The 56,525-nt window shown below is 65.9% G+C and carries 49 protein-coding genes (2 of these 49 running past the window's edge); 24 read left to right on the forward strand and 25 right to left on the reverse strand.

Annotated features, from left to right (window positions below; all coding sequences use genetic code 11):
* From alkB to bioF, 8 genes are all read left to right on the forward strand, one after another.
* Nucleotides 1-534: the 3' portion of a DNA oxidative demethylase AlkB gene (gene alkB / locus F0P97_RS00975; protein ID WP_182285273.1), read on the forward strand. The gene continues 141 nt to the left of window position 1, outside the view; the window shows 534 of its 675 coding nt (coding positions 142-675); its start codon lies off the left edge, out of view; its stop codon occupies nt 532-534.
* A gap of 66 nt (nt 535-600) precedes the next feature.
* Entirely contained in the window at nt 601-1,677 is a 1,077-nt protein-coding gene (locus F0P97_RS00980; protein WP_182285274.1) for a homocysteine S-methyltransferase family protein, read from the forward strand.
* A gap of 188 nt (nt 1,678-1,865) precedes the next feature.
* Nucleotides 1,866-3,011, forward strand: a complete 1,146-nt coding sequence (locus tag F0P97_RS00985; protein WP_182285275.1) for a Fe-S oxidoreductase — start codon at nt 1,866-1,868, stop codon at nt 3,009-3,011.
* 258 nt (nt 3,012-3,269) lie between these two features.
* Nucleotides 3,270-4,265 carry a porin gene (locus tag F0P97_RS00990; RefSeq protein ID WP_182285276.1) on the forward strand — a complete coding sequence of 332 codons (996 nt, stop codon included), beginning with the start codon at nt 3,270-3,272 and terminating at the stop codon, nt 4,263-4,265.
* A gap of 546 nt (nt 4,266-4,811) precedes the next feature.
* Nucleotides 4,812-5,804 (forward strand): biotin synthase BioB, encoded by a 993-nt coding sequence (bioB, locus tag F0P97_RS00995; RefSeq protein WP_182287059.1) that lies wholly within the window; start codon nt 4,812-4,814, stop codon nt 5,802-5,804.
* Between the two features lie 130 nt (nt 5,805-5,934).
* Nucleotides 5,935-7,278: an adenosylmethionine--8-amino-7-oxononanoate transaminase gene (bioA, locus tag F0P97_RS01000; RefSeq protein WP_182285277.1), complete on the forward strand. Its 1,344-nt coding sequence runs from the start codon at nt 5,935-5,937 to the stop codon at nt 7,276-7,278.
* The gene (gene bioD / locus F0P97_RS01005) at nt 7,275-7,958 is read left to right on the forward strand and encodes a dethiobiotin synthase (protein ID WP_182285278.1); all 684 of its coding nucleotides are present in this window, start codon (nt 7,275-7,277) and stop codon (nt 7,956-7,958) included. The genes bioA and bioD overlap by 4 nt, the downstream gene beginning before the upstream one ends.
* On the forward strand, nt 7,955-9,151 hold the full coding sequence (gene bioF, locus F0P97_RS01010) for an 8-amino-7-oxononanoate synthase (RefSeq protein WP_182285279.1): 1,197 nt from the start codon (nt 7,955-7,957) through the stop codon (nt 9,149-9,151). Before bioD ends, bioF begins: the two co-directional genes overlap by 4 nt.
* A 38-nt stretch (nt 9,152-9,189) precedes the next feature.
* Here bioF and F0P97_RS01015 read toward each other — a convergent pair whose 3' ends face one another.
* A complete protein-coding gene (locus tag F0P97_RS01015) occupies nt 9,190-10,671 on the reverse strand; it encodes a PLP-dependent aminotransferase family protein (RefSeq protein ID WP_182285280.1) in 1,482 nt (493 codons plus the stop codon).
* A gap of 108 nt (nt 10,672-10,779) precedes the next feature.
* Between F0P97_RS01015 and F0P97_RS01020 the strand changes: the two genes are divergently transcribed.
* The 3 genes from F0P97_RS01020 to F0P97_RS01030 all read left to right on the forward strand — a co-directional run bounded on the left by F0P97_RS01020 (nt 10,780) and on the right by F0P97_RS01030 (nt 14,256).
* Nucleotides 10,780-12,009, forward strand: a complete 1,230-nt coding sequence (locus F0P97_RS01020; RefSeq protein WP_182285281.1) for a benzoate/H(+) symporter BenE family transporter — start codon at nt 10,780-10,782, stop codon at nt 12,007-12,009.
* 4 nt (nt 12,010-12,013) lie between these two features.
* The gene (locus F0P97_RS01025; RefSeq protein ID WP_182285282.1) at nt 12,014-12,838 is read left to right on the forward strand and encodes a YggS family pyridoxal phosphate-dependent enzyme; all 825 of its coding nucleotides are present in this window, start codon (nt 12,014-12,016) and stop codon (nt 12,836-12,838) included.
* 218 nt (nt 12,839-13,056) lie between these two features.
* Nucleotides 13,057-14,256 (forward strand): aspartate aminotransferase family protein, encoded by a 1,200-nt coding sequence (locus F0P97_RS01030; protein ID WP_182285283.1) that lies wholly within the window; start codon nt 13,057-13,059, stop codon nt 14,254-14,256.
* A 121-nt stretch (nt 14,257-14,377) separates the two neighbouring features.
* On the opposite strand, the gene alr is transcribed toward F0P97_RS01030, so the two are convergent.
* Nucleotides 14,378-15,484 (reverse strand): alanine racemase, encoded by a 1,107-nt coding sequence (gene alr, locus F0P97_RS01035; RefSeq protein ID WP_182285284.1) that lies wholly within the window; start codon nt 15,482-15,484, stop codon nt 14,378-14,380.
* Nucleotides 15,485-15,617: 133 nt separating this feature from the next.
* Here alr and lplT point away from each other — a divergent pair, with 133 nt between their 5' ends.
* Both lplT and F0P97_RS01045 read left to right on the forward strand, forming a co-directional pair.
* Nucleotides 15,618-16,919 carry a lysophospholipid transporter LplT gene (lplT, locus tag F0P97_RS01040; protein ID WP_182285285.1) on the forward strand — a complete coding sequence of 434 codons (1,302 nt, stop codon included), beginning with the start codon at nt 15,618-15,620 and terminating at the stop codon, nt 16,917-16,919.
* An 81-nt stretch (nt 16,920-17,000) separates the two neighbouring features.
* Nucleotides 17,001-17,885 (forward strand): DMT family transporter, encoded by an 885-nt coding sequence (locus F0P97_RS01045; protein WP_182285286.1) that lies wholly within the window; start codon nt 17,001-17,003, stop codon nt 17,883-17,885.
* 125 nt (nt 17,886-18,010) lie between these two features.
* Here F0P97_RS01045 and F0P97_RS01050 read toward each other — a convergent pair whose 3' ends face one another.
* A complete protein-coding gene (locus F0P97_RS01050; RefSeq protein ID WP_182285287.1) occupies nt 18,011-18,526 on the reverse strand; it encodes an AmiS/UreI family transporter in 516 nt (171 codons plus the stop codon).
* 115 nt (nt 18,527-18,641) lie between these two features.
* A complete protein-coding gene (locus F0P97_RS01055) occupies nt 18,642-19,793 on the reverse strand; it encodes a helix-turn-helix domain-containing protein (protein ID WP_182287060.1) in 1,152 nt (383 codons plus the stop codon).
* 161 nt (nt 19,794-19,954) lie between these two features.
* Here F0P97_RS01055 and F0P97_RS01060 point away from each other — a divergent pair, with 161 nt between their 5' ends.
* Together F0P97_RS01060 and F0P97_RS01065 are read left to right on the forward strand one after the other, a co-directional pair.
* Nucleotides 19,955-22,081 carry a PQQ-dependent dehydrogenase, methanol/ethanol family gene (locus tag F0P97_RS01060; RefSeq protein WP_182285288.1) on the forward strand — a complete coding sequence of 709 codons (2,127 nt, stop codon included), beginning with the start codon at nt 19,955-19,957 and terminating at the stop codon, nt 22,079-22,081.
* Nucleotides 22,082-22,185: 104 nt separating this feature from the next.
* A complete protein-coding gene (locus F0P97_RS01065) occupies nt 22,186-23,616 on the forward strand; it encodes an aldehyde dehydrogenase family protein (protein WP_182285289.1) in 1,431 nt (476 codons plus the stop codon).
* 54 nt (nt 23,617-23,670) lie between these two features.
* Here the strand turns inward: F0P97_RS01065 and F0P97_RS01070 are convergent, their stop codons facing one another.
* The 3 genes from F0P97_RS01070 to glcE all read right to left on the reverse strand — a co-directional run bounded on the left by F0P97_RS01070 (nt 23,671) and on the right by glcE (nt 26,920).
* Complete coding sequence (locus F0P97_RS01070) at nt 23,671-24,423, reverse strand: ProQ/FinO family protein (RefSeq protein WP_182285290.1); 753 nt, start codon at nt 24,421-24,423, stop codon at nt 23,671-23,673.
* 76 nt (nt 24,424-24,499) lie between these two features.
* Nucleotides 24,500-25,753, reverse strand: a complete 1,254-nt coding sequence (glcF, locus tag F0P97_RS01075; protein ID WP_182285291.1) for a glycolate oxidase subunit GlcF — start codon at nt 25,751-25,753, stop codon at nt 24,500-24,502.
* Between the two features lie 18 nt (nt 25,754-25,771).
* A complete protein-coding gene (gene glcE / locus F0P97_RS01080; protein ID WP_182285292.1) occupies nt 25,772-26,920 on the reverse strand; it encodes a glycolate oxidase subunit GlcE in 1,149 nt (382 codons plus the stop codon).
* A gap of 155 nt (nt 26,921-27,075) precedes the next feature.
* On the opposite strand from glcE, the gene F0P97_RS01085 reads away from it, so the two are divergent.
* Nucleotides 27,076-28,296, forward strand: coding sequence for an ISL3 family transposase (locus F0P97_RS01085; RefSeq protein WP_182285293.1), 1,221 nt, complete (start codon nt 27,076-27,078; stop codon nt 28,294-28,296).
* A 71-nt stretch (nt 28,297-28,367) separates the two neighbouring features.
* Here F0P97_RS01085 and F0P97_RS01090 read toward each other — a convergent pair whose 3' ends face one another.
* The 6 genes from F0P97_RS01090 to F0P97_RS01115 form a co-directional block, all read right to left on the reverse strand.
* Nucleotides 28,368-29,720 (reverse strand): ammonium transporter, encoded by a 1,353-nt coding sequence (locus tag F0P97_RS01090; protein ID WP_182285294.1) that lies wholly within the window; start codon nt 29,718-29,720, stop codon nt 28,368-28,370.
* 39 nt (nt 29,721-29,759) lie between these two features.
* The gene (gene glnK / locus F0P97_RS01095) at nt 29,760-30,098 is read right to left on the reverse strand and encodes a P-II family nitrogen regulator (RefSeq protein ID WP_003059648.1); all 339 of its coding nucleotides are present in this window, start codon (nt 30,096-30,098) and stop codon (nt 29,760-29,762) included.
* Between the two features lie 17 nt (nt 30,099-30,115).
* A complete protein-coding gene (locus tag F0P97_RS01100; RefSeq protein ID WP_182285295.1) occupies nt 30,116-30,868 on the reverse strand; it encodes a TorF family putative porin in 753 nt (250 codons plus the stop codon).
* A 374-nt stretch (nt 30,869-31,242) separates the two neighbouring features.
* Entirely contained in the window at nt 31,243-32,571 is a 1,329-nt protein-coding gene (locus F0P97_RS01105; protein WP_182285296.1) for a sulfatase, read from the reverse strand.
* Between the two features lie 113 nt (nt 32,572-32,684).
* Nucleotides 32,685-33,677, reverse strand: a complete 993-nt coding sequence (locus F0P97_RS01110; RefSeq protein WP_182287061.1) for a Bug family tripartite tricarboxylate transporter substrate binding protein — start codon at nt 33,675-33,677, stop codon at nt 32,685-32,687.
* A 92-nt stretch (nt 33,678-33,769) separates the two neighbouring features.
* The gene (locus F0P97_RS01115; RefSeq protein WP_182285297.1) at nt 33,770-34,744 is read right to left on the reverse strand and encodes a tripartite tricarboxylate transporter substrate binding protein; all 975 of its coding nucleotides are present in this window, start codon (nt 34,742-34,744) and stop codon (nt 33,770-33,772) included.
* Nucleotides 34,745-34,835: 91 nt separating this feature from the next.
* Here F0P97_RS01115 and F0P97_RS01120 point away from each other — a divergent pair, with 91 nt between their 5' ends.
* Both F0P97_RS01120 and F0P97_RS01125 read left to right on the forward strand, forming a co-directional pair.
* Nucleotides 34,836-35,384 carry a MarR family winged helix-turn-helix transcriptional regulator gene (locus F0P97_RS01120; RefSeq protein WP_182285298.1) on the forward strand — a complete coding sequence of 183 codons (549 nt, stop codon included), beginning with the start codon at nt 34,836-34,838 and terminating at the stop codon, nt 35,382-35,384.
* Between the two features lie 84 nt (nt 35,385-35,468).
* On the forward strand, nt 35,469-37,007 hold the full coding sequence (locus F0P97_RS01125) for a YifB family Mg chelatase-like AAA ATPase (RefSeq protein WP_182285299.1): 1,539 nt from the start codon (nt 35,469-35,471) through the stop codon (nt 37,005-37,007).
* Nucleotides 37,008-37,020: 13 nt separating this feature from the next.
* Here F0P97_RS01125 and F0P97_RS01130 read toward each other — a convergent pair whose 3' ends face one another.
* On the reverse strand, nt 37,021-37,950 hold the full coding sequence (locus F0P97_RS01130) for a LysR substrate-binding domain-containing protein (protein WP_182285300.1): 930 nt from the start codon (nt 37,948-37,950) through the stop codon (nt 37,021-37,023).
* A gap of 109 nt (nt 37,951-38,059) precedes the next feature.
* On the opposite strand from F0P97_RS01130, the gene F0P97_RS01135 reads away from it, so the two are divergent.
* Together F0P97_RS01135 and F0P97_RS01140 are read left to right on the forward strand one after the other, a co-directional pair.
* Nucleotides 38,060-39,241 (forward strand): YbfB/YjiJ family MFS transporter, encoded by a 1,182-nt coding sequence (locus tag F0P97_RS01135; protein ID WP_182285301.1) that lies wholly within the window; start codon nt 38,060-38,062, stop codon nt 39,239-39,241.
* 34 nt (nt 39,242-39,275) lie between these two features.
* Complete coding sequence (locus F0P97_RS01140) at nt 39,276-40,340, forward strand: NAD(P)H-dependent flavin oxidoreductase (RefSeq protein WP_182285302.1); 1,065 nt, start codon at nt 39,276-39,278, stop codon at nt 40,338-40,340.
* 19 nt (nt 40,341-40,359) lie between these two features.
* Here the strand turns inward: F0P97_RS01140 and F0P97_RS01145 are convergent, their stop codons facing one another.
* Complete coding sequence (locus tag F0P97_RS01145) at nt 40,360-41,640, reverse strand: CaiB/BaiF CoA transferase family protein (protein WP_182285303.1); 1,281 nt, start codon at nt 41,638-41,640, stop codon at nt 40,360-40,362.
* A gap of 148 nt (nt 41,641-41,788) precedes the next feature.
* Here F0P97_RS01145 and F0P97_RS01150 point away from each other — a divergent pair, with 148 nt between their 5' ends.
* Complete coding sequence (locus tag F0P97_RS01150; RefSeq protein WP_182285304.1) at nt 41,789-42,712, forward strand: LysR substrate-binding domain-containing protein; 924 nt, start codon at nt 41,789-41,791, stop codon at nt 42,710-42,712.
* 105 nt (nt 42,713-42,817) lie between these two features.
* Here the strand turns inward: F0P97_RS01150 and F0P97_RS01155 are convergent, their stop codons facing one another.
* From F0P97_RS01155 to F0P97_RS01170, 4 genes are all read right to left on the reverse strand, one after another.
* A complete protein-coding gene (locus tag F0P97_RS01155) occupies nt 42,818-43,261 on the reverse strand; it encodes a PaaI family thioesterase (protein ID WP_182285305.1) in 444 nt (147 codons plus the stop codon).
* The gene (locus F0P97_RS01160) at nt 43,258-44,418 is read right to left on the reverse strand and encodes an acyl-CoA dehydrogenase family protein (protein ID WP_182285306.1); all 1,161 of its coding nucleotides are present in this window, start codon (nt 44,416-44,418) and stop codon (nt 43,258-43,260) included. The genes F0P97_RS01155 and F0P97_RS01160 overlap by 4 nt, the downstream gene beginning before the upstream one ends.
* Before the next feature lie 200 nt (nt 44,419-44,618).
* Nucleotides 44,619-45,836, reverse strand: a complete 1,218-nt coding sequence (locus F0P97_RS01165) for a thiolase (protein ID WP_182285307.1) — start codon at nt 45,834-45,836, stop codon at nt 44,619-44,621.
* Complete coding sequence (locus F0P97_RS01170; RefSeq protein ID WP_182287062.1) at nt 45,833-46,222, reverse strand: Zn-ribbon domain-containing OB-fold protein; 390 nt, start codon at nt 46,220-46,222, stop codon at nt 45,833-45,835. Before F0P97_RS01170 ends, F0P97_RS01165 begins: the two co-directional genes overlap by 4 nt.
* A gap of 366 nt (nt 46,223-46,588) precedes the next feature.
* On the opposite strand from F0P97_RS01170, the gene fmdA reads away from it, so the two are divergent.
* The 3 genes from fmdA (at nt 46,589) to F0P97_RS01185 (ending at nt 49,350) form a co-directional block, all read left to right on the forward strand.
* Nucleotides 46,589-47,821, forward strand: coding sequence for a formamidase (fmdA, locus tag F0P97_RS01175; RefSeq protein ID WP_182285308.1), 1,233 nt, complete (start codon nt 46,589-46,591; stop codon nt 47,819-47,821).
* Nucleotides 47,822-47,838: 17 nt separating this feature from the next.
* Nucleotides 47,839-48,186 carry a zinc ribbon domain-containing protein gene (locus tag F0P97_RS01180; protein ID WP_182285309.1) on the forward strand — a complete coding sequence of 116 codons (348 nt, stop codon included), beginning with the start codon at nt 47,839-47,841 and terminating at the stop codon, nt 48,184-48,186.
* Between the two features lie 147 nt (nt 48,187-48,333).
* Nucleotides 48,334-49,350, forward strand: coding sequence for a tripartite tricarboxylate transporter substrate binding protein (locus F0P97_RS01185; protein ID WP_182285310.1), 1,017 nt, complete (start codon nt 48,334-48,336; stop codon nt 49,348-49,350).
* A gap of 7 nt (nt 49,351-49,357) precedes the next feature.
* Here the strand turns inward: F0P97_RS01185 and F0P97_RS01190 are convergent, their stop codons facing one another.
* From F0P97_RS01190 to F0P97_RS01215, 6 genes are all read right to left on the reverse strand, one after another.
* Nucleotides 49,358-50,869, reverse strand: coding sequence for a class I adenylate-forming enzyme family protein (locus F0P97_RS01190; protein ID WP_182285311.1), 1,512 nt, complete (start codon nt 50,867-50,869; stop codon nt 49,358-49,360).
* Between the two features lie 112 nt (nt 50,870-50,981).
* The gene (locus F0P97_RS01195) at nt 50,982-51,998 is read right to left on the reverse strand and encodes a Bug family tripartite tricarboxylate transporter substrate binding protein (protein ID WP_182287063.1); all 1,017 of its coding nucleotides are present in this window, start codon (nt 51,996-51,998) and stop codon (nt 50,982-50,984) included.
* 392 nt (nt 51,999-52,390) lie between these two features.
* Nucleotides 52,391-53,599 carry an acetyl-CoA C-acetyltransferase gene (locus F0P97_RS01200; RefSeq protein WP_182285312.1) on the reverse strand — a complete coding sequence of 403 codons (1,209 nt, stop codon included), beginning with the start codon at nt 53,597-53,599 and terminating at the stop codon, nt 52,391-52,393.
* A 27-nt stretch (nt 53,600-53,626) separates the two neighbouring features.
* A complete protein-coding gene (locus tag F0P97_RS01205; protein WP_182285313.1) occupies nt 53,627-54,919 on the reverse strand; it encodes an acetyl-CoA hydrolase/transferase family protein in 1,293 nt (430 codons plus the stop codon).
* Nucleotides 54,916-55,725 (reverse strand): enoyl-CoA hydratase/isomerase family protein, encoded by an 810-nt coding sequence (locus F0P97_RS01210; protein ID WP_182285314.1) that lies wholly within the window; start codon nt 55,723-55,725, stop codon nt 54,916-54,918. Before F0P97_RS01210 ends, F0P97_RS01205 begins: the two co-directional genes overlap by 4 nt.
* 222 nt (nt 55,726-55,947) lie before the next feature.
* Nucleotides 55,948-56,525: the 3' portion of a MaoC family dehydratase gene (locus F0P97_RS01215; protein ID WP_182287064.1), read on the reverse strand. Its footprint extends 316 nt past the window's final position; the window shows 578 of its 894 coding nt (coding positions 317-894); its start codon lies off the right edge, out of view; its stop codon occupies nt 55,948-55,950.

Here is a 56,525-nt window from a genome sequence, read left to right on the forward strand (position 1 = left end):
CGCACCATGCAGGTGCCCGGTGGCAAGTTCATGTCGGTGGCGATCACCAACGCCGGCGGCTGGGGTTGGGTTTCGGATCTGCAGGGCTATCGCTACAGCGCTGTCGATCCGCAGACCGGCAGGCCCTGGCCTGCCATCCCGGCTTTTCTGGGCGAGCAGGCCGCCAGGGCTGCGGCGCTGGCCGGCTATCCGGGTTTTGCGCCCGACGCCTGCCTGATCAACCGCTATCAGCCGGGTGCGCGCATGGGCTTGCACCGCGACCAGGACGAGCACGACTTTGCTGCGCCCATAGTCTCGGTCTCGCTGGGCCTGGCTTGCAGCTTTCTCTGGGGCGGACCGACGCGCCAGAATCCCACCCGGCGCCTTGCACTCACCCATGGCGATGTGCTGGTCTGGGGCGGGCCTTCGCGCTTAGTGTTCCATGGTGTTGCCCCGCTCAAGCCGGGCCCGCACCCGCTGCTTGGCAACGAGCGCTGGAATCTGACGTTCCGCATGGCCAAGGCTCGCTACCCGGCAGGCCAGCCATCGGAATAGGCGCTGGCTACAGGGCAATGCCCGGCTGCCCGGCAAAGCCTGCCAGCTTTCCTACAATGGCGGTCTATGAGCCAGTCGCACCCCACCCCCGCCTACACCCGAGCCCAGGAGCTGCCCGCAACGCTTGCCAAGCGCCTCGTCATTCTTGACGGAGCCATGGGCACCATGATTCAGCGTTTCAAGCTGGGCGAGGCGCAGTATCGCGGCGAGGGCTATGCCGGTGCCGATGCTGCGGGCGAGCGCTTCAAGGACTTCGCCCATGACGTCAAGGGCAACAACGAGCTGCTGTCGCTGACCCGTCCCGACGTGATTCGCGACATCCATGAGAAATACCTGGCAGCCGGCGCCGATCTGATCGAGACCAATACCTTTGGCGCGACCACGATTGCGCAGGAGGACTATCACATGGCCGACCTGGCCTATGAGATGAACCTCAGGAGCGCCCAGCTGGCGCGCGCGGCCTGCGACAAGTTCAGCAGGCCCGATCACAAGCGCTATGTGGCCGGCGCACTGGGCCCCACGCCCAAGACCGCCTCCATCAGCCCCGATGTGAACGACCCTGCTGCGCGCAACATCACCTTCGAGCAGCTGCGCCAGGCCTATCTGGAGCAGACGCTGGCGCTGATTGAAGGCGGTGCCGACGTGATCCTGGTCGAGACCATCTTCGACACCCTCAACGCCAAGGCCGCGCTGTTTGCCGTGGACGAAGCCTTCGAGCAGACCGGCGAGCGCCTGCCCATCATGATCAGCGGTACGGTGACCGATGCCTCGGGTCGCATTCTGAGCGGACAGACCGTGACGGCCTTCTGGCACAGCGTGCGCCATAGCAACCCGCTGTCCGTGGGCCTGAACTGCGCGCTGGGCGCCACGCTGATGCGTCCCTATGTGCAGGAGCTGGCCAAGGCGGCTCCCGACACCTTCATCAGCTGCTACCCCAATGCCGGCCTGCCCAACCCCATGAGCGATACCGGCTTTGACGAAACGCCCGAGATCACCAGCCGCCTGGTGCACGAATTCGCGGCCGAAGGTCTGGTCAATATCGTGGGTGGCTGCTGCGGCACCACACCCGACCATATCGGCGCCATTGCCAAGGCCGTGCAGGCCACGGCCACGCGCAAGCTGTTCTACCCGGCCGAAGCCTGATTCCGCCCGCAATGGTTCGCCCCTGACCCGCGCTTCGGATCGCAGGCGTGAACCATGCGGCGCCGGCACGATCCGGGCAGCCCTGGTGCTTGAGCTACAAGCACCGGCAGCTCTTTTTCCGATGCTTATCTGCAGGGGCGGGCACAATGGCCTGATTCCGGCTTTGCTGCCCCGCCACCGACGACCGCATGACTGCACCACTGCAACCCGTTGCCTCCGTACTGCCCGTGTCCGTGCCCACGGGTCAGGCGGCTGCGCAGGCCGGCAATGTGGCTGCAGCCGCTGTCCCGGATCTTCCCGCAGCGCAGCAGCTGCCCGCCGCTCAGGCGACGCCCCCGGCGACCAGCATCGTGCAGTGGTCGCCGCAAACCTTGCAGAACCTCAAGCTCCAGGCCTTTGAGCATCTGATTGCGCAACTGGCCCTGCAGGTGCAGGCCCAGCCCGGTGCGCCTGCGGCGAGCTGGCCCAGTCAGGGCCTGCCAGCGGCCGTGCAGCAGTTTGTGCAAAGCCTGCTCGCGCAGGTTCAGGTCAGCCTGCAGGGACAGGCCCAGCCCTTGCAACTGCTGGCCGGCCAGCAGGGATCGGTTGCGCTGATGCAGGCCTTGGCGCAGGCTGCGGTGTCTGGCGCGCAGCCGCCCAGTTCCGCTTTGCAGACGGCGACGACCCTGTCTCCGACGGCGGCCGTGGCGCTGGAGCAGGCGCAGCAGGGCATGGCGGCGGCAACTGCCGGCGGTGCTGCCGCACCGCGTCTGCCCCAGCTGCAGAACTGGCTGGTGCAGCAAGGCACGCTGGTCACGCCGCAAGGCGAGCGCAGCTTTTCCCTGACATTGCAGGTACCCGCCGCATGGGCGCAGGCCGTGGGTGCGGCAAGCATCCCGACAACCCTGGGGCCGGGGACGGCCCTGCGCCTGCCCATGGCGGATCCGGGTGACTTGAGCAGCGGTCCTCTGGCTCTGGTGGTGCAGCCGCAGTCGCCCGCGGCAACCAGCACGCTTGCCACCAGCGCATTGCTGTGGCTGGAGATGCAGCCCGTCACGGCGAGCGCTGCTCAGGCGACGCCGGCACAGATGGCTTCTCTGCCTCTGGCCATGCCCACGCCGGCGCTGGCGCAGGAGGTGCAGCAGCTGCTGCAGAACAAGTCCGATCCCTGGCTGATGATGGCGGCGGCCCAGGCTGCCAATGCCTTGCCCGTGCCGCGCCGCAACAGCGAGCACCGTTCGCATTTGTGCATGACCGAAGGCTGTCAGTACCAGGGCCTGGCACCCTGTGCCCAGCCGTTTTGCAGCGAGATGAATCGCATCTGTGCCGCTTCCGGCGTGGCGCGCAGCGGCTGAACCAAGCTGACGACGGACTGGACTCTGCGCAGGCCAGACTTTCATAATGCGTCCCGTTGCCTGCTTTTTGAGCAGGCTTCTCGGGCCGGAATCGGCAGCCCCGCTGCCAGCCATGTTCCGGCTGTCTTCAGTGCATCAGGCAGGGCCTGACTGCCTGTCATCGCCTCATCTCACAGGTCTTCGACCTTCTCTGTCTTCTGCTGTGCCATGGGCTGGCTGCGGGGGCAGTGACTTCACAATTCAAGGAGAACCACCGGCATGCGCTTGCGTACTGGCATTGCTTGTTCCACATGTTTCACTCTTTTGTCTGCCGTGCTGCCTGCGGCAGCCCAGTCGTCCAGCGTCAGCATTGGCGGTCTGATCGACGGCGGCATCTATCGCGGCTTTGACGGCACGGCCCAGGCCGGCACGATTCAGCGCAGCAATCTGGCCATTGCAGGCTGGGAGGACCTGGGAGGCGGCCTCAAGGCCACCTTTCGCCTGAGCGCGCGTTTCGATATCGATACCGGGCGTCTGGAGGATCAGGGCAGCAAGCCGTTCTGGCACGACGAGTCCACGGTGGGTCTGCAGGGCGGATTCGGCCACCTGCGCCTGGGCCGCGCCCTGTCGGCCATGTGGTCGCAGGACTGGAAGTTCGACCCCTGGGCCAATTTCAACCGCATTTCCTCTCCGGCCTGGTATCAGTGGCACTACCTCACGCCTACCGACCGCTACAGCAACAACGGCGCAGCCGAATATGGGCGCATGGCCAATGGCATCTTCTACGATTCGCCCACGATGGCCGGCTTTACCCTGCATCTGAGCGCCTCGCCGGAGCGCACCGAAGTGCCGCTGACCTTGCGCCGCGAAGGGCGCGGCTATTCGGCCTCTCTCAATTACGACTCGGACAGCCTGAGCGGCATGCTGGCCTTCGAGCGCAACGGCAGCGGTGACAAGGACACCTTCGTGGCTGGCAAATACCGCTTTGGCGCAGCCGCCGTGATGGCCGCCTGGGACTACTCGCGCGTGGCCCAGACGGCGCTTTCGGCCAAGGCCGTGACGCTGGGTGCCACCTATCAGATGGGACAGACCACCCTGAAGGCCGGCTACGGGCGCCAGCGCATGCAGGAGCAGACCAATCATTTCTACTCCCTGGGGGCCGACTATGCGCTGTCCAAGCGCACCACGCTCTATGCCAGTCTGGGCCGCAAGAGCTACGAGTACGGTGCAGATTCGGGTACTTCATTCGGCGTGGGCATGGCTCACGCCTTCTAAGCCCAGCCCTCCCGCCCTACAGCCGGAGCCCTGCTGCGGCTTTTTTTGCGCTCGGTGCGAATGTCCAACAAGAGTTGAGGGAATTAAATCGGCCAGTTTGGGGTGTTTGTCCGCCTTTGCACGGACGGCACAGCACCGTTTCTGGCTCTGATTCAGGCCTTGTCCGGGTAAAAAGCGCCAAAAACCATGTTTTTTGCCGATATCTACGCTCTTCCTCGTTGAAATCCAAGGTCTGAATCTGTTGCATTGCACTCAATTGAGTGCACAAGAGCTCAATTTGGCAGAAGTTATGGCTGGCTGTTTCTAATGGGTGATGAAAATCTGTCAAATGCATTGAAATAACGCTCAAAAATAGCGCTTCTTGCTGCAACTCTTTGGAGGGCAACTATTTGCATGTGGGCTCTGTAAATCCTTGATTTTTTTGCCCAAAATGCGCGGCATTCCCCCGATTGAGGAGAGACCGCGATGTCCTATTCCGTGCCCGAGCAAGACAACCCAGTGCGCGCCGCCGACGCACAGCAAGCCGCTGCCTGCGGCAGCCAGACCATGCACTGGCATGCGCCGGCCAAGCCCGCCGCGGCCACCGAAGCGCAGCGCTGGCCTGTGGAGGCAGTGCAGTCCTTGCTGGACCTGCCTTTTCTTGACTTGTTGCACCGTGCCCAGAGCGTGCATCGCGAGAACTGGCCGGCGGGCGAGATCGAGCTGGCGACCCTGCTGTCCGTCAAGACCGGCGGCTGCCCCGAGAACTGCGGCTACTGCCCGCAGTCGGCCGAGTTCGATACGGGAGTGAAGGCCGAGAAGCTGATGAGCGTGGAGGAAGTCACCCGCGCCGCCAAGGCAGCACAGGATGCCGGAGCCACCCGCTTTTGCATGGGCGCCGCCTGGCGCGCGCCCAAGGACCGTGACATCGAGAAGATGAACGAGCTGATCGGCGCCGTGAAGGGCCTGGGCATGCAGACCTGCGCCACGTTGGGCATGTTGCAGCCGCATCAGGCGGCATCGCTGCGCGAGGCCGGCCTGGACTACTACAACCACAACCTCGACACCGCGCCCGAGTACTACAAGGATGTGGTCAGCACGCGCCAGTACCAGGACCGGCTGGACACGCTGGCGGCGGTGCGCGATGCGGGCATCAGCGTGTGCTGCGGCGGCATTATCGGCATGGGCGAGACCGAGGTCCACCGTGCCGGCCTGATTGCCCAGCTCGCGAACATGCAGCCCTATCCCGAGTCCGTGCCCATCAACAGCCTGGTGCCCGTGCCCGGCACGCCGCTGGCCGACAGCGAGCCGGTGGATCCGCTGGACTTCGTACGTGTGATCGCCGTGGCGCGCATCACCATGCCCAAGGCCCGCGTGCGCCTGTCGGCGGGCCGCCAGCAATTGGGCGAGGCCGTGCAGACCCTGTGCTTCATGGCTGGTGCCAATTCCATCTTCTACGGCGACAAGCTGCTGGTGACCGGCAATCCCGATGTGGAGGCCGATACCAGCTTGATGCGCAAGCTGGGCCTCAAGGGCCTGGGGACATCGGCCGCGAGCTGATCCCTGAATCGCCCCCGGCCGTCGCGCCGGGGCTTCTCTTTCCGGATGGCTTGGCCTGGCATCTTGCACAGGCCAGGCCCCGCCGTGCCTGCGATCTGGCAAGGCCGGTGATTCGCCTCAGGAGTTTTTGATGGACCACAGTCTTGCCAGCCGCAGCGTGCGCCATGTCTGGCATCCCTGCACCCAGATGAAGCGGCACGAAGCCGCGCCGCCGATTGCCATCGACCACGCCACCGGGCCCTGGCTGGTGGATACCGATGGCCGCCGCTATCTGGACGGCATCAGTTCCTGGTGGGTCAATCTGTTCGGTCACTCGCATCCGCATATCCAGGCGGCGCTGACCGAGCAGATGCGCAAGCTCGATCATGTGATGCTGGCCGGCTTCACCCATGCACCCGTGGTCGAGTTGTCCGAGCGCCTGGCCGCTCTGACTGGCCTGGGCCATGCTTTCTACGGCAGCGACGGCGCTTCGGCCACCGAGATCGCACTGAAGATGAGCGCCCACTACTGGCGCAACCAGGGGCATCCTGCCAAGCACCGCTTCGTGGGCCTGGCCGGCGGCTACCACGGCGAGACCGTAGGCGCGCTGTCGGTCACCGATATTGCGCTGTTTCGCGATGCCTACGGCCCTCTGGTGCGTCTGTCTGCCACCGTGCCCAGCCCCGATGCACGCCAGGCCGGGCCTGGCGAAACCGCTGCCGATGTGGCACGCCGCGCAGCAGAGGGTCTGGAAGCCTGGCTGCAAGCGCATCACCAGGAGACTGCTGCCCTGATTCTGGAGCCGCTGGTGCAGTGCGCCGCCGGCATGGCCATGCACGATGCCGAATACCTGCGTCTGGCCAGGGCGCTGTGCGACCGCTATTCAGTGCATCTGGTGGCGGACGAGATCGCCGTGGGCTTTGGCCGTACCGGAAGCCTGTTTGCCCACCAGCAGGCCGGCATCAGGCCGGACTTCATCTGCCTGTCCAAAGGTTTGACCGGCGGCACGCTGCCCTTGTCTGCCGTGCTGACCACCGATGAGGTCTATGCGGCCTTCTATGACGACGATGCCGCGCGCGGCTTTCTGCATTCGCATTCCTATACCGGCAACCCCCTGGCCTGCCGCGCTGCCGTGGCGACGCTGGAGCTGTTCGAGCAGCTGGACCAGCTGGCTGCCAATCGGCAGCTGGCCCGGAAAATCAGTGCTGCATTGGCCGGGCTGAATGTTCACCCCCGCGTCAGCAATGCACGCCAGCAGGGAATGATCTGGGCCTGGGACATCGATACCGCGTTGCCGGACTTTGCACAGCGCTACCACGAGGCAGCGCTGGATCTCGGTCTGCTGCTGCGCCCCATAGGGCGCACGCTGTACTGCATGCCGCCCTATGTGCTGGACGATACCGATATCGCCCACCTGGGTCAGGCCGCGCTGGCCGCGCTGAACACCACCTTGCAGCAGGAAGCGGAGCTTGCCGCGAAGAAGGGAAACGCATGATCGGCTGTTTCGTCACGGGCACCGATACCGGTGTGGGCAAGACCCTGGCCAGCTGTGCATTGCTGCACGCACTGGCAGGCCACCATTCGCGCGTGGTGGGCATGAAGGCCGTGGCCGCAGGCGCCGAGCCCGACGGGCAGGGCGGCTGGGTCAACGAAGACACGGTGGCCTTGCGCGCGGTCTCCACGCTGGCCGTGCCGGCAGCGCTGGACAATCCCGTGCTGCTGCCAGACCCCATGTCGCCGCATATCGCGGCCCGGCGCGCGGGCGTGGAGGTGACGCTGGCCCCAATTCTGGACGCCTACCGGCAACTGGCGGCGCAGGCCGATGCCGTGGTGGTCGAGGGCGCAGGTGGCTGGCGTGTGCCGCTGTCGGACTCTCTTTGCATTGCCGATCTGGCTGTGGCGCTGCAGTTGCCCGTGGTGCTGGTGGTGGGGCTCAAGCTCGGTTGCCTGAACCATGCGGTGCTGACCGCCGAGGCGATTTGCGCAGCCGGCTTGCCGCTGGCGGGCTGGGTGGCCAGTCGTGTGGAGCCGCAGATGCTGGTGCCCGAGGAAAACATGGACTGGCTGCGCCACCAGCTGGGACGGCTCGGCGCGCCGCTGCTGGCCGATATTCCCTGGCAGGCCACTCCCGATCCTCGCCTGACCAGTTTCTCTTTGCCCAAGGAATGGCAATGACTACATCTTCCAATTTCTGGCTGCAGGATATTCCACGGCAGCTGGCAGCACTCGACGCCGCCGCGCTGCGCCGCACCCGTCGTACCGTGGCGCCCTTGCAAGGTGCGCGCATTCTGGTCGACGGGCAGCCCATGCTGCAGTTCTGCAGCAACGACTATCTGGGGCTGGCCCAGCACCCGGCCATGATTGAGGCGGCCTGCGCCGGTGCGCAGGACTTTGGCGTGGGCTCGGGCGGTTCTCCCATGGTCAACGGCCATAGCACGGCCAACGCTGCGCTGGAGGAGGAACTGGCCCGCTTTGTGCAACTGCCCCGTGCGCTTTACTTCTATGCCGGGTTTGCCACCAACACCAGCATCATCCCGGCGCTGGTGGGCGCGGACGATGCCATTTTCTCGGACGCTCTGAACCACGCCAGCCTGATCGACGGCTGCCGTCTGTCGCGTGCCCAGATCCACCGTTTCGGGCATGGCGATCTGGTCGAATTGGAGCAGATGCTGGCTGCTTGCCCGGTGCAGCGCAAGCTGGTGGTGAGCGATGCCGTTTTCAGCATGGACGGCAATGTGGCAGATATAGAGGGCCTGCTGGCCCTGTGCGAGCGCTACGATGCCCTGCTGCTGCTCGACGATGCCCACGGCTTCGGCGTGCTCGGCCCGCAAGGCCGCGGCAGCCTGGCGGCCGCAGGACTGACGGGGGACAAGGCTTCGCCACGCGTGCTGTACATGGCCACGCTGAGCAAGGCGGCCGGCGTCTCGGGCGCCTTTGTGGCAGGACATGAACTGCTGATCGAGTGGCTGCTGCAGAAAACGCGCAGCTACACCTTTGCGACCGCCGCCCCTGCGATGCTGGCGCGTGCATTGCAAACCAGTCTGCAGCTGATAGAGCAGCAAGGCGCTCTGCGCCTGCAGTTGCAGGCCCGTATCGCCCAGTTGCGCGCGGGTCTGCAGCCCTTGCTGAATGGCAAGGGATGGAGGCTTTTGCCATCGGAAACGGCCGTGCAGGCACTGGTGGTGGGTGGGAATGACGCTGCGCTTAGCCTTATGGAGGGGTTGCGCCGCCATGGCCTGTGGGTGCCGGCGATTCGTCCTCCCACCGTGCCCGTGGGCACGGCTCGGTTGCGTATCGCACTGTCGGCGCTGCACACCGAGGCGGATGTGAGTCAGTTGCTGGCAGCGCTGCAGGAGCTGGCAGGCTGAGGCCTGGCCGCTCGCTGCTCGCTGCTCGCTGCTCGCTGTCAGCGGCGTAGCGCCTGCAGTACCTGTGCCAGCTTCCTCGCGGCGACCTCCAGCTCATGCGGTGTGTGAGCAGCAAATCCCATGAGGAAACCCGCCTTGTGCCGGCTCGATGCATGCAGCTGCGTCAACCCGAGCAGGTCGATGCCAGCTCTGCGAGCGCAATCCACTGCGGCAAGCTCGGAAATGTCGCGAATCAAGGTACACGGCATCTGCATGCCGCCCGCAGGCACCCGGGGCTCCAGAAAATCCCCCAGATGCTCGCGCACCAGCCGCGCCAGTACATCACGCCGCTCGGCATAGACGGCGCGCATGGTACGCACATGCGCTCCCAGGTGCCCGCCTTCGATGAACCGCGCCAGCGTCAATTGCGCAATCGGTGCGCTGTGTCCATCGAGCAAGGTCCGCGCCACCGTCATGGGGGCGACCAGCGAAGCCGGCAACACCATATAGCCTATGCGTAGCCCAGGGAACATCGACTTGGTGAAGGTGCCGACATAGATCGTGCGCTCGTGCTGATCCAGCCCCTGTACGCAGGCCGTGGGCTTGCCGGCGTAGTGGAATTCGCTGTCGTAGTCATCTTCGATGATCCAGGCCTGCTCCTGCTGCGCCCAGGCTATGGCGGCCAACCGGCGATCCAGAGCCAGCGTGGTGCCCGTCGGGAATTGATGGGATGGCGTCAGGAACACCGCCTTGGCGCATGGCATGGTCTGCAATAGATCCACCCGCATGCCGTCGCCGTCCAGCGGCACGGGCACACATTCCAGTCCCGCTGCATCGAAGGCCTTGCGTGCGCCGTGATACACCGGGTCTTCGATAAAGATGCGATCACCGGCGTCGAGCAGTACATTGGCGCACAGGGTCAGAGCCTGTTGCGAGCTGGTCAGCACCAGCACGCGTTCGGGCGTGGCGCGCGCGCCGCGCTCCAGGTTCACATAGGCGGCAATGGCCTGGCGCAAAGCCTCGGTGCCCTGTGGCGGACTGTGCAGCAGAGCCTGGGTGCCGTGTTCCTTGAGCACCTGCCGCTGCAGGCGCTCCCAGGTCTGGAGCGGGAAGTTGCGTATCTCAGGCACACCGGGCGCAAAAGCGCGTGGCGCGAGGAAATCACGCAGGCCACCGCCCGCAAACATGGCTGCGCCGCGTTGGCTCAAACGCAGGGCGGGAACGCGCGCCAAAGGACTTTGCATCAGGCCGCGCCCCGGAAGGCGCTTTACCTGCCCGGACACAAAGCTGCCGCTGCCCGTGCGTCGTTCGATAAATCCTTCGGCATGTAACTGGCCATATGCGGCCTCCACCGTATCGCGCGAGACACCCAACGATTGGGCCAGGGCTCGCGATGCCGGCAGGCGCCGGCCCACGTCCAGCGCGCCATCGAGGATCAGGTGCCGTATGGCCCGCTGGATGCGGGCATGCAGGGGCAAGGCGCCATGAGCGGGGTCGCCGATCCAGGCTTTGACGGATTCGAGTTGGGCGTGTTTGAACAAATGGTCTGTATTCCTGCAAAAAAGTGGCTGGGAGTATCAGGCCATTTTGATTCTATAAATCTGCTACCCCATGGGGTCAATCACTTTTCCGGGAGCCCTTGCAAGACCATGCCAACCACCCACTCACCTTCGCCTCTTCGCTGGAACGATCTCGCACATCCCGTCGTGGCAGGCCTGATCTCGGTCATCGTCAACTACGGCGGCACCTTCATCCTTGTGTTCCAGGCGGCCAAGGTGGCGGGCCTCGGCCCGGAGCTGACGGCCTCCTGGGTATGGTCGATCTCGATTGGCGTAGGGGTGACAGGGCTGCTGCTCAGTTGGGTGACGCGCGAGCCCATCATCACGGCCTGGTCCACACCTGCTGCGGCATTCCTCGTGACTGCCCTTGCGAGCACGCCCTATGCCGAAGCAGTGGGGGCCTACCTGATCTCCGCGCTGGCTTTCGTGGTGCTGGGGCTGTCGGGATATTTCGAGCGCGTCATCCGGCTTATTCCTGCCGGCATTGCGGCCGCACTGCTCGCGGGCATCCTGCTGCAATTCGGTATCAAGGCATTTGGTGGCATGAGCGTCGATCCCATGCTGGCAGGCCTGCTGATCGCAACCTATGTGGTACTGAAGCGGATTTCGGCACGCTATGCCGTCGTCGGCATTCTGGTGCTGGGGCTGGTCTTTTTGCTGTCGCAGAATCGGGTCGATCTGTCCGGGCTGGAGTTGCAGCTTGCTGCTCCAGTGTTCACCAGGCCGGAGTTCTCGCTCAATGCCTTGCTCAGCGTCGCGCTGCCGCTGTTTCTCATCACGTTGACCGGCCAGTACATGCCCGGCATGCTGGTGCTGCGCAACGATGGCTTCAAGACCAGCGCCAATCCCATCGTCACGATCACGGGTCTGGGCTCGCTGCTGATGGCTCCGTTTGGTTCGCATGCGTTCAACATCGCCGCGATCACGGCTGCAATCGCCACGGGCCGGGAGGCGCATGAAGATCCCTCCAGGCGCTGGATTGCCGGCGTTGCTGCAGGCATGTGCTACATCCTGGTCGGTGTGTTCGGGGTCACGCTGGCGGCGGTCTTCATGGCTTTTCCTGCCACCTTCATCACCACGCTGGCAGGCCTGGCCCTGCTGGGCACCATTGGCGCCAGCCTGGCCACGGCCCTGTCGGATGCCAAGGTGCGCGAGGCCGCGCTGATCACCTTCCTGGCTGCTGCCGCCAACATCACGCTGCTGGGCATTGGCGGCGCCTTCTGGGGGCTGGTCATAGGGCTGCTCGCCTATGCGGTCCTCAACGGCCGGATGCCGTGGAGCGTACAGCCGGGCGCTATGGCTGCCATGGAAAAAGGATGAGGTGATGCCCATGACTTCAGAAACCCCGACCCGTCACGATCAGCATGGCCTGTACCCCGAGGCCGGCACGGTAGAGGACTTTCGCCGCAACCTCGCCACCGTGCAGGATCGCATTGCAGCTGCCTGCCAGCGCGTGGGGCGTGATCCAGCCAGCGTGCGCCTGCTGCCCGTCAGCAAGACCAAGCCTCAAGCCAGCCTGCGTCTGGCCTATGCGGCGGGCTGCCGCCTGCTGGGCGAGAACAAGGTACAGGAAGCGCTTGGAAAATGGGAGTCCATGCAGGACCTGGCCGATCTGCGCTGGTCGGTCATCGGCCACCTGCAGACCAACAAGGCCAGGCTGGTGGCGCGCTTCGCCAGCGAGTTCCAGGCGCTGGACAGCCTGCGCGTGGCCGAGGCGCTGGACAGGCGCCTGCAGGCTGAAGGGCGGTCGCTGGACGTGTTCGTTCAGGTCAATACCTCGGGCGAGGCCAGCAAATATGGCTTGAATCCCGAGAACGTGCCAGGTTTCATTCGGCAGCTACCCGTGTTTTCCGCGTTGCGCGTGCGTGGTCTGATGACGCTGGCCCTGTTTTCCGCCGAGACCGAGCGGGTGCGCCGGTGCTTCATCCTCCTGCGCGAGCTGCGCGATCAGTTGCGGCAAGGCGCACCCGAGGGCATGGAGCTGGATGCTCTGTCGATGGGGATGTCCGGCGATTTCGAGATTGCCATCGAGGAGGGCGCTACCGTGGTGCGCGTGGGGCAGGCCATCTTCGGCGCGCGTCCGTTGCCCGATAGCTATTACTGGCCAACGCGCTCTGATCCGGAGACGCCGGAATCCGCTACCGATTGACATGGCATCGGCGCAATCGCAGGTGGCCTGTGCCCGCGCGGTGCGTTGCGACCGCAGCAGGCAGGCCAATCTGCCGCCAGGTCCTGCGGGTGCTGCGCCATGCCCGGCAAGCGCAATGCGCGATTTTTGCCGCTGAAACCGGGCATTGGCCCGCTGCAGAGTTCTCCCGAACTGGTTGATTCCCGCCAGCTTTCCTTCACATCCCACCGGAGCATTGCATGTTGCAAACCGACTCTCACCTGATGCGGGCATACGCCCGCCAGCCTGTTTCTTTTGTGCGCGGACGCGGTGCACTCCTCTGGGATGAGCAAGGGGTGGAATACCTGGACGCCATCGCCGGAGTGGCCGTCACCAGCCTGGGCCATGCCCATCCCGAGATTGCCGCCGTCATGGCTGAGCAAGCCGCGACGCTGCTGCACACTTCCAACGTGTTCCGTATCGACTGGCAAGAGCAGCTTGGCGAGCGCTTATGCGCGCTCGCCGGCATGGAAAAGGTGTTCTTCTGCAATTCGGGTGCCGAGGCCAATGAGACGGCTCTCAAGCTCGCCCGATTGCACGGGCATCGCAAGCAGGTGGCCGAGCCGCAAATTCTCGTGATGGAGAACGCTTTTCATGGCCGCACGCTGGCGACGCTCGCCGCCACGGGCAACGCGGCCAAGCAGCGGGGCTTCGAGCCGCAGATGCCCGGTTTTGTGCGCGTGCCCTATGACGACATCGATGCGGTGCGCCGAGCGGCTCAGGAAGTACCAGGTATCGTCGCCGTGCTGGTCGAGCCCGTACAGGGCGAAGGCGGCATCCGTGTCGCCAGTACCGGCTACCTGCGCGCTCTGCGCGAGCTCTGCGACAGCCAGGGCTGGCTGCTGATGCTCGACGAGATACAGACCGGCCTGGGCCGCACGGGGGCCTGGTTCGCGCACCGGCACGCCAGTATCGTGCCCGATGTGATGACCCTCGCCAAAGCGCTGGGCAATGGCGTTCCCATTGGGGCCTGTCTGGCGCGTGGCACCGCCGCGAACCTGTTCTGTCCCGGCCAGCATGGCTCCACCTTTGGTGGCAATCCGCTGGCATGCCGCGTGGCCTGCGCCGTGCTCGACATCATGGAGCGAGACGGCATTGCGCAGCGGGCAGCCCTGCTGGGCGAGCGCCTGCTGGCCGGGCTGCGGCTGGCTCTGGGAGGACACCCGGGTGTGCAGGCCATCCGAGGCCTGGGGCTGATGGCAGGGATCGAGTTGAACCGGAACTGCCAGGAGCTGGTCGGCCGCGCGCTGTCCGAACAGCGATTGCTGATTACCGTGACCCGTGAGCGCACGATCCGGCTGTTGCCGCCGCTGATCTGCGACGAGGCACAGATTGACGACATCGTTGCCAGAGTCACCAGCCTGTGCCAGGACAGTGCACCAAGTCGCGACGCTGTTTAGCTGCCGGGGCGTGAGCGCTGTGGCCGAAGTCGTCGCAGCTTCGACAAGGTCGCTCTTGGCGTCGCATTCCGGACTCTGATGCGCTGTCCTTGCCGCGGCTTTTTGACGGGAGCAGGCCGGTCTATCTGCCCGCACCCTCCACCTGCTTGGGCACGCGGGGAGCCACGGCACACATCAGCTCGTAGCCCAGCGTGCCGGCAGCAGCGGCTACCTCGTCGATGGGCAGCACGGCGCCATTGCTGGCGCGACCCCAGAGCGTGACCTCGCTGCCCAGCCTGGCCTTGGGAACGGGGCTCAGGTCCACGGCCATCATGTCCATGCTGACGCGGCCCAGCGTGCGGGTGCGCACACCGTCCACCAGCACGGGCGTTCCCGTGGGGCAGACACGCGGATAGCCGTCCGCATAGCCGCAGGCCACCACGCCCAGGCGCAGCGGTCCGTCGCACTGAAAACGCGAGCCGTAGCCCACGGTGTCGCCGGCACGCAGATCCTGCGTTCCGATGATTTTTGACGACAGCGTCATGGTCGGCTCAAGACCCCAGTGAGCCGCATCATGGGTGGGGAAGTCTGGCGAGCTGCCGTAGAGCACGATGCCGGGGCGAACCCAGTCGCAGCGCACATTGTTTTCGTCACCATGCAGCAAGGTGGCAGCGCTGTTGCTGATGCTGCGCTCGCCGGGCAGGTCCAGCGTGGTTTCGTGAAAGACACTGAGCTGGTGGTCCATGCCATGCTCCACATCGGCATCGCTGAAGTGGGTCATGAACGAGATCTCGTCGACCTGGGGCAGGGCATTCAGCCGCGCATAAGCCGCACGAAAACGCTCGGGTGTAAAGCCCAGTCGGTTCATGCCGCTGTTCATCTTGAGGAAGACTCGGTGGCCGACCTGGGTCTTGTGGGCGGCCAGCCAGTCGATCTGCTCGTCGCAGTGCACGGCATGCCAGATGCCCAGACGCGAGCAGATTTCCAGGTCGCGCAACTCGAACACGCCTTCGAGCAGCAGGATGGGGCCGCGCCAGCCCAGATTGCGCACGCGCTGGGCTTCATCCAGGTCCAGCATGGCAAAACCGTCCGTCGCTCGCAACCCTTCAAACACGTTCTCGATACCGTGGCCATATGCGTTGGCTTTGATCACGGACCACAATTTGGCATCAGGGACGGCTTGCCGTACCCGCTCCAGATTGTGGCGAACGGCTTCAGGATGGATGGTGGCAGTAATGGGACGAGGCATGGTTTTTCTCAATCAGACCAGTGGGATTCTGGCACTGTCAGCCGGAGCCTGCGTGATATAACCCCCAGTCACTTGCCACGGGGTCTATTATTTCCTTGGCATCGGTCCGTCCGGTGCCAGTTACAGCTAATTCATGAAGCGCGGTTTCTACACCATCATGTCAGCGCAGTTTTTCAGCTCGCTGGCAGACAACGCCTTGTTTGTGACCGCTGTAGAGCTGTTGCGTGCCAATGGTGCCCCCGAGTGGCAACGTGCTGCCCTGGTGCCCATGTTCGCCCTGTTCTATGTGGTCCTGGCCCCCTTTGTCGGAGCCTTTGCGGACGCATTGCCCAAGGGCAAGGTCATGTTCATCAGCAACGCCATCAAGGTGGTGGGCTGCCTGATGATGCTTTTCGGCCATCACCCCCTGATTGCCTACGCCGTGATAGGGCTGGGCGCGGCCGCCTATTCGCCGGCCAAGTATGGCATCCTGACCGAGCTGCTGCCTGCCTCCCAACTGGTCAAGGCCAACGGCTGGATCGAGGGGCTGACCATCACCTCCATCATTCTGGGGGTGTTGGTGGGTGGCCAGCTGGTGGGGCCGACCATTTCCCAGCATCTGCTGGGCTTTGACTTCCCGTACGTCAACACCGGCGTGGATACTCCGGCCGAGGCGGCGATTGCCGTGCTGATCCTGATCTACATCGTGGCGGCCTGGTTCAATCTGCATATTCCGCTGACGGGCGTGGCCATGCGCCCGCTGCGCGAAGACCCGAGCAAGAGTCTGATTGCCAATCTGCTGGGCCTGCTGCCCGATTTCTGGCGCTGCAGCAAACGCCTGTGGGCCGACAAGCTGGGCCAGATCTCGCTGTCAACCACCACGCTGTTCTGGGGGGCGTCGGGCAACTTGCGCTATATCGTGCTGGCCTGGGGGGCAGCGGCCCTGGGTTACAGCACCACCCAGGCATCGGCGCTGGTGGGCGTGGTGGCCATCGGCACGGCTGTCGGCGCGGTGCTGGCGTCCATGCGCATGCGCCTGGACAACGCCACGCGTGTGATTCCCCTGGGCGTGCTCATGGGCCTGCTCGTGGTCTGCATGATCTTCATCGACAGTCTCTGGGTGGCCGTGCCCTTTCTGATCCTTCTGGGCGGTCTCGGCGGCTTCTTGGTCGTGCCCATGAATGCGCTGCTGCAGCACCGTGGCCACAATCTCATGGGGGCGGGCCGCTCGATTGCGGTGCAGAACTTCAACGAGCAGCTGGCCATCCTGGCCATGGGCGGCTTCTACAGCCTGTCCACCAAGATGGGATTGACTGCCTTCGGTGCGATCACGGTATTCGGTCTGCTGGTTGCCGCTAGCATGGTACTGATCGGCCTCTGGCACTGGAATAATTGCAAACGACACCCGCAAGAGGTCGAGAAGCTGCTGGAAATCGCCCGTCGCGACTGCCATTGAAGCCCTGCAGCCAGCGCGCTGCATTAACTACACAATCAATAGCTTCTAACGCTTGCAGAATAAGCGTTAGAAGCCTTTTTTATGCATAGTCCACTACCTGTATTTGCGCTGCTGCTCAATGCCCTGATCTGGGGTTTGTCATGGTGGCCGTTTCGCCTCATGCATGAGGCCGGACTGCATCCGCTATGGGCCACGGCATCGATGTATGCACTGGTGCTGGCCGGTCTGCTGGCGCTGCGTCCCGCCAGCCTCAGGCAGGCCTGGCAATACCCGGTGCTCCTGTTGCTGGCGGCCAGCTCGGGCCTGAACAACGTGGCCTTCAACTGGGCTGTGACCGTGGGCGACGTGGTGCGCGTCATCCTGCTGTTCTATCTCATGCCGGCCTGGGCCGTGCTGCTGGCCTGGAAGCTGCTGGGCGAAAAGCCCACGCCCATGGCGCTGCTGCGCCTGTTGCTGGCCTTTGGCGGTGTGGTGCTGGTGTTGCTGCCCGCCGATGCCACGCTCTCCGGGCTGTTTGCCGGACTGACCCTGGCCGATGCGCTGGCCGTGTTTGGCGGCTTCATGTTCGCGCTGACCAATGTGCTGTTGCGCCGCTTTCAAGGCATTCCGGCCCAGGCCCGCATGCTGGCCATGTTTGCCGGCTGCATGAGCATGGGCCTGCTGACTGCCCTGACCGCCAGCAGCCTGGGCGCGGTGCCGGGCTTTCCGGCCTTCGACGGCAGCTGGGCCCTGGTGGCACTGGGCATGGCCGTGCTGCTGATGCTGGGCAACTGGGCCCTGCAATTCGGTGCCGCCCATCTGCCTTCGGGCGTGACCTCGGTGGTCATGCTCAGCGAAGTGGTGTTTGCCAGCATCTCCTCCGTGCTCATCGCCCACGAGCAGCTCAGTGCACGCACGCTGGCCGGCGGTGCGCTCATCATGGGCGCGGCATTGCTGGCGTCTCTGGGCCGAAGAAGACAGGCCTGAACAGGCGTCAATCAAGCCCGCAGACGCCGAGCAAAGGCCCGAGCGGCCGCCCCGCTCCGCAGCAAGGGCGTCGTCCCGTTGCACGTCGCCCCTTCCTGGGGGAAGGCGCACAGCGCCTCAGGGGGTCACATCAGCTTCCCCGCCAGGATCAGGTATCCGGGCACCCAGCCCGTGAGCACGCCTTGTGCGATGCACAGCCAGCCCGTGGGGCGTTCAATGCGTTTCCTCAGGGCCAGCAGTGCGAAGAACAAGGCCCAGAGCACGGCCCAGGCGGCCCAGTTGACGCCCATCCACCAGTCCAGCCCCGAGCTGGCGCTGGTCAGCGTATCCAGGGCGACGGGAATGGCTGTGATCGCCACGAACAGGCTGAACCAGCCCAGACCGCGGCCGTCGGCACCGCTGAAGCGATTGAAAGCCACCCAGAGATAGGTGAAGGCGAACAGCAGGGTCAGCGCGCCGCTCTTGACCGATGCAGCGTCGGCCGCCGGGCCGAAGATGCTGGCCAGGCCGATGCATAGCGACACCACCCCGGTGAAGATATTGATGACCCAGATTTCCTTGTCGGCAATCTTGCCCAGCATCCACAGGCCGTTGAGAAACAGCACCGCACCCACATAAAACAGCGACAAACCCAACCACATACAAGCTCCTTGGCTGCAGGCTGGTGCAGCGCGGCGAGGATTGTGGGGCTGTGCGGGGTGGGGCGGAACCCTGGGCGAACGCAAAAGAGTCTTGCGCCATGGGGCGGGAATGGGCTCAGAAACCCTCGTCCCGACCGCCGCGCAGGCGGCGGTACAGCGTGCCGCGCGAGATGCCCAGGGCGCGCGCGGCCTGTGAGACATTGCCGCCATGCTGGTCCAGCGTCTCCCTGATCAGCTGCGCGCTGTGCTCGCGCAGCGTCGCCAGGGGCTGTGCCTCGGCGGCGGGCGTTGCTTCGGTGGTTACGAGGCAGGGCTGGTCTTGCACGCTGCTGGTGTCCAGGTGCGATCCAAGGCCGTGCGAGGTTTGCAGATGCGCCTGCATCCAGACGCCCAGGCCGCTGGCCAGGCGCAGCGGCGCGGGGCCGGGCTGGCCGCTCAGTTGCAGCAGGCGCGATAGATCATGGCCCAGCAGTTCCTGCGCGCTGCACGTTGCATGTACGGGCTGGCCGATGAGCTGGGCGGCGGTGCCGTTCATCCAGGCGACGCGGCCATCGGCAGCTACGCCCATCAGCGCCTGCAGCGGCGTGTGCAGCAGGGCCGGCGTCACCTGAAAGCGCAGTACCAGATGCTCGTGCGACTGAGCCTGCAGCAAGGTGTTTTCGATGGTCGTGGCGTACATGCCGACCACGGGACTGGCGTCGAAGCTGAAATGCTGCTCCTCCACCATCAGATTGAGCACCCCGGCCAGGCGGCCGTGCACATCGCGTATGGGTGCTGCCGCGCAGCGGAAGGCGTGCAGCTCGTCGAAATAGTGCTCGCCGTTGGTGACGGTGCATGCCTGGCCGGTGGCGGCGACGATGCCCGGTGCGTTCGTGCCCATGGCCTGCTCGGACATGTTCAGGCCGACCCGCTCGTCACGGGGCCGCATGGATGCCGGGGAGACATGGAGCACGATGCCCTTGTCGTCCGTCAGCATCACGCGCGTGCCGGTGCCCGCCAGGGCCTGCTCCAGGGTCGGGAGCTCGTGCTGCAGTGCCTGCAGCAGGCTGCGGCAGCGCTCCTGCGTGGCATGCAGCCTGCTGGGGCTGACGGGAGCCAGAGCCAGCCGCCGTCCATTGCAGTGCTGGCGCTGGCTGCGCAGCCAGGACTGGATGACCGCCTCGCTGACCAGGCCCGAGGGGCGTATGCCGGCCTCGAAGAACTGGCGGCGAGCCTGCAGGGCCCGCTCCGCCCCGGTGCTCGAAAAGCACTGCTGTAGCGCGTCCATCGCGCGTGGCTCATCAACGTTCATGTCATGTCCAGGCTGTCCGCAGGAGCGGTCAATGTGTTCCGCAATGGAACAGTTCGAGCCTGGGGAAATCCCGATCATGAAGAAAAACAGGCGATACACCATGCTTTGCGGCATAGAAATCACAACAGGAGACCTCGATGGAACGGCTGATCGACAACTCTCATGGGCGGCCCGGTCGCATGGCCTGGATGCTGGCCGCCTGCCTGGGCAGCGCAGCGGCTTTCGCGCAAGCCGACCCCGCGGCGCAGGCTGCGGCCGCCGTGCAGCGCGTCGATGGCGCCTTCATCCGTGCCAATGCCGCCAAGACGCCCGACTGGCCCACCATCGGCGTGGACTATGCCGAGACCCGCTACAGCCGCCTCGATCAGATCAATGCCGCCAATGTCAAGGACCTGGGCCTGGCATGGTCGTACAACCTCGAATCCACGCGCGGCGTGGAGGCCACGCCTGTCGTTGTGGACGGCATCATGTACGTCAGCGCCTCATGGAGCGTGGTGCATGCCATCGACACCCGTACCGGCCAGAGGATCTGGACCTATGACCCGCAGGTCGACCGCAGCACCGGCTTCAAGGGGTGCTGCGACGTCGTCAACCGCGGCGTGGCGCTGTGGAAGGGCAAGGTCTATGTGGGTGCATGGGATGGCCGCCTGATCGCGCTGGATGCCGCCACCGGCAAGGAGGTCTGGCAGAAAAATACCTTCGAGGGGCAGAAGGGCTCGCTCACCATCACCGGCGCGCCACGCGTGTTCAAGGACAAGGTCATCATCGGCAACGGCGGCGCCGAATATGGCGTGCGCGGCTATATCACGGCCTATGACGCCGAGACCGGTGAGCAGAAATGGCGCTGGTTCAGCGTACCCGGCGATCCGTCCAAACCCTTCGAGGACGAGTCCATGAAGCGCGCCGCCAGGACCTGGGACCCCAGCGGCAAGTGGTGGGAGGCCGGCGGCGGCGGCACCATGTGGGACAGCATGACCTTCGATGCCGAGCTCAACACCATGTACGTGGGCACGGGCAATGGCTCGCCCTGGTCGCACAGGGTGCGCAGCCCCAAGGGCGGCGACAACCTGTATCTGGCCTCCATCGTGGCCCTGGATCCCGACTCCGGCAAATACAAGTGGCACTATCAGGAAACACCTGGCGACAACTGGGACTACACCTCCACCCAGCCCATGATCCTGGCCGACATCAAGATCGCCGGCAAGCCGCGCAAGGTCATATTGCATGCGCCCAAGAACGGTTTCTTCTTCGTGCTCGACCGCACCAATGGCAAGTTCATCTCGGCCAAGAACTTCGTGCCCGTGAACTGGGCCAGCGGCTACGACAAGCACGGCAAGCCCATCGGCATTGCCGCAGCGCGCGACGGCAGCAAGCCCCAGGACGCGATTCCGGGCCCCTATGGCGCGCACAACTGGCACCCCATGTCCTTCAACCCCCAGACGGGCCTGGTGTATCTGCCTGCGCAGAATGTGCCCGTCAATCTGATGGACGACAAGAAGTGGGAGTTCAACCAGGCCGGACCGGGCAAGCCCCAGTCGGGCACGGGCTGGAACACGGCCAAGTTCTTCAATGTCGAGCCGCCCAAGAGCAAGCCCTTTGGCCGCCTGCTGGCCTGGGACCCCGTTGCGCAAAAGGCCGCCTGGAGCGTGGAGCATGTCTCGCCCTGGAACGGCGGCACGCTGACCACGGCGGGCAATGTGGTGTTCCAGGGTACGGCCGATGGCCGCTTCGTGGCCTACCACGCGGCCACGGGCGAGAAACTGTGGGAAGCGCCCACGGGCACCGGTGTGGTGGCCGCGCCCAGCACCTATATGGTGGACGGCAGGCAGTATGTCTCGGTGGCCGTGGGCTGGGGCGGTGTCTACGGCCTGGCTGCGCGCGCCACCGAGCGCCAGGGCCCCGGTACGGTCTATACCTTCGTCGTGGGCGGCAAGGCCAGGATGCCGGAATTCGTGGCCCAGCGCGCGGGTCGGCTGCTGCAGGGCGTGAAGTACGACCCTGCCAAGGTCGAGGCCGGCGCCATGCTGTATGTGGCCAACTGCGTGTTCTGCCACGGCGTGCCGGGCGTGGACCGTGGCGGCAATATTCCCAATCTGGGCTATATGGACGCAAGCTATATCGAGAACCTGCCCAGCTTCGTCTTCAAGGGCCCGGCCATGGCGCGCGGCATGCCGGATTTCACGGGCAAGCTGTCGGGCGATGACGTGGAGTCCATCAAGGCCTTCATCCAGGGTACGGCGGACGCCATCCGGCCCAAGCCCTGAAGCCTGCACTTCACCACGCCGGGCCGCTGGTGCATCCGAGCCATGCACCGGCGGCCCCGGATCGCAAACCTCTTCTTTTGACTCGATACCAAGGAAATAGCCTCATGCAAGACCATCTGCAGTTCTATATCGACGGACAATGGGTGAATCCGGTCAGCCCGCGCAGCCTGGACGTCATCAATCCCTCCAACGAGCAAGCCATCGCCCGCATCAGCATGGGCTCGGCCGCCGACGTGGACAAGGCCGTGGCTGCCGCGCGCCGCGCCTTCGAGAGCTACTCGCGCACCAGCCGCGAAGAGCGCCTGGCCCTGCTGGCCAAGGTGCTGGAGGTCTACCAGCGCCGCTATGGCGACTTTGTGCAGACCATCTCGCAGGAGATGGGGGCGCCGCTGTGGCTGTCCAAGGCGGCGCAGGCCGCCATGGGGGTGGCCCATCTGGGCTCCACCATCGAGGTCCTCAAGAGCTTTGCCTTCGAACAGGTGCAGGGCAGCACGGCCGTCGTGCACGAGCCCGTGGGCGTGGTCGGCATGATCACGCCCTGGAACTGGCCCATCAACCAGATCATGTGCAAGGTCGCCCCGGCCCTGGCGGCTGGCTGCACCATGGTGCTCAAGCCCTCGGAGGTCGCCCCGCTCAACGCCCTGCTCGTGGCCGAGGTGCTGCACGAGGCGGGCGTGCCGCCCGGCGTCTTCAACCTCGTCAACGGCGACGGCCCCGGCGTGGGCGAGGCCATGTCTTCCCACCCTGACATAGACATGATGACCTTCACCGGCTCCACGCGCGCGGGCATTGCCGTGGCCAAGGCCGCGGCCGACAGCGTCAAGCGCGTGGCCCAGGAACTGGGCGGCAAGTCCGCCAACATCGTGCTGGACGACGCCAACCTGCAAAAGGCCGTGACCCATGGCGTGCAGGCGGTGCTGATGAACTCGGGCCAGAGCTGCAATGCCCCCACGCGCATGTTCGTGCCGCGCGCCCTGCACGGGCAGGCCGTGGAGATCGCGCGCAGCGTCGCCGCAGCAGCGACCGTGGCCGATGCGCTGGCCGATGGCATGCACATGGGCCCCGTGGTCAGCGAGGCGCAATGGGGCAAGATCCAGGCCCTGATCCGCAAGGGCATCGAAGAGGGCGCGACCCTGGTGGCGGGCGGCACAGGCCGCCCCGAGGGGCTGGCCCAGGGCTACTTTGTCAAGCCCACGGTGTTTGCCGACGTGAGCAACGACATGACCATCGCGCGCGAGGAAATCTTCGGCCCCGTGCTGGTGATGATTCCCTACGATGACGAGGAAGATGCCATCCGCATGGCCAACGACACGGTGTACGGTCTTTCGGGCTATGTGCAGTCGGGCAGCCTGGAGCGTGCGCGCCGCGTGGCCGCGCGACTGCGCACAGGCATGGTGCACCTCAACGGCGCGGGGCCTGACTTCAATGCGCCGTTCGGCGGCTACAAGCAGTCAGGCAATGGCCGTGAATGGGGCGAGCACGGTTTCCGCGATTTCCTGGAAACCAAGGCCGTCATGGGCTACGGCGCGGCCTGAGCTATTCAAAATCAATAGCTGCTGGTGCCTATCTAATGGGCGCCAGCAGCTTTTTTATTGAATATTCTGCTGGCGGCGACGCGCGCGTTCCAGCTGCTGTGCGACCTGGCGCGGATTCATGCCGTACATCTCGGCGAACTCCTGCTCCGAAGTCTGGCCGCTGAGCTGGAAAGAGCGCAGCAGCGCCTCGTCCTTGGCGGCGCGGGCATCGGCCTCGGCCAGAGCATCTACCACCAGGGCGTTGGTCTTTTCGTCACGACCCTGTACGCGCTCGGCGTATTCCTCGCGCGTGAGACCGGAGGCTTCGTAGGCGACGACGATGCGGTTGCGCAGCTTGGGCGTCAGGTCTTCCTGCGTGCGCTGCTGGCGGCGGCGGAAGACTTCGATCAGAGCGTGGTGAACATGCTCGGGCAGCGTGGCTTCCACGGGCTGGCCGCTCAGGTCATGACGCTGCTGGCCGCTGGCCATGGCAGCCAGATAGCGGCCGGAGCGGGTGTGCTGCTGCAGCGCGCTCTTGAGCGCGTCCTTGTCCAGCTCAGGGTGGGCGGCCAGCAGGTCTTCAAAAATGCCGCGCTTGAAGGGCAGCAGTTGCTCGCCAAACAGGGCCGGGTGCCACTGTGCCAGCTGCTCCAGCAAGGGGTGTTGCGGGCGTGCGGCCTGCGGGGCGGCTTTGGCTGCAGGAGCGGGGTTCTGGCGGCCACGGCCGCCTCGGCGCGAGCGTGAGCCGGGCTGCGAGTCCTGCACGCTGTGCTGCGATGCCGCTTGCGAGGCTTTCTGCTCTTGTGATTCAGACACGATTTCAGTCATGGCAAAGCCCGTGGGCCTGGGAAAACAAAACTCCCAATCATGCCAGCATTGCAAACTGCAGTGGCATGCGGGGGTGTCAGTCGGTGGCCAGCGCCTGATCCAGCAGCTCCACCCAGTGCATGACCGGGACCTCGGTGCCGTTTTGCAGATGGACGATGCAGCCCATATTGGCCGAGAGAATCGCTGCGGGCTTTTCGGGCGCGAACGGCTCGTCCAGTGCGGCGATCTTGCGGTCGCGCAACTGGTGCGAGATTTCGGGCTGCAGCACCGAGTAGGTGCCGGCAGAGCCGCAGCACAGATGGGATTCGGTGCGCGCCACGCGCAGATCGAACCCCAGCTCGCGCAGGCCCGCTTCCACGCCGCCACGCAGTTTCTGCCCATGCTGCAGCGTGCAGGGCGGGTGATAGGCCACAGGAGCCCGGGGAGCTGTGATGCGGTCCTTGAGCTTGTCCACCAGCTCGGGCAGCATGTCGGGCAGCAGTTCGCTGAGATCGCGGGTCAAGGCGCTGATGCGCGCGGCCTTGTCTGCGTATTGCGGCTCCAGCCGCAGCAGATGGCCGTACTCCTTGACGGTGACACCACAGCCCGAGGCGTTCATCACGATCGCCTCGACCTCGCCGCGCTCCACCAGCGGCCACCAGGCGTCGATATTGGCGCGCATCTGGGCCTTGCCCCCGTCCTGGTCGTTGAGGTGGAATTTCACCGCGCCGCAGCAGCCGGCCTTGTCGGCAATCACGGTCTGCACGCCCACGGCGTCCAGCACGCGGGCCGTGGCGTAGTTGATGCGCGGCATCATGGCCGGCTGCACGCAGCCTGCCAGCAGCAGCACCTTGCGCGCATGTTCCCGTGCGGGCCAGGCTCCAGCATCCCAGTTGGCCGGTATTTTTTCGCCCAGGGACTGCGGCAGCAGGCCTTTCACGGCGCGGCCCAGCTTCAGTGCGGGGGCGAACAGCGGGGAATTCATGCCCTCCTTGAGCAGCCAGCGCTGCAGCTTCTCGCCCGTGGGGCGCTCGACCTGCTCATCGACGATCTTGCGACCGATGTCGACCAGGTGGCCGTACTGCACGCCGCTGGGGCAGGTGGATTCGCAGTTGCGGCAGGTCAGGCAGCGGTCCAGATGCAGCTGCGTGGCCCGCGTGGGCGTCTGGCCTTCGAGCACCTGCTTGATCAGATAGATGCGGCCGCGCGGGCCGTCCAGCTCGTCGCCCAGGGTCTGATAGGTGGGGCAGGTGGCGGTGCAAAAGCCGCAATGCACGCATTTGCGCAAAATGGCTTCGGCTTCCTGCCCTTCGGGCGTGGCACGGTATTCGGGCGCGAGATTGGTTTGCATGGGGTGCTGTCCTTGTTCTTACCAATGCGCCGAGAGGCGGCCTACATTGAGAATGCCGGCGGGGTCGAATGCCTGCTTGAGCCGGGCATGCAGCTGTGCCGATGTGCGGCCTGCGGGGCTGGCCTGTGCATGAACATCAAGATCGCTGTTGGCGCTTGTCTGATTGGCGTCCTCGGCTTTGAAAAGAGAAGCGGACCCGCCGGCTGCCTGCGCGAGTTGCTGCAAAGCTGCTGCGGCCGAGCGCGGGGCCTGCACCCAGCGCTGAGCTCCATGCCAGTCGATGAGCGGGCCTGCTGCACCTTGCGGCAATGGCAGCGGCGCTGCGGTCGCAGGAACGGACAGACGCCACAGGCAACGATCGGCAGCGCGCTGCTGGAACCAGGGCAGGCTCAGATCGCGGCTGGCGTTCCAGTCGGCGGCAACGGCGTCGCTGTCCAGCCGCTGGCCACCCAGGCGCAGGGTGGCGGCCTGAACGGCGGCGCGGGCGCCGCGCAGTCGCAGATACAGCGTGCCCTTGCCGTCTTCTTCCAGCCAGTTGCTGGCATTGAGCGGCAGAGGCTGGCCGCCCCAGTGGTTGAGCCAGTCCAGCGCCTGCTCCTGGCTGCAGCTATCAAAGCGCAGCGTGGCCTCGGCCGGAGCCATGGGCAGGACCTTGAGGCTGATCTCGGTGATCAGGCCCAGCGTGCCCCAGCTGCCCGTCATCAGGCGCGAGACGTCATAGCCGGCCACATTCTTCATGACCTGGCCGCCGTAGCGCAGCAGCTCTCCCTGGCCGTTGATCATCTCCAGGCCCAGCACGAAGTCGCGTACTGCACCCACGCTGGCACGCGACGGGCCGGACAGGCCTGCGGCGACCATGCCGCCCACGGTGCTGCCCTCGCCAAAGTGCGGCGGCTCGAAAGCCAGGCACTGGCCTTGGCTGGCCAATGTTGCCTCCAGCTCGGCCAGCGGCGTGCCGGCGCGAACGGTCACCACCAGCTCGCTGGGCTCGTAGCTGACGATACCGCTGAGCGCGCGCGTGGACAGCGGCTCGCCCTGCAGACGCAGGCCGTAGAAGTCCTTGCTGCCGCCGCCGCAAATGCGCAGCGGGGTCTTGTCACTGGCAGCGGCGCGAATGCGCTCGCTGAGCTGATTGATTTGGCTGGTGGCTGAATCCATGGCCTGCATGGTAGCCGGGGCGCCCCTTGGGCAGGAAGGCCTGGTCTTTGATTTTTTTGAAAAGCAGGCGTGAATAAAAAAGGTTCATCGAGGAATTCCGTGGAGATGAGCCCGTTCGTTTTGTAATCTGACGGCTGCGAAGCTGACATCGGAGAACAAATCAAATGCTGGACTCGAAGTTATTGCAGGCTCTTGGCGGCTGGGAGGGCTACGAGGTTGAACGTGTGCAGTGGCCCCAGGGCGATAGCCGCACCGTGTCGATCTATCTGAAGCCGCAGGCCAGCATCATGCATTGCGAACGCTGCGGTGCGCAGTGCAGCCAAGTCCATGAGACCACGACACGGCGCGTGCGCGATCTGGCATTGTTCGAGTACAAGGTGGTGCTGCATGTGCCGCGTCGGCGTCTGTGGTGCGATAGCTGTGGTGGCCCGCGCCTGGAGAAACTCAGCTGGCTCGGTCGCTACCAGCGCGTCACAGACCGTCTGGCACAGGCGTGCAGCCAGTTGCTTCGCAGCAGCAGCATCAAGGCAGTCGCGGCCTTCTTCGATCTTGGGTGGCACACGGTCAAGTCCATCGACAAGACCTTATTGCTGGCCACTACCGCGCAGCCGCAATGGGAGCGGATCGAATACTTGGCAATGGACGAGTTTGCGTTGCACAAGGGCCATCGCTACGCCACAGTCGTCGTCGACCCCATCAGCCGGCAGGTGCTGTGGGTGGGGCAAGGGCGCTCACGCGAGACGGCCCGCCAGTTCTTCGAGCAGTTGCCCGTTGGCGTTGCCCAGCGCATTCGCGCGGTTGCTATCGACATGACTACTGCCTACGAGCTGGAGATCCAGGCCAACTGCCCCAACGCCGAGATCGTCTATGACCTGTTCCATGTCGTGGCCAAGTATGGCCGGGAGGTTATCGACCGAGTGCGTGTCGATCAGGCCAACTTGCTGCGCCAACAGCCCTTGGCGCGCAAGGTGCTCAAGTCCAGCCGCTGGTTGCTACTGCGCAATCGCAACAAGCTGCAGGCTCAACAAGCAGTGCAGCTCAAGGAGCTGCTGGCGGCCAATGAGCCATTAATGGCGGTATACGTCTTGCGCGATGAGCTAAAACAGCTGTGGTTTTACCGTCGTCCGGCTTGGGCGCATCGCGCCTGGCAGCACTGGTGTGAGCAAGCGCGCCAAAGCGGTATTACAGCACTGAGCACCTTTGCTCAGCGCTTGCAAAGCTACCTGCACGGGATCATCGCCCGATGCCGGCATCCGTTGAACACAAGTGTTGTCGAGGGCATCAACAACACCATCAAGGTCATCAAGCGCCGGGCCTATGGCTACCGCGATCAGGACTATTTCTTTCTGAAGATTCGCGCAGCCTTCCCCGGTAATGCGCGATGAACCATAAAAAAGCCCCGCAGTTCGCACTGCGGGGCAACGTAATGAAACTGAACTTGCGAAGAGCCTGCCGCTTAACGGGTGTAGGCCACCTCACCGTGAGAAGTGATGTCCAGGCCCTGGCGTTCGGACTCTTCCGAGACACGCAGACCCACGGTCAGATCGGCAATCTTGTAGGCCAAGAAGGAGACCACGCCGGACCAGACGATGGTCACCAGCACGCTCTCGACCTGCACCCACAGCTGATGCGCCATGTTGTAGCCCTCGGGCTCGATACCGCCCAGGCCCTTGGCGCAGAACACGCCGGTCAGGATGGCACCCAGGATACCGCCGACACCGTGGACGCCGAACACGTCGCAGACGTCGTCAACCTTGAGCAGATGCTTGAGGCCGGACACGCCCCAGAAGCACAGAGGGCCGGCGATGATGCCCATGACGATGGAGCCCATGGGGCCGACGAAACCGGCGGCGGGCGTGATGGTCACCAGACCGGCCACGGCACCCGAGGCAGCGCCCAGCATGGAGGCCTTGCCGCGCAGCAGTGCTTCGGCCACGATCCAGGAGATGGCAGCAGCGCCGGTCGCCAGGATGGTGTTGATGAAGGCCAGGCCGGCAGCGCCATTGGCGGCACCGGCAGAGCCGGCGTTGAAGCCGAACCAGCCCACCCACAGCAGCGAAGCGCCCACCATGGTCAGCGTCAGGCTGTGAGGGGGCAGGGCTTCCTTGCCGAAGCCGATGCGCTTGCCCAGCATGTAGGCACCCACCAGACCGGCCACGGCGGCGTTGATGTGCACCACGGTGCCGCCCGCGAAGTCCAGCGCGCCATCGGCACCCAGCAGACCGCCGCCCCACACCATGTGGGCCATGGGGATGTAGCTGAAGGTGAACCACAGCACGGAGAACACGATCACGGCCGCGAACTTGATGCGCTCGGCAAATGCTCCCACGATCAGCGCCACGGTGATGGCGGCGAAGGTGGACTGGAAGGCCACGAACACATATTCGGGGATGGTCTTGAGCATGGACGACAGCGTGTCAGGCGTGATGCCCATGAGGAACAGCTTGTCGAAGCCGGCGAAGAACTTGCCTTCGCCGCCAAAGGCCAGCGAGTAGCCGTAGATGGCCCACAGCACGGTGATCAGCGAAAAGATCACGAAGACCTGGGCCAGCACGGACAGCATGTTCTTGCTGCGTACCAGGCCGCCGTAGAACAGCGCCAGGCCGGGGATGACCATCAGGATCACCAGCATGGTCGAGGTCAGCATCCAGGCGGTGTCACCGGCGCTCAGGGTGGGAACGGCCTCGGCCGCTGCTTCGGCCACAGGTGCTGCTGCGGCGGCAGCCGTTGCAGCTTCCTGGGCAAAGCCTGTGGCCGAAGCAGCCAGCAGGCCCAGTCCCAGGCCTGCGCTCAATAATTTCTTGATCATGGCAATCTTTCTCAAAACGGTTCCAGAGAGACTGGGCCTTTACAGGGCCGCGTCGCCGGTTTCTCCTGTACGGATACGGATCGACTGCTCCAGCGCCTGCACAAAGATCTTGCCGTCGCCGATCTTGCCGGTGCGGGCTGCGCCCTCGATGGCGTCGATGGCGGCATCGACCAGATCGTCGGCAATAGCGGCCTCGATCTTGAGCTTGGGCAGAAAGTCCACCACATACTCGGCACCGCGGTACAGCTCGGTGTGACCCTTTTGACGACCAAAGCCCTTGACTTCGGTCACGGTGATGCCTTGGACACCGATTTGGGAAAGTGCCTCACGCACTTCGTCGAGCTTGAAGGGTTTGATGATGGCGATCACCATTTTCATGACGGGCTCCTGAAAAATTAGAAAGTCTTGGAGAGCGTCAGAATCAGACGCGCCTTGTTCACATCGCCGAAGTAGGCCTTCTTGTTGGCGCCGGTCACCGCTGCTGCAGCAGAGAAGCCGTCGCCCAGGTCATAGGCACCACCCAAGCTGTAGTCCACATAGTTGGGAACGCCCAGGTCCTTGATGTCGCTGGAAAAATGGGTGTAACCAACTGATGCTTTCAGTGTCACCTTGGGCATCACTTCCTGGCTGTAGGAGAACTGCAGATATCCGGTGTTGCGGCCCTTGAGACCCGAACCCGCCTTGGCGCCGGCCCAGCCGAAGTAATCCTTGGACACCGTATGCGAATACTTGGCCGTGAACGGGCCGTAGGTACCGGCGCCGTAGATCTCGGTGGTGTTGCCGTTGGCATTGCCCGAGTACACATAGGTCAGCATGCCCACGTCCCAGTCCACATCGGCGGCCTTGAACTTGTAGCCGCCGTAGAAGTCGGTTTCCAGCGAGTTGCCGGGCAGCCAGTCCACGGAGGAGTTCCAGTTGCCCACGTAGAAGCCGCTGTCGCCGAACGTGTAGTCAAAACCGCCTTGCAGCGCGGGCTTGACGGCCTTGGTGCGGCTGGCGTCCTGGTCCTGACCACGGAACTTGTAGTTGGTAGTCAGGGCAACGTTGGCGGAGAGCTGGGCATGGGCCCACATGGGGGCGACAACAGCGCAGGCCAGGGCGGCAGTCTTGGCGAAAGTCTTGAAACGGCTTGCAGCGGGACTAGGCATTCAGGGTTCCTCCGGTTTGAAAATTTCGTGGCAAAAATCTCGGATGAACTCTCAAAGCACAGACCGTGCCAGTCTCTGTGGCTGCTGCCGGGTGGTCCGCCGCTCATGCTCTGAGAACAGGCGCCGGGCCATAGCTGCCAGTACAAAAAGCTACGAGTTTTCACAATCACTGAGCGCATCTTTCGCCACCTGGGTGCTGGCCGAAATCCATTGCACCAAGATGGTGCGTTTTTGCGATGCACCGCCATGGCTCTGCTTTTTGCCGGGTTCTTGCACCAATCAGGGGATTGGGAAGTGAATGCTTGCTCTTTGTCTGGGCGCTGACAAGGAAAAAGCCCATCGGCTAGGCGATGGGCTTGGGGGTTGGCTGCAATTCAGAAGCTGGCCTGGGGCAGGTCTGCCTTGGTGAACACCAGCGAGACCTTGGCTTCCTCGGGAATCGGCGGCAAGTCCTGATTCCAGTGCTCCCAGGCGCTGCGCAGCTCGGCCAGCTTCCGGGGCTCACGGTCACGCAGATTGGCGCGCTCACGCGGGTCGTTGCCGATGTGGAACAGGTACTCGATGCCCTCGATCTGCAGATATTTCCAGTCGCCGCGTATCAAGGCCTTTTGCTCGCGGTGTTTCATGCGCCAGGCCAGGTCGCGCTCGGGCATCCAGCTCTGGTCCTGCATCAGGGGCAGCAGGCTGATGCCGTCCAGCGGATAGTCGGCATCTGCCGATACGCCGGCGGCGGCCAGGAAGGTGGCCGACCAGTCCATGGTCAGGCTGGGCGTGTCGCAGACGGCTCCGGCCGTCATGCGCGCCGGCCAGCGTGCCAGCAAAGGCACGCGGATGCCGCCTTCGAGCAGGTCCATCTTCTGGCCCACGAAGGGCCAGGTATTGGAGAAGCGCTCGCCGCCGTTGTCGCTGGTGAAGACGATCAGCGTGTTCTCGCTCATGCCTTTTTCCTCCAGCGCATCCAGCAGCCAGCCTATGCCTTCGTCCATGTGATGGATCATGCGCTGATAGGTGTCGATGGAGCCGCCGTCGATATGCTTGCCCATGCCTTGCAGGCGCTCGGATTCGGCGCGGTCCTCGCGCGTCAGCCAGGGCCAGTGCGGCGCGCTGTAGTGCAGCGAGAGGTAGAAGGGCTGGTCGGCCGTCTGGCGCTTGACGAAGTCCACGGCGCGGCGGCTCAGCAGATCGGTCAGGTAGCCGTCTTCGGCATGCGGCTCCTCGTTGAGCCAGAAGTCGGGGCGTCCGCGCGGGTCGCAGTGGGCGAAGTAGTCGGCGCCGCCGGCATGAAAGCCGTAGAACTCCTCGTAGCCCGACAGGCGCGGGCCGAAATGTGGCGGGTAGCCCAGATGCCATTTGCCGACCAGGGCCGTGGCGTAGCCAGCATCGCGCAGCAGCGAGGCCACCGTGGGGTGATCGGGCGGCAGGCCCAGCACCTTGTCGCCATGCACGCTGGCGATCGGCTCCTCGGCCGCACCGCGCAGGCGGTACTGCCAGCGGCCCGTGGCCAGCGCAAAGCGCGTTGGAGAGCACACCGACGAGTTCGAGTAGCCGCGCGTGAAGCGCAGGCCCTGGGCCGCCATGGCGTCCAGGCGCGGCGAGACATCGGTGGCGTTGTTGTGCGCATCGCGCGCACCGGTGCAGCCCAGGTCGGCATAGCCGAGGTCATCGGCCAGGATGAAGATCAGATTGGGACGGGAGTCGGTCATGGGAGAGCGGGGAACATTCAAAAACAGGAGCTTCTATCGCTTGTTATGCAAGGATTCTGAATAGATTTGATGCTGAAAATGTTTGGCGGCAAGCGATAGGCGCTCCTCAAATATCAGGGCTTGAAACCCGAGCGCTGCACCACCGGCGCCCATTGCGCGCGGTAGGCCTTGAGCATTTTTTCCGTGTCCTGCGCACTGCTGACCACGGGTACCAGGCTGGAGGCGGCGAACTTGTGCTGCGTGTCGGTTTCCTTCATCACCTCCTGCACCAGCTGCGACAGGCGCTGCACCGTGGCCGGCGCCATGCTCTGAGGGGCGAACAAGGTATTCCAGCCCGTGCCGACCAGGTTCACGCCCAGCTCCTTGAGCGTGGGAATGCCGGGCGCCATGGTGCTGCGGCGCTCGCCCGAGGTGGCCAGCACGCGCAGCTTGCCTGCTTCGTGCTGGGCAATCTGGGTGTCGAAAGTGTCCACGGCAATGGGGATCTGCCCGCCCATCAGGTCGGTGAGCAGCGGGCCAGAGCCCTTGTAGCCCACGACCTCGACCGGCACCTTGGCGGTCTCGCCCAGCATCAGTGCGAAAAAGTGCGGCAGGCTGCCCGTGGCCGGCACGCCGAAATTGGCCTGCTGCGGATTGGCCTTGAGCCAGGCCAGCAGGTGCGACAGCTCCTTCACGGGCACGGCGCTGGCCACGGCCAGGCCGAACTCGTAGCGGTTCACCTCGCTGATGGGGCGGAAGTCCTTTTCCGGGTCGTAGCCGGAGTCCGGAAACACCAGCGGCGCCACCACCATCACGGCGGGATTGGCCAGCAGCACGGCGGGCTGGGAGGCGGGCGCGTTCTTCACGTACTGGGCCGACAGACGGCCGCCCGCGCCGGGCTTGTTTTCCACGATGACCGGGCTGCCCAATCGGACCTGCAGCCGGTCGGCCACGATGCGTGCCACGCGGTCGGTGGCGCCGCCGGGCGGATAGCCGACCACCATGCGCAGCGGTGTCTTGTTGGGAAACAGGGCATGGCTCTCCTGGGCCTGCAGCGCGCCGCTGCCCAGCAATCCAGCGCTCAGGCCGAGCCCTGCCGCGAGCTTGCCGAAGATTCTTCTTTGCATCGTCATGTCTCTCCTGGTCTGTGATCCGCGCTGCGGTCTCACGCCATTGCTGATGGGAAATTGGGCAGTGTAAGTGCGTGCCGGCAGCGGCCTCAATCGGGTTTCAGATTGATCTTGCGAGCCAGCGCTTCCCATTTGCCCGAGATCTCGCGCACCCTGGCCTGGGCCTGCTCGGGGTTGCTGCCCACCATCTCGATATCCACGGACCTGACCCGCTCCTGCTGTTGTGGCGAGCGGATGGCGGCATCCATGGCGGCGAGAAAGCGCTTCTGGATCTCGGCAGGAACACCCTTGGGCGCCGCCAGCAGCAGCCAGTAGGTGCCGTCGAAATCGGGGTAGCCCGACTCGGCAATCGTGGGCAGCGCCGGCAGCAGGGGCGAGCGCGTGCGCCCCGTGGTGGCCAGCGCGGTGACCCGGCCGCTCTGGATCTGGGGCAGCACCGTGGGTGCGGCCAGGAAGCCGCAGTCCACCTGGCCGCCCATCAGATCCTGCATGGCCGGTGCCGGCCCCTTGTAGGGCACATGCACCATCTTCACGCCGGTTGCCGACAGCAGCGACTCCATGACCAGGTGGCCGGGCGAGCCCGCGCCGCCCGTGGCATAGGTCAGCTCGCGTGCCCTGGCGGTCTCCAGCATGTCCTTGACGGACTTGAAGCCGAGGCCGGGGTTGCAGATCAGGGTCTGCGAGAACCTGGCGGCGGCATTGAGCACCACGATGGCATCGCTGGAGTAGCCGATGTTCTTGTAGATATGCTTGTTGACGGTGAGCACCGGGTCCATGGTCCACAGCCAGGTGTAGCCGTCGGCCGGGGCGCGGGCGACCTCGGCAGCCCCGATATTGCCGTTGGCCCCGGCCCGGTTTTCCACGATCACGGGCTGTCCGAGCGCCTTCTGCACGGCTGCTGCGAGCGGGCGCACGGCAATGTCGGAAGGGCCGGCGGGCGGCGTGGGAACGATGATGCGTATGGGCTTGGCGGGCCAGCTGTCGGCAGCATGGGCAGCCGGCAGCAGCAGCGCTGCGGCCGCCAGCCCGGCCAGAGCGCTGCGGGCGATACGGGTGCAAGGCATGGTGTCTCCTGTCGTTTTCTTTGCAGCCACTGTAAGCAGTGACTCGATAATGGATCTAATCCATCATTCCTAGAGAAAACCCACAACACCCATGACCAAGGTGCAGAGCCACCCCTGGCGGCAGCCGTCCGAGCTGGACGATCTGTTCCTCTACCATCTGGCCCGACTGATGAGCTCGACCGGGACCATGGTGGTGCGCCTGTGCGAGGGCGGCTTCGGCATCACCCGGCGCGAGTGGCGCATGATCGGCCTGCTGGCCACCAAGGGCGCCATGCAGCCCTCTGGGCTCGCAGAACTGGCGCAGCTCGATCGCACGCGCACCTCGCGGACCATCTCCACCCTGATTGCCAAGGGGCTGCTGCACAAGCAGGGCATGGCCGGCGACGGGCGCCAGGCCATGGTGCAGCTGACGGCCGCCGGGCTGGCGCTGCACACCCAGCTGTTTCCGCAGATACAGGCGATCAACCAGGAGCTGCTGAGCGATTGCAGCGATGCCGAGCTTCAGGTGTTGTCGCAGGTGTTCGAGCGCGTGCGTACCAGGGCGGCGCTCATGCAGGAGCAGGGCAGCTTTCCCAAGGCCGAACGACGTCGTGGCCGGGCCGCGGGCAAGCAGCCCGCCCGCGATGACGCCACCGGCTGACGGCCTGTGCACACCCCTATTGCCTGTTTGAGCCGCCCGCGCATACGCTAGGCCCTACAGTCCGGCTGGAAAGGGAGGGGCGTGATGGGTCTGGCTCTGGTTCAAAGTCGTGCCCTGCTGGGCCTGCAGGCACCGGCCGTCACGGTGGAGGTCCATCTGGCCAACGGACTGCCTTCGTTCACGCTGGTGGGCCTGGCGGATGTGGAGGTCAAGGAGGCCCGCGAGCGCGTGCGTGCAGCCATTGTCAATGCGGGGCTGGAGTTCCCGAACAACAAGCGCATCACGGTCAATCTGGCTCCGGCAGATCTGCCCAAGGACTCAGGCCGCTTTGACTTGCCGATAGCGCTGGGAATTCTGGCGGCCAGCGGGCAGATCGATGCACAGCGGCTCGCCGATTATGAGTTTGCAGGAGAGCTGTCCCTGACAGGTGCCCTGCGCCCGGTACGCGGAGCCCTGGCTACGGCGCTGGCCTTGCAGCGTCAGCAACAGCGCGTGCGGCTGGTGCTGCCGCCAGACAGTGCGCTGGAGGCCGCTTTCGTGCCGGCTATCGAAGTCTTCGGCGCTGTGCATCTGCTGGATGTGGTCAGGCAGTTCATCGCGCATGACGCCGCCCCGTCGGAGCAGGGCGATGGCGTGGAGGGCTGGCAGCGGGTGCACTCCAGACCTGCTGAAGCTTCTTTGCAGTCGCTGGATCTGCGGGAGGTGCGCGGCCAGATGCAGGCCAAGCGTGCTCTTGAAATTGCAGCTGCCGGAGCTCACGGCGTCTTGATGATCGGCCCTCCGGGTTCTGGGAAATCCATGCTGGCCCAGCGCTTTGCGGGTTTGCTGCCCGGCATGACCGATGAGGAAGCCCTCGAAGCCGCCGCCATTGCCAGCCTCAGCGGTCGTTTCACGCCGCAGTTGTGGCGTCAGAGGCCGTTTGCCGCTCCCCATCACACGGCCAGCTCCGTCGCGCTGGTCGGCGGCGGCTCGCCGCCGCGGCCCGGCGAGATTTCATATGCCCATTGCGGGGCGCTTTTTCTCGACGAGCTGCCCGAGTTCGCGCGCAGTGCCCTGGAGGCCCTGCGCGAGCCGCTGGAGACCGGGCGCATCACCATCGTGCGGGCCGTGCAGAGGGCGGAGTTTCCGGCTCGTTTCCAACTGGTGGCAGCCATGAACCCCTGCCCCTGCGGCTACTGGGGCTCGCGCGTGAGGGCCTGCCGCTGCTCCCCCGATCAGGTGGCACGTTATCAGGCACGCATCAGCGGGCCCTTGCTGGACCGTATCGATCTGCATGTGGAGGTGGCGGCACTGTCGCCCGAGGAGCTTCTGGCTGCGCCCGAAGGGGAGAGCAGCGCTGCCGTGCAGCAACGCGTGAGTGCAGCCAGGGACAAGGCCTTGCTGCGCCAGGGCCTGCCCAATCATCAGTTGCAGGGGGTGCAGCTCGACACGCATCTGCAGCTGGAGCCCGAGGCGCTGACCTTTGCGCACAAGGCTGCAGCGCGCCTTGGCTGGTCGGCACGCGGCACGCACCGGGCCTTGAAGGTGGCGCGAACCATTGCCGATCTGGCGGACTCGGATGCCATCACGCAAGCCCATCTGGCCGAGGCATTGCAATACCGCCGCGCACTGATGCAGCCGTGATGTCCTGCCGCCCTCAGGCGGCAAGAGCCAGTGCCACGGGCTGTGCCTGTGTGGCATGTGGATGGACACCCAGTACCTGCGCAAATGCATGCAGTGCCGGCGACCAGCCTTGTACGGCAGCAGTCACAAAACAGGTGTCGACAAAGGCCAGCTCCTGCCCGCTCTTGCCGGGCAGCGTCATCCAGTGCACGCCAAAGCGCTGCTGCTGGGCTTCGACCAGCGAGCGCGACAGCAGTGCATAGCCCATACCGGCGGCCACGCAGCCGAGGATGGTGTCCAGCATGCCCAGCTCCATGATGCGTACCGCCGTCACACCCATAGAGGCCATCAGCAGCTCGATCCGCTGGCGATAGCTGCAGCCCTGGCGAAAGGCCAGAAACACGGCGCTGCTGAACTCTGCGGCGGTGGGGAAGCGCGTCAGCGGCTGTCCGCTGACCAGCACCAGCTCTTCGCGGAACACGGGCCAGGATTGCAGCTCGTTTTGCGGTGCGGCGCCGTTGATGAAGGCACAGTCGATGCGGCCGGCCGCCAGCTCCATCAGCAATGCGGCGCTGGGCTGGGCGTCCAGTTCCAGGTCGATATCCGGATGCTGCCTGCGCAACTCGGCCAGCAGTGGCGGCAGACGCAGGGCAGCCGTGGTTTCCATCGAGCCTATGCGCAAGGCGCCCTTGACCTGTCCGGCTGCAAATTGCCGGGCTTGCAGCATGGCCAGCACCTGGTCGTGCGACTGCAGCATCTGCCGCGCAGACTCCAGCAGCGTGCGTCCGGCCGGAGTGGGAAAGACCGGGCTGGCCCGCATCAGCAATTGCACGCCTGCTTCGTCCTCGAGCTTTTTGATATGGGCCGTGACATTGGATTGCACGGTGTGCAGCCGCTGGGCAGCGGCACCAAAGCTGCCGCTTTCGCAGACGGCTTCAAACATGCGCAGGGATTTGAGTTGCATTGCGGCTCCAATATCTTGAATTGAGATGCAAGTCATCATTTTGAATCATTGGACATGATCGAGTCGCAGCGTTTAGGCTTGATGCCAATTCCCCTCCATAACCCGAGCTGTGATCGAGCGCAAAGAACTTCCCCTGCTGTTGACCGGCTTCATGGCCACCCTGAGCGGCGTCGGCCTGGCCCGTTTCGCCTATACGGCGCTGATGCCGCAGATGGTGCATGCGGGCTGGTTCAGCGGCGAGCAGGTGGCATATCTGGGCGCCGCCAATCTGCTCGGCTATCTGATCGGGGCCCTGGTCGCCGCGCCGCTGGCCGAGCGCATGGGCGCGCTGCGCGTGCTGGTGATCTGCTGGGTGGCCGTGATGCTCAGCTTTGCGGGCTGCAGCCTGCCCCAGCCCATGGCCTTGTTCTTTGTCTGGCGGCTGATCTCGGGCATTGCCGGGGCCGCGCTGATGGTGCTGGGCCCGTCGGTGGCCATGGCTGCCGCCGCGCCGTCGCGCCGCGCCACGCTGGGGCCGCTGATGTTCTGCGGCATTGGCGTGGGTGCCTTGCTGGCCGCCACGCTGGTGCCCATGTTTGCGCGCAGCAGCCTGAGCGCCGTCTGGTGGGCGCTGACGGCGCTATGTGCGCTGGCGCTTTACAGCGGCCGGCATGCTGCGCGCCAGATTCCCCTGCATGCGCCGGTGGCGGTCCAGCCCACGGCGACGGCCGCAACTTCCGGGGCAACGCCCTGGAGCCTGGCGGTGATCCTGGTGTTGACTGCCTATGCCTGCGACGCCTTCGGCTTTGTGCCGCACACCGTGTTCTGGGTGGACTACCTGGATCGCGAGCTGCAGCTGGGCGGCGCCTATGCATCGACGCAATGGGCATTCTTCGGGCTTGGAGCGATGGTCGGGCCGTTGTGCGCGGCCTACTGTGCCACGCGCTGGGGCTGGTGGGGAACGACCACGGGCGCCTATGCTGTCAAGGCCGTGGCCATCGGCCTGCCGCTGGTCTGGGCCGGTTTCGGCGGCCATGCGCTGTCGGGCTTTGTGGTGGGGGCGCTGTCGCCGGGCATGGCGGCCATTACTTCGGGCTATCTGATGCAGCTCATTGGCCCCGGCCGGCACAAGAAAATGTGGGGCTATGCCACGGCGGCATTTGCGCTGTTGCAGGCCAGCTCCGGCTATCTGATGGCATTTGTCTACGCCAGCAGTGGCAGCTATCGCCAGCTGTTCGTGCTGGGCTGCGCGGCGCTGGGCCTGGGGGCGCTGCTGGTGGCCTCCAGCCGCCTTGCCCGCGCGGCGCAATGATCCATATCGAGAAGTGACAACTAGGAGACGTGCGATGAGCAAACTACCTTCATGGATGACAGGCCTGGGTCTGCAGCATCCCATCATTCAGGCCCCGATGGCCGGGACCTCAACCCCGCAGCTGGCAGCTGCCGTGAGCAATGCATACGCCCTGGGTTCGGTCGGCATAGGCGCCTACGGCCTTGAGCAGGCGCGCCAGCACATCGAACAGACGCGTGCGCTGACCGATCGCCCCTTCAACGTCAACCTCTTCTGCCACCGTGCGCCGGTAGCAGATGCAGAGCGCGAAGCGCAGTGGCTGCGCTATCTGGCGCCGGAGTTCGAGCGCTACGGCGCGTCCGTGCCGTCTGGCCTGCGCTGCATCTACGAGTCTGCACTGGGCAATGCGCGATTGCAGGCCATGCTGCTGGAGCTGCGTCCCGCTGTGGTGAGCTTTCATTTCGGCCTGCCGGAGCAGGGCTTTGTCGATGCCTTGCGCGCCGCCGGCATCACCACGCTGGCCTGTGCCACCAGTCTCGATGAGGCGCGCCAGATCGAGCAGGCCGGGGTGGATGTGATCGTGGCCCAGGGCATGGAGGCGGGCGGCCATCGCGGCGCTTTCGTGCCCGAGCAGGACACTCTGATGGGGACTTTGGCGCTGGTGCGGCTGCTGGCGCGCGAGTCCCGCCTGCCCGTGGTCGCTGCAGGCGGCATCATGGACGGTGCAGGCATTGCCGCAGCTCTGCAGCTCGGAGCCTGTGCCGTACAGATGGGCACGGCCTTCATCCTCTGTCCTGAATCCGCAGCCAGCCAGGCCTACCGCGCCGAGCTGCAAAGCGACAGCGCTCAGCACACGGCCATCACCGCCGCCATTTCCGGACGCCCTGCGCGCGGCATGTTCAACCGCCTGCACCAGATGGGGCGGGACTATGCGGGAGCACTGCCCGCCTATCCCATGGTGTATGACGCAGGCAAGGCGCTGCACCAGGCCGCCAGCGCGCAGGGCAGCAGCGACTATGCCGCGCACTGGGCCGGCCAGGGCGCACCGCTGGCTCGCGCCATGCCCGCCGCCGAACTCGTGCGCACGCTGGCGCAGGAGCTGGAGCAGGCCGTGGCCTAGGTTCGGCCGCTTTTCCGCTCTACAGCACCCCCCTGCCGCGCAGCTCCTGCAGCCGCGCCGCATCCAGCCCCAGCCGCTCGGCCAGCACCTCTTCCGTGTGCTGGCCCAGGGCTGGAGGCGCATAACGCAGCGTGGCCGGAGTGTCGGACAGGCGCAGAGGGCTGGCCGTGGTGACCACCTGGTTGATGGACTCGCCCTGCGGCAGCGGTCCATCCGGGTAGCGCTGCTGCGTGATGCGCAGGCCACGTGCCTGCACATGGGGGTCTTCAAAGGCCTGACGGATGTTGTTGATGGGGCCGCAGGGCACGGCGCGGGCTTCCAGCAACGCGATCCAGTCGGCCGTGCTGCGGCTGCGGGTCAGCTCGGACATCATGTCGACGATCTCCACACGGTGAATGACCCGGCCCGCGTTCGTGGTGAAGCGCGCGTCCTGGTGCCAGGCCACGCCGGCCGCTTCGCAAAAGCGTGCGAACTGGCCGTCGTTGCCTATCGCCAGCAGCATATTGCCGTCGGCCGTGGGAAAGTCCTGATAAGGAACCACGCTGGGGTGGGTGTTGCCCTGGCGGCCCGGAATGCTCCCGGTGTTCAGGAAACCTGTGCCCTGGTTGGCCAGCACTGCCATGGCCACGTCCAGCAGCGCCATATCGATATGCTGGCCTCGGCCCGTGCTGTGGCGTGCCTCGAGCGCGCCCAGAATGGCCGTGGTGGCGTACATGCCGGTGAACAGGTCGATCACGGCCACGCCTACGCGCATGGGGGCGCCGCCGGGCTCGCCGTCGGCATGGCCGGTGACGCTCATCAGCCCGCTCATGGCCTGAACCAGCAGGTCGTAGCCGGCGCGCGGCGCATACGGTCCGGTGTGGCCGAAGCCCGTGACCGAGCAGTAGATCAGGCGCGGGTTCAGCGCGCTCAGGGATTCATAGTCCAGGCCGTAGCGCCTCAGACCCTCGGTCTTGAAGTTCTCCACCAGCACGTCGCTTTGCATGGCCAGCTCGCGGATGATGGCCTGGCCTTCCGGGGTTGCCATGTCGACCGTGACCGATCGCTTGTTGCGGTTGCAGGCCGCGAAATAGCAGGCTTGGGTTGTGGGCCGGCCATCTTGATCGGGGAAAAAGGGCGGCCCCCAGTGGCGCGTGTCGTCGCCTTCGCCGGGCTTTTCGATCTTGATCACGTCGGCGCCCATGTCGGCCAGATTCTGTGTGCACCAGGGGCCGGCGAGCACGCGTGAGAGATCGAGCACGCGCAGATGGCTCAGGGCACCTGTGCGGGCAGTGGCGGAGGAAACAGCAGCAGCGGTCATGAAGAGATTGGGTCCGGATAGAGGGCTGGCAGCCATCGTAGGCAAGCCCGGCAGTCGCGTGTTTCGCATTTGTGGAAGCCGGGTTTATCCGGGCCAGCCGCGCCAATCCGCGACAGCCGATCACTGGCTGCGTTCATACAATGCAGCCATGTCCATGCACTTTGACCTCGTAGACCTGCGCTTGATGACCCATATCGCGGAGGCCAACAGCATGACTCGTGGCGCCGAACTCTCGTGCATTTCGCTGCCGGCGGCCAGCACGCGCATCAAGAATCTGGAAGACAGCATCGGCACCAAGCTGCTCTACCGCACCAGCCAGGGCGTGACCCTGACGCCGCCAGGCCAGGCGTTTGTGACCCATGCGCGCATGGTGCTCAGCCAGATCGAGCACCTGCGCGGCGACATGCAGGAGTATGTGCGTGGCATCAAGGGCCATCTGCGCGTGTATGCCAACACCACTTCGCTGAGCGAATTCCTGCCGCCGGTATTGCGCGAGTTTCTGGGCCGCAATCCGGATGTGAATGTGGACCTGCGCGAGCGTCTGTCCCACGACATCGTGCGCGCCGTGACCGAAGGGCAGACCGACATCGGCATCGTGGCCGGTCTGGTGCGCACCGAGAACCTGGAAACCCTGCCCTATCGCAAGGACAGGCTGGTGCTGGTGGTGCCCAGGGGGCATGCGCTGGATGGGGTGATGCAGCTGGCGTTTTCCGACACGCTGGATCTGGACTATGTGGGCCTGCACGAGTCCAGCGCCATCCATGCTTTTCTGCGTCAGGCCTCGGACCATCTGCACAAGCCCATCAAGCAGCGCATCCAGGTCGGCAACTTCGAGACGGCTTGCCGCATGATCGAGTCCGGCGTGGGCGTGGGCGTGCTGCCGGAGTCGGCGGCCAGCCGCCATGCGGCAGTCATGAACATCGCCATCGTGCCGCTGTCGGATGCCTGGTCGGTACGCGATATGCAGATCTGCATGCGCAGCCTGGATGCGCTGCCCAGTTTTGCCAAGGAGCTGGTGCAGCTGCTGGTGATCGATGCTGCGGGAGAGTCCGATACCGGCGAGCTGCTCTAGGCAGCGCAAACACTTACTAAATAAAAACAGAGCGTGCTGCGCTTGTGGATTCAAGGTTTCAAGGCGATGCAGGCCCAAAGCCATGATTCCATGAGCGGGGGGTGCTCACTTTTCCAGTGTGGTGGGGGCCTTCCAGTACTTGAACGTGCCGTGGGCGGTAGCCACCAGCGTGCCTTGTGCGTCGGTGATCCTGGCGGCGCAGCTGCACAGGCTGAGGCTGGCTTGCACTACCCAGCCCTCGGCCAGCAGGCCGCCGCGACCGGGACGGTGAAAGCGGCTGCTCATCTCTACCGTCACGGCGGTCTGAGATGGCGCCTTTGGCAGTGCGCTGGCAGCGCGCGACATCACCGAATCCAGCAGGCTCATCAGCACGCCGCCATGGGCGGCAGGCAGCTGGTTGAGCAGTTCCTCGCGCAACTCGGGCAGTCGTATCTGGACCGTGCCGGGGGGCGCATCGGCCACCTGGCAGGCGCCCAGCAGGCGCATGAATGCGCTGCGCTCATGGCCGGATGCTGCGGGCATTGCGGTCGGAAGGTTGAGGATGCTCATGCGTTGGCGCGGGCTTCGCGCACCATGTTGCGGGCAATGATGATCTGCTGAATCTGCGTCGTGCCCTCGTACAACCGGAACAGGCGCACATCGCGGTAGAAGCGCTCGATGCCGTATTCGGACATATAGCCAGACCCTCCCAGGATCTGCACCGCGCGGTCGGCCACGCGGCCGCACATCTCGGTGGCGAACATCTTGGCGCAGGAGGCCTCGGTCGACACATTGCTGCCGTCGTCACGGCGGCGGGCCGCATCGATCGTCATGCACTCGGCCGCGTACAGCTCGGCCTGGCTGTCGGCCAGCATGGCCTGCACCAGCTGAAAGTCGCAGATCGCCTGGCCGAACTGCTTGCGCTCCAGCGCGTACTGCAGAGCATCGCGCAGAATGCGCCTGGCGCAGCCCACGGCCACGGCGGCAATGTGGATGCGGCCTTTCTCAAGCACCTTCATGGCGGTCTTGAAACCCTTGCCTTCCTGCAGGCCGATCAGATTGGCGGCAGGCACCTTGACGTTGTCAAAGATCACATCGCAGGTGTGGGCGCCGCGCTGGCCCATCTTCTTGTCGTATCTGCCAAAGCTGATGCCCGCAGACCTGGCGTCGACGATGAAGGAGGACACACCACCCGCGCTCTTGTCCTCGGGGTTGGTGCGGGCCATCAGCGTGAACATGCCTGCGTGCGGAGCATTGGTGATGAAGCGCTTGGTGCCGTTGACGATGTAGTGGTCGCCGTTCCTGATCGCTGTGGTGCGCAGCGATGCCGCGTCAGAGCCGGCTTCTGGCTCGGTCAGTGCGAACGAGGCAATCACCTCGCCGGTGGCAAGCCTGGGCAGCCACTGCGCCTGCTGCTCGGGCGTGCCATCCATCAAAATGCCTTGTGAGCCAATGCCGACGGTGGTGCCGATGACGGAGCGAAACGCCGGCGCAGTCTGGCACAGCTCCAGCAGCACACGGACCTCTTCCTCCATGCTCAGCTCCAGACCCCCGAAGCGTTCGGGAATGGTCAGACCGAAGAGGCCCAGATCGCGCATCTCCTGCACGATGGCGGCGGGGATTTCGTCAGTGTCGGCCACTTCGTTTTCGGCAGGCACCAGACGCTCGCGCACAAAGCGGCGCACGCTGTCCAGCAGGGCTTCGAGGGTTTCTGGGTCGCGGATCATTGCGGTGTATCTCCTTGTCTTGTGAGTTGTTCATTACGCCCATCGCACCGCCTGTGGCGTATGAAACCGGCGTGGCTCGGGCCAGGGACACCGAGGAAGGGCCTAAGCCGGCCGCGCCGCCCCGCACCGAGGGTGTCGTCCCCCTCCCTCGCGAAGCGAGTAGAGAGGCGCCGTGCCACGGGGGGAAGGCGCGTAGCGACTCAGGGGGTGAGAGCCTCGGCAGTGCCGAGGATTGCTGTCGACTGACTTGACAGCGTGCCGCCGTTGCCGTGGACCACGGCCGTGCGGTGGCGTGCCAGCTGCCGCAGGCCGGCCTGGCCGCGCAGCTGGCGCACGGCCTCAATCAGCAGGAACACGCCATACATGCCCGGGTGGACGCAGGACAGGCCGCCGCCATTGGTGTTCACGGCCAGACGGCCGCCGGGGGCGATGGCGCCGCCTTGCACAAAGGCACCTCCCTCGCCCTTGCGGCAAAAGCCCAGGTCTTCCAGGAACAGGAGGGTGTTTATCGTGAATGCGTCATACAGCTGGGCCATGTCCATGTCGGCTGGCGTCAGCTCCGCCATGGCAAAGGCCTGCCGGCCGGATTGGGTGGCCGAGGTCACGGTCAGATCGGGCATGCAGGAGATCTGGCGGTTCCAGCAGGCCGTGGCATTGCCCAGGATGTAGATGGGGGGCTGTGGCAGATCCTTGGCACGGTCCGCGCGGGTGAGCACGATGGCGCCGGCACCGTCGGTGACCAGACAGCAGTCGCGCACGCCCAGGGGGCTGGAGACCATGCGCGCCTTCAGCACATCGTCGATGGTGAGCGGGTCACGCATAAAGGCTTCGGGGTTGAGCTGAGCCCAGGCACGGGCCGCTACCGTCACCTCGGCCAGCTGCTCGCGCGTGGTGCCGTACTGGTGCATATGGCGCTGGGCGGCCAGCGCATAGGCCGAGGCTGGCAGCAGCGGCTCGTAAGGGTGTTCATAAGGCTGGGGGTCCATGGCACGACGCGCGGCCACGATGTCCTTGCGGCCTGCGGAACCGGAGCGCTGGGCGCTGCCGTAGCAGATCAGCACAGCTTTGCACTGGCCGGCTTCCAGCGCGCGCATGGCGGGCAGCAAATGGGCCACGAAGCTGCTGCCGCCCAGCATGGTGCCGTCGATGTAGCTGGGATTGATGCCCAGATGTTCGATCACCGGCATGGCCCACATGCTGGCGGTGACGCTGCAGGTGGCAAGGCCGTCGATGTCCTGCATGCTCAGGCCGGCATCGGCCACGGCAGCGTGGGCAGCACGTACCAGCAGCGTCATATCGTCCATGCCGGGGGCTTCGCCGCAGCCATAGGTGGCAGCGCCGGCAATGGCCACTTTGCCGCGCAGGGCACGATTCGCGGCTGCGGCGTCCAGGCTGGATGAAGGCAGGGAAACGCTCATGCGACCTCTCCTGGTGCATTGACGGCGGGTTGGAATACGACCAGCCCCTTGCCGTTGTGCTGGATCGTCCGGGCAGTGACGCGCATGCCGATCAGCACGTGCTCGGGTGCAATGCCCTCGATGCGGCTCATCATGCGCACGTCTTCATCCAGATCGATCAGCGCCACGTTGTAGTCACCGCCGGCTTCGGGCTTGCGGGCGATGGTGGTGGTGGAGTAGACCGTGCCCTGGCCGCTGGGGCGTACCCAGCGCAGCGGGCTGGCGCCGCAGTGCGGGCACAGCTCTCGGGGGGTGAACACATGTTGCTGGCAGGCCGTGCATTGCTGGATGGCGAATCGGCCGGCATCGAGTTCGGCCTGGTAGTGGGTCTGTGCGCTCAGGTGCATGGGCGGTGTTTCCATTCTTTGTGTTCTTGGCGCTGCGCCCGGCGGCATGCAGGGCAGCGGCTGTCCGCCAGCATGCCCGCATCGCGGGGCCGCTTCAATTCGCCAATCTGGAAGGGTGGCTTCACCAGCGCCGGCGTCCGGCTGTCAACCCAGGGTTGCTGCCTAGGCGGGCCGGCAGGCACGGCTGCTATGGTGTTTATGCATTCCCGGCCTTTTCTTCATACCCGCCCTGCGCCGCCTGCCGGCGCACCGAGTGCGCGCTGCCGCTTTGGCACGGCGTGGCGCCACAGGAAGGCCGGCAATGGCGTGCCGCACCCCGGCCCGTTCTCCGCTGTCGATCCCCACCCACCCAGGAGGCTTTTGCACATGACGGATACGCTGATCAAGGTTGACCTGAACCGCCCGCCCACCGACAACGAAAGGGTCCACAACCGGTGGCACCCGGACATTCCCATGGCCTGCTGGGTCCAGCCCGGCGACGACTTCATCCTGGAGACCTACGACTGGACCGGCGGCTTCATCAAGAACAACGACAGCGCCGACGATGTGCGCGACATCGACCTGACCACGGTGCACTATCTGTCCGGCCCCGTGGGCGTGAAGGGCGCCCAGCCCGGCGACCTGCTGGTGGTGGACCTGCTGGACATCGGCGCCAAGCCCGACAGCCTCTGGGGCTTCAACGGTTTTTTCTCCAAAAACAATGGCGGCGGCTTCCTGACCGACCATTTCCCCTCGGCCCAGAAATCGATCTGGGACTTCAAGGGCATGTTCACCAGCTCGCGCCATATCCCGGGCGTGAACTTCCCCGGCCTCATCCATCCAGGCCTCATCGGCTGCCTGCCTGACCGGCCCATGCTGGAGATGTGGAACGAGCGCGAGCGCGCCCTGATCGCCACCGATCCCGAGCGCGTGCCCGGCCTGGCCAACCCGCCGTCGGCCGGCACGGCCCACATGGGCCAGATGCGCGGCGAGGCCCGCGACAAGGCCGCAGCCGAAGGCGCACGCACCGTGCCGCCGCGCGAGCACGGCGGCAACTGCGACATCAAGGACCTCTCGCGCGGCGCCAAGGTGTTCTTCCCGGTCTATGTGGACGGGGCCGGCCTGAGCGTGGGCGACCTGCACTTCAGCCAGGGCGACGGCGAGATCACCTTCTGCGGCGCCATCGAGATGGCCGGCTGGGTGCACATGAAGGTCGGCCTCATCAAGGGCGGCATGGCCAGGTACGGCATCAGGAACCCCATCTTCAAGCCCAGCCCCATCACGCCGCGCTATGACGACTACCTGATCTTCGAGGGCATCTCGGTGGACGAGAGCGGCAGACAGCACTACCTGGATGTCAACGTGGCCTACCGCCAGGCCTGCCTGAACGCCATCGAATACCTGAAGAAGTTCGGCTACAGCGGCGCCCAGGCGTATTCCATCCTGGGCACGGCGCCTGTGCAAGGCCATATCAGCGGCGTGGTGGACGTGCCCAACTCCTGCGCCACGCTGTGGCTGCCCACGGGCATCTTCGACTTCGACATCAACCCCAACGCGGCGGGGCCGGTCGTCCAGTTCGACGGCAGCATCGACATGCCCCTGTCCCCCGACCTGCGCTGACGCCAAGGAGCCCGCCCATGCCCACCTACGACTACGACTGCGCGCAATGCGGCGGCTTCGAGGCCCTGCGGCCGCTGCGCCTGCGCGACGAGCCGGCGGCCTGCCCGGGCTGCGGCACGGCGTCCGCACGCGTTCTGGCCGCTGCGCCCCGGCTGGCGCTGATGGCCGACGGCACGCGCCGCGCCATGGACACCAACGAGCGCGCACGCCACGAGCCCGCCAGCTCGCGCGACTATGACTATGCGCGGCTCAGGCACCCGGCAGGCTGCGGCTGCTGCGGATCGGGCCGGCGCAGCGCCACGGTGACGGCGCCCAACGGCGCAAAGTCCGCGCCCTCGCGGCGGCCCTGGATGATCAGCCACTAGGCTGTACGGGAGTCGACCGCTTCCCCAGGGTTTCCACCGCTTGGGAGCCCTGGAAGCGCGCCTTCCACATTGGCGAAACACGGGGCAGGGCAGCTTGCCCAGAATGGGCCGCGCGGCAAGCCGCCGCCCGTTGCCCGGAGTTTCGCCATGCCCTCGTCTTCCCTGCCGTCTTCCTCCTTTTCCTCGCAGCGCCGCCGCCTGCTGTCCGCCGGCGGCGCGCTGGCTGCCAGCAGCCTGTTTCCCGCAGCCCGGGTGGCCCATGCGGCCGATGCCTGGCCCACGCGGCCCGTGCGCTTCATCGTGCCCTTTCCGCCCGGCGGCCCGGTGGACACCACGGCGCGCGCCTTCACCCAGAAGCTGGGCGAGATCTGGCCGCAGCCCTGCATCGTGGACAACCGCGCGGGCGCCGGCGGCATGGTGGGCGCGGCCCTCGCAGCCAAGGAGCCTGCCGACGGCTACACGCTGTTCGTGGGCTCCATCCACCATGCGGTGAACCCGGCGCTGCAGCCGAAGATGACCTACGACATAGAGCGTGACTTCGCGCCCGTGAGCTTTGCCGCCATGTTCCCGGTCTTCCTGGTGGCCCATCCCTCGGTGCCCGCCCGCAGCGTGCGCGAGCTGATCGCGCTGGCCAAGTCCGGCAACGGGCTGAGCTTCGGCTCCTCGGGCAATGGCGGCGGCACGCACCTGGCCGGCGAGCTGTTCAACATGCATGCAGGCATCAAGCTGCAGCACATTCCCTACAAGGGCAGCGCGCCGGCCATGAACGACCTGCTGGGCGGCCAGGTGCAGCTGATGTTTGCCGATGCGCCCAGCGCGCTGCAGCACATCAAGTCGGGCCGCATCAAGGTGCTGGGCGTGGCCAGCCGCCAGCGCTCGGCCATGCTGCCCGAGGTGCCCACCATCGCCGAGTCGGGCCTGCCCGAGTACGAGGCCTATTCCTGGGCGGCCCTGTTCGCGCCGGCCCGCACGCCGCCCGCCGTGCTGGCGCGCATCAATGCCGACTTCAACACCGCGCTGCGCGATGCCGCCGTCCGCGAGCGCCTGCTGACGGCCGGCGCCGAGGCCGACTCTGGCACCCAGCAGCAGATGCGCGAGCGCCTGAGCAGCGAGCTGCGCAAATGGGCCCAGGTGGTCAAGGTGGCCGGCATCCAGGCGGACTGAGCGGCGCTCAGGAAACGCGCAGCGCCTGTTCCTGCAGCAGGCGCTTGAGCACCTTGCCGTTGGGGCTGGTGGGCAGCTCAGCCAGGGGCACGATGCGGGCGGGCAGCTTGTAGGGCGCCAGCCGTTCTCGCAGGTGGGCACGCGCGGCAGCGATGTCCAGCGTGGCGCCGGGCTGCAGCTCGACGAAGGCGATGACCTCCTCGTTGCCATCGTTTTCGGGGCGGCCGACCACGGCGCTGCGCTGCACGCCGGGCAGCTCGTTGAGCGCCAGTTCCACCTCGGCCGGATACACGTTGAAGCCCGAGCGGATGATCATTTCCTTGAGCCGCCCCACCACGAAGAGCGCGCCGTCGGCATGCAGCTCGCCCAGGTCGCCGCTGGCGTACCAGCCGCCCTCGCGCATCACGGCGGCCGTGGCCTGGTCATCGCGGAAGTAGCCGTGCATCAGGCCGCGCCCGCGTATCCACAGCTCGCCGCGCTCGCCCACCGGCAGGCTGCGGCCCGTGGCCGGGTCCACGGCGCGCACCTCGGCGCCTTCCACCACGTAGCCGGCGCTGGTGTCGGGCCGCTGCTCGCCCTGGCGCGTGAGGTGGACCGACCCTGCGTATTCCGACAGGCCGTAGCCATGGTGCAGCGCCTGGCCGAAGACGGCCTCCACGCGTTTCTTGAGCGTCAGGTCCAGCGGTCCTGCGCCGGTATAGACATAGCGCAGCGCTGGCGCCTGCGGGTGTGCAATGCCCTGCTCCTGCAGATAGGCCAGCAGGCGCGCGTACAGCGCAGGCGGCCCCTGCAGTTGCGAGATGCCGTGGCGCGCCAGCGCGTCCAGCAGGTCGGCCGGGTCGAACTGCGGGCGCATCACCATCTGCGCGCCTGCATGCAGCGAGGCCAGCAGCACCGTGCCCAGGCCGAAGATATGGGTCATGGGCACGAAGGCATAGCTGCGGTCCTGCGGACCCAGGCCGCGCGATGCGGCCGAGACGCACGCGAACAGCGTCAGCGCGTCATGCCCCACCATCACGCCCTTGGGCGTGCCCGTGGTGCCCGAGGTGAAGATCAGCGCCGCCACCTCGTCCTGCAGCGCACCGGATTCGGCCACCGCCTCAGCGCGCACGGGGCTGTGCTGCATGCCGGCCAGTGCCGAGTCGCCTGCGCCAAAGCGCCGCGCGTGGCCGCTGGCGCTGTCCGATGCGGCCGAGGTGAAATACACCACGCGCGCATCGGCCTTGGCTGCAAAGGCATCGATCTCGCCGGGTGCCATGCGTGCGTTTACGCCGCAGGACCAGGCGCCCACGCGGCTGCAGGCCAGGATCAGTGCCGCATGCTCGGGGCAGTTCTCGGCCACGACCAGCACGCGGTCGCCGGGCCGCACCTGCAGCGCACGCAGCTCGGCCTCGGCCGTGTCCGCCAGCGCGCCCAGCTCGGCAAAGCTCAGGCTGCTGCCGTCGGGCAGGTGGATGAAGGGACGCTGCGGCGCTTCGGCCAGCCAGCGGTCCAGCAGATGGTGTATTCGTTGATTCATGGATGCCATGGCATGGCCTTTGCAAATGGTGCGGCCCCACTCGGAGACACCGAGGAAGTGCCACCCCGCACCGAGGGTGTCAGGGGGAAGGCGCGAAGCGACCCAGGGGGTGTCAGTCCACCACAATTCCTTGCGTGACGGTGGCCCACATCGCGCGTTCTTTTGCACCGCGCTCGGCCAGTTTCTGGGGGGCGCCGGTCCACTCTTCGTAGCCCAGTTCCTTGAGGCGCTTGCGCAGCTCCGGCTGGGCCAGGGCGGCGTTGATGGACTTGTTCAGGCGGGCCACGAGTTCGGGCGACATGCCCTTGGGCCCATAGACGCCATACCAGCCGCCCACGTCGAAGCCCTTGAGGCCTTCGATGCCGGACTCGGCAAAGGTGGGCACATCGGGCAGCGAGGCATTGCGCTGCGGGGAAGTCACGGCCACGGCGCGCACCTTGCCGCCCTGGATGTAGCTGCTGGCGGTGCTGATGATGTCCAGCATCATGCTCAGCTGGCCGCCGATCACGTCGGTCATGGCCGGTGCGTTGCCCTTGTAGGGAATGTGGTTCATCTCGATGCCGCTGCGCCGCGCGAACAGCAGCGCGCCCAGGTGGTTGGATCCGCCCACGCCGGCCGAGCCGTAGTTGAGCTTTTGCGGATGGGCCTTGGCATAGGCCGCTAGCTCGGCTGTGGTCTTGTAGGGCTCGTTGTTGTTGACCACCAGCACGTTGTAGTAGCTGAGCACGGGCGCCACGGGCGTGAGGTCACGGGCCGGGTCGAAGGACATCTTGCTCATCACGTTGGGGCTGATGGTGATGGTGGGGCTGGCCGCGAACCACAGCGTGAGGCCGTCGGGCCTGGCGCGCACGACCTCGCTGCCGGCCATGGTGGCGTTGGCGCCGGGCTTGTTCTCCACCACCACCGAGGCGCCCAGCTCCTTGGTCAGCGCCACGCTGAGCAGGCGGGCGCCCTGGTCCACGGGGCCACCGGCCGAGTAGCCCACGATCAGGCGCACGGGCTGCGCGTCCTGCGCGGCGGCGGGGAGGGCGGTCAGGGCGCTCAGGGTGGCTAGGGCGGTCACCAGGGACGCCAGAAGCGGGGCATGGGCCAGGGTGGCCAGGGCCTTGCGGCGGTGTTGGGCGGGCATGTGCATGTCTCCTGAAAAAAATGAATGAAGCGCTGCCGTGGCCTGCGGCGGCGCTCCCGGTCTGCGCCGGACATGCAGGCAATGGTGCGCAGGCGGGCGCTTCTTGGGAATCTGCTTTTGCCTAAGCCGGGGTTTGCCGGCTGTTAGGACGTCCTGGGAAGACAGGTCCGCGCCCGCCTGCCAGCTGGGGGCGGCGGTGACGATGGCCTCGCGCAGGAACTGCTGGAAGGCGCGCGCTGCCATGGTGGGCTGGCGGTCGGGCATGCGCACCAGGTACATGGCATTGCCCAGGCCGGAGAACACCACCTGGTCCAGCACGGCCACCAGCGTGCGTTGGCCGTCACCTCCAAGCGTGAAGGCTTCGGGCGCGCGTGCGGATTGAGGCGGGAAGCTCACACCCGCTCGAACACCGCCGCAATCCCCTGGCCGCCGCCTATGCACATGGTCTCCAGCCCATAGCGGCCCTTGCGGCGCTCCAGCTCGTGCAGCAGCGTGGCCAGAATGCGCACGCCGGTGGCGCCTATGGGGTGGCCCAGGGAGATGCCGGAGCCGTTGACGTTGAGCTTGTGGTCTATGGCGTCCTGGTCGTTCCACTCCCAGCCCTTGAGCACGGACAGCACCTGGCAGGCAAAGGCTTCGTTGAGTTCGATCAGGTCCATCTGGTCCAGCGTGAGGTGCAGGCGTGCCAGCAGTTTCTTGACGGCGGGCACGGGGCCTATGCCCATGTGCGAGGGCTCGCAGCCTGCGGCGGCCCAGCCCACCATGGCGGCCATGGGGGTGAGGCCCAGTTCGGCCAGCTTGTCCTCGGCCACGATCAGGCAGGCGGCGCTGGCGTCGTTTTGCTGGCTGGCGTTGCCGGCCGTGACCGTTCCATTGGGCATGAGCACGCGCAGCTTGGCCAGGCTGTCCATGGTGGTTGCGGCGCGGAAGCCCTCGTCCTGGCTGAACAGCAGAGGCTCGCCCTTGCGCTGGGGCACGGATACGGGCACGATTTCATCGTTGAAGCGGCCGGCGGTCCAGGCTGCAGCCGCACGCTGGTGGCTGCGCACGGCATAGGCGTCGGCTGCCTCGCGGCTGATGCCGTAGTCGCGCGCCAGGTTCTCGGCTGTCTCGATCATTCCCGAGATCTTTCCGAAGCGCTCCACGGGCTGGGAGCGCTCGCGGCCGCGGTCCAGGCGGTCATAGAAGCGCACATTGCCCGAGCGCGCGCCCCAGCGCATGTCGGTGCTGTAGTACTCGATGTTGCTCATGCTCTCCACGCCGCCCGCGATCACCACATCGGCGGCGCCGCTTTGCACCATCATGGCCGCCGTAACCACGGCCTGCAGGCCGCCGCCGCAGCGGCGGTCCAGCTGCATGCCCGGCACCTCTACCGGCAGGCCGGCCTGCAGCGCGGCCCAGCGGCCCACGCAGGGCGTTTCGCTGCTGGCGTAGGACTGGGCGAAGACCACGTCGTCGATGCGTGCGGGGTCGATGCCGCTTTTCTCGACCACGGCGCGCACCGTGGTGGCGGCCAGCTCCTCGACCGATACAGGCCGCAGGCTGCCGCCGAAGGTGCCCACGGGCGTGCGAAGGGGGGTGACGATGGCGGCTCTGCGCATGGTGTTGTCTCCTTGGGAATCAGTGGATCAGGAAAAGGCTGCGCCGCATTGGCGCAGCAGGGTATGTGCCTGTTGTTCCAGGTCGGCGCGGTGCTCCGGTGCCGCGATGTCGATCAGCCGTTTCACGCGGCGCGACAGCGTCTGGCCGCGCAGGTCGGCCACGCCGTGTTCGGTGACGATGAGGCCGGCATCGCTGCGCGGCGTACTGACGGGACCGGACAGCCGCACGACGATGCGGGTCGCACCCCCGGCAGTGGCGGGCAGGGCGATGATGGGCAGGCCGCCGCGGCTGCGTGCCGCGCCGCGCAGAAAGTCCACGGCGCCCCCCACGGCGCCCACGTAGACGCCGCCCGCCACCTCGGAGTTGATCTGGCCCGTGAGGTCCACCTCCACTGCCGAATTGATGGCGGCCAGCCGGTGGCTGGCCGCCAGCACCTCGGGGTCGTGCGTGTAGCGCGTCTCGCGCAGTTGCAGTGCGGGGTTGCGGTGTGCCCAGCGCCTGAGCGATTCGCCCCCCATGAGGATGCCGCCGATGCCCACGCCGCGGTCCTGGCTCTTGTGCGCGTGGGTCAGCACGCCGGCTTCGGCCAGGGCGGCAATGCCGTCGCCCACAGCGCCGCTGTGCAGGCCCAGGTCGCGGTGGCCGTGCAGGGCGGCGAGCACGGCCTCGGGCAGGTTGCCCACGCCCACCTGCAGCGTGGCGCCGTCTTCGATGAGGGCGGCCACATGGCCGGCAATGGCCTGCTCGGCAGGGCCGGGCGCGCTGCGCGCCTGGCCCAGCGGAGGGTGTTCGGCATCGACCAGCAGGGCGAAGTCGCCGGCCTGCAGGTGCAGGCTGCCATGCGTCCAGGGAATGACGGGGTTGACCTCGCCGATCAGCACGCGTGCCTTGCGTATGGCGGCCGGCAGGTATTCATGCACCAGGCCCAGGCTGTAGCGGCCCTGTGCGTCGGGCGGGGACAGCTGCAGCAGCACCACTTCGGCAGGCAGCAGGCCATCGTCGATCAGGCTGGGCAGGTGGGAGTAGTGGCTGGGCAGGATGTCCAGCACGCCCGCCTGGGCCAGTGCGCGGTGCGGGCCGCCGGCCGCATAGCCGAAGAAGTCGATGGCGTCGGCATGTGCCGGTTGCAGCGTGCCCGATGCGCCCATGCCCACGAAGACGCGCAGCCGGCCGCCCCGCGCCAGTGCCTGGCGCTGCGCGACCACGGCGCGCGTGAGCGTCAGCGGCTCGGCCGTGGCCTGGCCCCACCACAGCGTGTCGCCTGGGCGGATCAGGGCCTGCAGCCTTTCTTGCAGTGCGTCCGGCGGCAGCACGCTCATGGCGCGCGGTCCCAGTCGAAGCGCGTGGGCTGCTTGTCCTTGAAGCGCTGCACCGCCTCCTGGTGGTAGTCGGAGCCACGGCACATCGTCTGGGCATAGGCTTCCAGCTCGGCCATGGCGCGTGCGTCCAGCTCGAAAGCCTGGTTCATGGCCGTCTTGGCCATGCCGATGGCGGCCGTGGACGCCTGACCAAAGCGGCGGGCCAGCGCCACGGCAGCGGCCTGCAGTGCTTCGCTGTCTTTCACGATCTCGTAGACCATGCCCAGCGACCTGGCTTCCTCGGCCTGCACGGTGCGCGCGGTGAAGACCAGCTCCTTGGCCTTTTGCAGACCCACGATGCGCGGCAGCATGTGCATGGCGCCCAGGTCGGGCACCAGGCCGATGCGGCCGAACACGGCGCAGAACTTCGCGCGCCGCGTGCACAGCACGAAGTCGGCGGCCAGCGCCAGGCTCAGGCCCGCGCCGAAGGCCGGGCCGTCCACGGCGGCGATCACGGGCTTTTCGAGGTTGACCAGCTCGGGAAACCACTGGTGCAGGCTGCGCATGCGCTGGCGCCAGGGCAGGCCGGCCTGGCTGGCATCCATCATCTGGCGGATGTCGCCGCCCGAGCAGAAGGCGCCGCCCGCGCCCGTGAGGATGACGGTGTGCACCTGCGTGTCGTCACGCATCTGCGCCACGGCGGCGGCCAGGGCCGGGCGCATGGCCTGGTTGAGCGCGTTGCGGGCCTCGGGGCGGTTCAGCGTGATCGTGCCTATGCCGTCCTGGACGGAGGTCAATACGGGGGAGGTTTCAGGGGATGTAGTCATGGTGCCGAAGTTTGATTCTTGGGATCGAAAAAGCTGGAATGTCTTGCTTGCTCCTATGCACACCTGTGACGAGGCATTCAAATCGGCATGTCCCAAGTCAGGGACACCGAGCAAGGGCCTGGGCCGGCCGCGCCGCCCCGCAGCGAGGGTGTCACCGGCCGCCCGTATGCTCCCCTCCCGAAGGAGAGGGGGAAGGCGCGTAGCGACTCAGGGGTGGTCCATTCAAGCGAGCTCGGCGTAGCCATGGCTGAGCACGACTTTGTCGCGCTCCAGCACGCGGGCGCGAAACTGCAGCTGGCAGGGCTGGTCGGGCGTGCGCCAGATCTCGGTGACCAGGGTTTCGCCGGGATAGACGGGCGAGGTGAAGCGCACATCCAGCGCCTTCAGGCGCGCGGGATTGCGGTCGCCGCATTGGCGCAGCACGGCATGGGCCACCAGGCCGTAGCTGGCCAGGCCATGCAGGATGGGTCGCTCGAAGCCGGCCTTGCGTGCCACGGCCGGGTCGGCATGCAGCGGGTTGTAGTCGCCCATCAGGCGGTACAGCAGCGCAGCCTCGGGGCGTATGGCCTGGTTGTCGGTGAAGTCTGGCGCGCGGTCCTCGGGCGTGGGGCGCAGCGGCTCCAGGGGCGCATCGCTGGGCTGGCCGCCGTCCAGCAGGCTGTAGCCGCCATCGCCGCGCAGAAAGCTCACCTGCTGAACGGTGGCCAGCAGCTCGCCGCCGGCGGTCTCCAGGCGCCGCTCGGTCACCATGATGGCGCCCTTGCCTTCGCCCTTGTCCGTCAGGTGCGTGATGCGGTTGT

This window comes from Comamonas testosteroni, assembly GCF_014076415.1.
Classification (GTDB): domain Bacteria; phylum Pseudomonadota; class Gammaproteobacteria; order Burkholderiales; family Burkholderiaceae_C; genus Comamonas; species Comamonas testosteroni_F.

Bases quoted from the DNA above. Each gene is read 5' to 3' on its own strand.
- F0P97_RS00980 (WP_182285274.1), top strand. From the start codon at position 601: ATGAGCCAGTCGCACCCCACCCCCGCCTACACCCGAGCCCAGGAGCTG.
- F0P97_RS00985 (WP_182285275.1), top strand. From the start codon at position 1,866: ATGACTGCACCACTGCAACCCGTTGCCTCCGTACTGCCCGTGTCCGTG.
- F0P97_RS00990 (WP_182285276.1), top strand. From the start codon at position 3,270: ATGCGCTTGCGTACTGGCATTGCTTGTTCCACATGTTTCACTCTTTTG.
- bioB (WP_182287059.1), top strand. From the start codon at position 4,812: ATGCACTGGCATGCGCCGGCCAAGCCCGCCGCGGCCACCGAAGCGCAG.
- bioA (WP_182285277.1), top strand. From the start codon at position 5,935: ATGGACCACAGTCTTGCCAGCCGCAGCGTGCGCCATGTCTGGCATCCC.
- bioD (WP_182285278.1), top strand. From the start codon at position 7,275: ATGATCGGCTGTTTCGTCACGGGCACCGATACCGGTGTGGGCAAGACC.
- bioF (WP_182285279.1), top strand. From the start codon at position 7,955: ATGACTACATCTTCCAATTTCTGGCTGCAGGATATTCCACGGCAGCTG.
- F0P97_RS01020 (WP_182285281.1), top strand. From the start codon at position 10,780: ATGCCAACCACCCACTCACCTTCGCCTCTTCGCTGGAACGATCTCGCA.
- F0P97_RS01025 (WP_182285282.1), top strand. From the start codon at position 12,014: ATGCCCATGACTTCAGAAACCCCGACCCGTCACGATCAGCATGGCCTG.
- F0P97_RS01030 (WP_182285283.1), top strand. From the start codon at position 13,057: ATGTTGCAAACCGACTCTCACCTGATGCGGGCATACGCCCGCCAGCCT.
- alr (WP_182285284.1), bottom strand. From the start codon at position 15,484: ATGCCTCGTCCCATTACTGCCACCATCCATCCTGAAGCCGTTCGCCAC.
- lplT (WP_182285285.1), top strand. From the start codon at position 15,618: ATGAAGCGCGGTTTCTACACCATCATGTCAGCGCAGTTTTTCAGCTCG.
- F0P97_RS01045 (WP_182285286.1), top strand. From the start codon at position 17,001: ATGCATAGTCCACTACCTGTATTTGCGCTGCTGCTCAATGCCCTGATC.
- F0P97_RS01050 (WP_182285287.1), bottom strand. From the start codon at position 18,526: ATGTGGTTGGGTTTGTCGCTGTTTTATGTGGGTGCGGTGCTGTTTCTC.
- F0P97_RS01055 (WP_182287060.1), bottom strand. From the start codon at position 19,793: ATGGACGCGCTACAGCAGTGCTTTTCGAGCACCGGGGCGGAGCGGGCC.
- F0P97_RS01060 (WP_182285288.1), top strand. From the start codon at position 19,955: ATGGAACGGCTGATCGACAACTCTCATGGGCGGCCCGGTCGCATGGCC.
- F0P97_RS01065 (WP_182285289.1), top strand. From the start codon at position 22,186: ATGCAAGACCATCTGCAGTTCTATATCGACGGACAATGGGTGAATCCG.
- F0P97_RS01070 (WP_182285290.1), bottom strand. From the start codon at position 24,423: ATGACTGAAATCGTGTCTGAATCACAAGAGCAGAAAGCCTCGCAAGCG.
- glcF (WP_182285291.1), bottom strand. From the start codon at position 25,753: ATGCAAACCAATCTCGCGCCCGAATACCGTGCCACGCCCGAAGGGCAG.
- glcE (WP_182285292.1), bottom strand. From the start codon at position 26,920: ATGCAGGCCATGGATTCAGCCACCAGCCAAATCAATCAGCTCAGCGAG.
- F0P97_RS01085 (WP_182285293.1), top strand. From the start codon at position 27,076: ATGCTGGACTCGAAGTTATTGCAGGCTCTTGGCGGCTGGGAGGGCTAC.
- F0P97_RS01090 (WP_182285294.1), bottom strand. From the start codon at position 29,720: ATGATCAAGAAATTATTGAGCGCAGGCCTGGGACTGGGCCTGCTGGCT.
- glnK (WP_003059648.1), bottom strand. From the start codon at position 30,098: ATGAAAATGGTGATCGCCATCATCAAACCCTTCAAGCTCGACGAAGTG.
- F0P97_RS01100 (WP_182285295.1), bottom strand. From the start codon at position 30,868: ATGCCTAGTCCCGCTGCAAGCCGTTTCAAGACTTTCGCCAAGACTGCC.
- F0P97_RS01105 (WP_182285296.1), bottom strand. From the start codon at position 32,571: ATGACCGACTCCCGTCCCAATCTGATCTTCATCCTGGCCGATGACCTC.
- F0P97_RS01110 (WP_182287061.1), bottom strand. From the start codon at position 33,677: ATGCAAAGAAGAATCTTCGGCAAGCTCGCGGCAGGGCTCGGCCTGAGC.
- F0P97_RS01115 (WP_182285297.1), bottom strand. From the start codon at position 34,744: ATGCCTTGCACCCGTATCGCCCGCAGCGCTCTGGCCGGGCTGGCGGCC.
- F0P97_RS01120 (WP_182285298.1), top strand. From the start codon at position 34,836: ATGACCAAGGTGCAGAGCCACCCCTGGCGGCAGCCGTCCGAGCTGGAC.
- F0P97_RS01125 (WP_182285299.1), top strand. From the start codon at position 35,469: ATGGGTCTGGCTCTGGTTCAAAGTCGTGCCCTGCTGGGCCTGCAGGCA.
- F0P97_RS01130 (WP_182285300.1), bottom strand. From the start codon at position 37,950: ATGCAACTCAAATCCCTGCGCATGTTTGAAGCCGTCTGCGAAAGCGGC.
- F0P97_RS01140 (WP_182285302.1), top strand. From the start codon at position 39,276: ATGAGCAAACTACCTTCATGGATGACAGGCCTGGGTCTGCAGCATCCC.
- F0P97_RS01145 (WP_182285303.1), bottom strand. From the start codon at position 41,640: ATGACCGCTGCTGCTGTTTCCTCCGCCACTGCCCGCACAGGTGCCCTG.
- F0P97_RS01150 (WP_182285304.1), top strand. From the start codon at position 41,789: ATGTCCATGCACTTTGACCTCGTAGACCTGCGCTTGATGACCCATATC.
- F0P97_RS01155 (WP_182285305.1), bottom strand. From the start codon at position 43,261: ATGAGCATCCTCAACCTTCCGACCGCAATGCCCGCAGCATCCGGCCAT.
- F0P97_RS01160 (WP_182285306.1), bottom strand. From the start codon at position 44,418: ATGATCCGCGACCCAGAAACCCTCGAAGCCCTGCTGGACAGCGTGCGC.
- F0P97_RS01165 (WP_182285307.1), bottom strand. From the start codon at position 45,836: ATGAGCGTTTCCCTGCCTTCATCCAGCCTGGACGCCGCAGCCGCGAAT.
- F0P97_RS01170 (WP_182287062.1), bottom strand. From the start codon at position 46,222: ATGCACCTGAGCGCACAGACCCACTACCAGGCCGAACTCGATGCCGGC.
- fmdA (WP_182285308.1), top strand. From the start codon at position 46,589: ATGACGGATACGCTGATCAAGGTTGACCTGAACCGCCCGCCCACCGAC.
- F0P97_RS01180 (WP_182285309.1), top strand. From the start codon at position 47,839: ATGCCCACCTACGACTACGACTGCGCGCAATGCGGCGGCTTCGAGGCC.
- F0P97_RS01185 (WP_182285310.1), top strand. From the start codon at position 48,334: ATGCCCTCGTCTTCCCTGCCGTCTTCCTCCTTTTCCTCGCAGCGCCGC.
- F0P97_RS01190 (WP_182285311.1), bottom strand. From the start codon at position 50,869: ATGAATCAACGAATACACCATCTGCTGGACCGCTGGCTGGCCGAAGCG.
- F0P97_RS01195 (WP_182287063.1), bottom strand. From the start codon at position 51,998: ATGCCCGCCCAACACCGCCGCAAGGCCCTGGCCACCCTGGCCCATGCC.
- F0P97_RS01200 (WP_182285312.1), bottom strand. From the start codon at position 53,599: ATGCGCAGAGCCGCCATCGTCACCCCCCTTCGCACGCCCGTGGGCACC.
- F0P97_RS01205 (WP_182285313.1), bottom strand. From the start codon at position 54,919: ATGAGCGTGCTGCCGCCGGACGCACTGCAAGAAAGGCTGCAGGCCCTG.
- F0P97_RS01210 (WP_182285314.1), bottom strand. From the start codon at position 55,725: ATGACTACATCCCCTGAAACCTCCCCCGTATTGACCTCCGTCCAGGAC.